The organism is Sphingopyxis sp. (genome assembly GCF_040216815.1).
Lineage (GTDB): Bacteria > Pseudomonadota > Alphaproteobacteria > Sphingomonadales > Sphingomonadaceae > Sphingopyxis.
Window position 1 is genome coordinate 111769 of the sequence record NZ_JAVJOJ010000001.1, and the last position, 55065, is coordinate 166833.

Below are 55065 nucleotides of genomic sequence, written 5' to 3' on the forward strand. Positions count from 1 at the left end.
TCACCCCGTCGATCACGAATTGCGCGGCGAGCGCGGCGAGCAGCACGCCGAGCAAGCGCGTGATCACGGCCTCGCCCTTGTGGCCGATGAGCCGCATCAGCGGCCCCGCCGCAAGCAGGGCGGCGAGCGTCAGCAGAAGGACGAGCAGCAGCGCGCCAAAGATGACAAAGGCCCGGTCGAGCCCGTTGTTCTGCGACACGAGCAGCATGACCGAGGCGATCGACCCCGGCCCGGCCAGCATCGGCATCGCCATCGGGAACACCGACACATCCTCGACTTCCGGGGTTGCCTTGATCTTCTCGGCCCGCTGTTCGCGCCGCTCGGTGCGTTTCTCAAACACCATGTCGATGGCGATGATGAACAGCATGATGCCGCCCGCGATGCGAAAACTGTCGAGGTCGATGTGCAGGAAACCCAGCAGCGCCTCGCCGAACATCGCGAAAAAGACCAGGATCGCCCCGGCGATGACGATCGCGCGGATCGCCATCGACCGGCGTTGCTGCGCGCTCGCGCCGCTCGTCAGGCTGGCATAGATCGGCGCGCAGCCCGGCGGGTCGATCACGACGAAAAGCGTGACGAAGGCCGAGATGAAGAGGTCGATCATGGCCGTTTGGGCGCGGCGACCCGGTCGTCGATGACGGTCGCCATTTCCTTGCCATCCCACAAGCGGACGGCGATGCGGCGCGACCCGTCGGTGCGCACGATCGAAGTCCAACTGAGCGTCTGGTCGGGCGCGAGGCTGACCGCCATATCTTCGTCCTCGCCCTCGGCATCGATCGATACGGCGGGCCGCGATCCACATACGGCCAGTTTCGATGCGATGAAATCGGGCGCGGGGCGCGGATCGACCAGCGTATCGCCATGGTCGAGCACCCAGCTGATCCGGCCCTTGTCATCGCGCAGCCAGACCGTCGTGAAATAGCCGTTCGCCGGTCCCTTCTGCCACGCGCCGGTCGTCGCGCCGGCATTGCCGTCGCAACTGACATAAACGGCGTGCGGCTGCCACTTGACCGCTTCGGCGGGATCGGCCCGCGTCTTCAGCCAATCGCGCGCCTTCACCCGTCCGGGCACAAACATCACGGCATCGGGATGCGCCGTTTCGCGAAACGCGGTCCATTGCCCCTTTTCCTGCGCAAGCCGGGCAAAGGCGATTTCGGCGGCGATGAAGGCGCTGGGGTTGACGGCGAGCGGACGGTTGCGAAGCTCGCCGGGCGGCCCCGCACAACCGGCGAGCGCCAGACCGAGCGTCGCGGCAAGCAACCGGCGCATCAAAATCCCTCCGGATCGGCCAACCCCGCGCGGCGATGCGCGGCGACCAGCGTATTGCGCAGCAGGCAGGCGATCGTCATCGGTCCGACCCCGCCCGGAACCGGGGTGATCGCATCGGCCACGTCCGCCACCCCGGCATAGTCGACGTCGCCGACCAACCGCCCCTTCGCCGCACCTTCAGCAGGCGGCAGGCGGTTGATCCCGACGTCGATCACGATCGCGCCGGGCTTGATCCAGTCGGCCTTCACCATCTCGGCGCGGCCGACTGCCGCCACCACGATGTCGGCGCGGCGTACAAGCGCGGGCAGATCCCTTGTCCGGCTGTGCGCCATCGTCACGGTGCAGTTCGCGCCGAGCAGCAACTGCCCCATCGGCTTGCCCACCAGGATCGAACGCCCGACGACGATTGCATCCTTGCCCGACAGATCGCCGAGCCGGTCCTGGAGCAACAGCAGGCAGCCATAGGGGGTGCAAGGGACCATGCCGGCAATGCCCAGCGCAAGGCGCCCTGCGCTCACTGGGGTCAGCCCGTCGACATCCTTTTCGGGGTCGATCGTCGCCACGGCCGCCTGCTCGTCGAGATGGCCGGGGAGCGGCAGTTGGAGCAGGATGCCGTCGACCGCCGCGTCGGCATTGAGCCGGCGCAGCAGCGCCTCGACCTCATCCTGCGTCGCACTGGCGGGCAAGCGGTGCTCGAAGCTCGCCATGCCCGCCGCGACCGTCGCCTTGCCCTTCGACCCCACATAGACCGCGCTCGCCGGATCGTCGCCGACAAGCACGACCGCAAGTCCCGGCACGCGGCCCGTCGCCGCCTTGAACGCCGGAACCGCATCGGCAATCCGATCGCGCAGCCCCGCGGCAAAGGCCTTGCCGTCGATCACTTTGGCGTCGGGGACGGAACCGGTCATGGGTCAGGCCATCCCCGTCTGCATACCGAGCCGGTAAAGATAGGCCATTACCGGGCCCTGCAGGATGATGAGCAGGATCAGCACCACCATCGGCGTCAGGTCGATACCGCCGAAGTCAGGCATGATGCGGCGAAAGGGCCGATAGAGCGGCTCGGTGATCCGGTCGAGCACATGCCAAAGCTGGCCCACGAAATCATTGTGCGTGTTGATGACGTTGAAGGCGATCAGCCACGACATCACCGCCTGGACGATGATGAGCCACCACAGGATGTTGAGCAGGATCGACAGAATATCGAGAAACATGAAATACAAGGATGGTCTCCGGCCGAATGGTCGATAGCCCGCTTCTTAGCGGTGAATGAGCGTCCCCGCACCCCTCGCGGTGAAAATTTCGAGCAGCATCGCGTGCGGAATGCGCCCGTCGAGGATAACCGCGGCCTCGACCCCCGCCTCGACCGCCGCGACGCAGGTTTCGACCTTGGGGATCATGCCGCCGGTGATCGTGCCGTCCTGCTTCAGCGCGTCGATCGCTGCTCGGTCGAGGTCGGTGAGCAGCGCGCCCGCCTTGTCGAGCACCCCGGCAACGTCGGTGAGCAGGAAAAAACGCTTGGCATCAAGCGCCCCGGCGATCGCACCCGCCATCGTGTCGGCGTTGATATTATAGGTCGCGCCATCGGCACCGAGCGCCACCGGCGCCACCACCGGGATGAAATTATCCTTGGTCAGATTGGCGAGGATCGTCGGATCGACCGCAACGGGTTCGCCGACGAAGCCCAGATCGACGTGGCGTTCGATCCCCGAATTGGGATCGGCTTGGGTGCGCTTCACCTTTTCGGCGAGGACCAGATTGGCGTCCTTGCCCGAAATGCCGACCGCACGCCCGCCGAGCCCGGCGATCCAGCCGACGATTTCCTTGTTGATCCTGCCCGCCAGCACCATTTCGGCGACCTCGGCGGTGGGGGCATCGGTGACGCGCAGTCCGCCGACGAAGGTTGATTCGATCCCCAGTTGCTTCAGCATCGCGCCGATCTGCGGCCCGCCGCCATGGACGACGACGGGGTTTATGCCGACGGCTTTCAAGAGCACGACATCCTCGGCAAAGTCGCGCTGCGCCTCCGGGTCGCCCATCGCGTGACCGCCATATTTGATCACGAAGGTTTCGCCGGCATAGCGTTGCAGATAGGGCAGCGCCTCGACAAGCGTTTCCGCCTTGGCGAGCAGATCGGGCATTTTTGAAGGGTCGGTCATCGATATCATCCGGCGTTTTTCGCATCGAGGCTGCGGCCGAGGGCGACCAGGCCGGTGATGACGAAAGGAATGACGAGCACCGACAGCGCGACCTTGGCGAGCATCTGCCCGCCCATCAGGTTGGCGATCGGGAACACGCCGTAAAAGGCGATCGTCACGAACAGCAGCGTGTCGACGATCTGACTGAGGGCGCTGGCGATCGCGCCGCGGATCGCGAGCCAGGTCGTCCCGGTCCCCGCGCCCTCGCGCCCGCGCAGCTTGGAAAAGATGGTGACGTTCAGGAATTGCGATGTTCCATAGGCGACGATTCCGGCTGCCATCAGGCGCGGGCTCTGTCCCAGGATCATGTCGAACGCCGCCAGCCGTTCGGGCTGCATTTCGCCCGATGCGGGAAGCGCAAGAACAAGCGCGGTGAGCATGATCGACAGGACCAGCGGCACGAAACCCCAGAGCACGATGCGATTGGCGACCGACTGGCCGTGGAGTTCGGACACCGCGCTCGACAGCGCAACGAGCATCAGGAACGCAAAGATCCCGGCCTCGACCGCCAGCCAGCTCCCCAGCGCGACCTGCTTGTTCCCGAGCACGCCCGCGAGCACGACCATGCCGCCGTAAAGGATCGCAAAAAGAAACAGCGAGGGCGAAAGCGTGCGCGGCAAGGCCGCCGAGGTCGGTTCGGTCATGCCGCCCGATAGTCGCTTTTGCACAGCGTGGAAAGACCGCGAAGCACCGCATGGCTCCTGCCCCTTGCCCTGCCGCCAGAGCCCGCTAGACAGGCCTATTCACTTGCGGGGGACGCACACATCATATGGAACGCCTGATCGGTCTTGCCGGCATCGTCGCCTTGCTGGCGATTGCCGTCCTTTTTTCATCGAACCGCCGCTGGATTCGCCTGCGCGTCGTGATCCCCGCTTTCCTGCTGCAAGCGGGCTTTGCCGTGCTGGTGATCGGAACGCCGTGGGGCCGCGCGGTGATCCAGGCGATGTCGAACGGCGTCTCGAACCTGCTCGGCTATGCCAAGGCCGGGACCGATTTCATCTTCGGCCCGCTCGCCTCGCCCGAAATGGGCGCGAACAGCTTTGCGATCGCGGCGCTGCCGGTGATCATCTTTTTCGCTTCGCTCATCTCGATCCTCTATTATCTCGGCATCATGCAGCTGGTGATCAAGTGGGTCGGCGGCGCGATCCAGAAAATCACGGGCATCACCAAGGTCGAAAGCCTGGGCGCGGCGGCGAATATCTTTGTCGGCCAATCCGAATCACCGCTCGTCATCCGTCCTTATCTGGCGGGGCTCACGCCCTCGCAGCTTTTCACCGTGATGACGGTCGGCATGGCGGGGGTCGCGGGAACCATCCTCGGCGCCTATGCCAGCATGATCGGCGAGCAGTTGCTGCCCTATCTGCTCGCTGCCAGCTTCATGTCGGCGCCGGGCGGCATCCTGATGGCAAAGATCATGATGCCCGACGATCCCAAGGATCTTGGCGTCGAGCCTGTGATCATGCCCGAGGCGAGCCACGACGAGGAAAAGCCCGCGAACATCATCATGGCGGCGGCGCAGGGCGCGCAAACGGGCGTCAAGCTGGCGGTTGCGGTCGGCGCGATGGTGCTCGCCTTCGTCGCGCTGGTCGCGCTTGCCAACGGGCTCCTCGCCGGAATCGGCGGCTGGTTCGGCTATGACGGCCTGTCCTTCCAGGCCGTGATCGGCACCATTTTCCGTCCCGTGATGTGGCTGATGGGCGTGCCGTGGGACGAAAGCGCCATCGTCGGCGGCCTGTTCGGCAGCAAGGTCGTGCTCAACGAGTTCGTCGCCTTCATCGATCTGGGCAAGGTCCAGGGCGATCTGTCGATGACCGGGGTGGCGATCGCGACCTTTGCGCTTTGCGGCTTTGCCAATTTCAGCTCGATCGCGATCCAGATGGCCGTGACGGGCGGGCTGGCGCCCAACCAGCGCCCGATGATCGCCCGGCTGGGGCTGAAAGCGCTCCTCGCGGGAAGCCTGTCGAACCTGATGTCGGCGGCGCTTGCGGGGTTGATGATCGGGTTGGTTCCAGCCGTCGGTTGACCGGACGGCACAACCGTGAAGATTTGCAAGTCCCTGTAAAATGACGTACAGCGTGGACACAAATAAGTGTCCCGGATCGTATCGTTCAAACGGGGAGGCTGCCATGAAATCTGCCTGTCGCTTATCGATCCTTGTCGCTGTTGCTGCGACAACCGCGGCGGGTTTCCTCGCCACCTCGAACGCCCAGCCCCCCGACGACAAGATGAATCGCCCGCCCGAGGCGACCATCTATCGCGACGCCGGCTTTCGCGGTCCCGCGGTTTTCATCGGCGAGGCGAAACCGAACCTCGGCCTGGCGTGGCCCGTCAACTCGATCCGGGTGGCGAGCGGCCGGTGGGAATTGTGCGAGCGTACGCGCTATCGGGGCAACTGCCGGACGGTCGACCGCGATACGCCGATGCTGAACAACATCCTGCGCGGACTGACCATCCAGTCGATCCGCCCGGCCGGTGGCGGCGGCTGGACCCCGCATCCGCCCGCCAATGGCCAGAGCGCGCGCGGCAGTTTTGCCGAGTTCCATACGCAGCCGGGCACGAATGGCCAGCGCGTGCTTGCCTGCAGCAGCGGATCGTCGACCGCCAATTGCGCGGCACGCACCGCCGACAGCTGGTGCCGCTCGATCGGCTGGAACGGGTCGGCGCGCGAACATATGGAAACGGTTAGCGGCCGTGTCTATCTCGCCGACGTCTTGTGCGTGCGTTCGGGTTATTAAGGGGGGAGCTCCATGAAAATCACAACCGCGCTTGCGGCCGGTGCCGCGATCCTTTTGACGGCGGGCTGTTCGTCGATGCCGCGCAATACGGGCACCAGCTATGAATGCGACCGCGGTACACGGCTGAAGGTCGATTATGTCACCGATGGCGCCATTGTCCGCGTCAACGGCGGCCGGACATTGGTGCTCAAGTCGACCCCGTCCAACAGCGGGCAGATATATGAGAACCGGACCGGCGCGCGGCTGCACCGACAGGGCAATGAGGTGACATGGAACACCGCCCTGCGCACGGCGCCCGAAAGCTGCCGCGTCGTCTATACGCCGCTCTGACCAACGCGATCAGGGCCGGGCGGGCGCTTTGCAGCCGCGTTCGAGCCCGACGCCCTTCAGGAAACCGCGGCGTACCGTCCCGGCATAGACGGCGAGCGCATAGCGGCGCCGTTCGGCGTTCGCACCCGTCACCTCGCCGATCAGGCCGCGGAACGGAATGATCGACCCGGCGATCGTGCCCGCCACGCGGCCGGCGGTTTCCTCGCGCTTTTTGGCGCGGCTCTTGTCGACCTGTTCGTTGACATCGGGCCCCAGCACGGCGTCGAGCTCGCCGATTTCGCGGATGATCGCCGCGCACCGGCCGAGGCCGACGAGCGAATAGGGCGCGTCCTGAATTTCGAGCAGCTTCGGCGGTACCTCTTTGCCGTCGAACGGCTCGGTCACCTGATTGGCCGTGCCCTCGACCGTCGATTCCTCCGGCGCCCCCTGCTGGAACGCTTGGGCGGGCACCGCGGCAGCGAAGCCGATCGCCGCGACGGCAAGGGCGATGATGTGGCGCTTGGTCATGGTCATGCTGCTTCCCTCTTGTCTCCAGAGTCCAACGCACCGGGCGACAATCGGCTGCCTCCGGTCAAGAATCAACCGGACGGCGCAAGGTGATCTGAACCCACGGTCCTTGCCCGCAGTCATAACCACCGCCCATATTTTCGGTGCTTTGGATCAAATCCCAGCTCCCAGCGCTTCAATAAGCGGATACCACTTCAGCAAGCGCGAGATAATTGAAATAGCGACCAGCCTGGTCGCGACCTTCCCGCCCGCCACCCTTGTAGCTCGCAAAATGCAGCCCCCCGGGTCGTAGCGCCCTGTAAATGCGTCAAATCACCTCGATCAGATCGCCGCGCGGCACATGGAGCAAGCTGCCGGCGGCCCAAACCGCATCATAACACCCGACCCCATCAAGTTCGTCGAAACGCATTACCCGAACCGGCACGCCGATGCGCGCCTGCGCCTTCGCCGCCACAGCAGCCACTCCATCGGTCGGGTCCACGGCGAAACCGCGGGCAATCATGTGCGCGGCGTCGGTGCCTCCGCCACAGCCTAGCTCGAGAATATCGGCCCCCGGCGGAAGACGATCGAGGAACGCATCGAGATGGCGCGACACGCCGGACGGCCCCGACGCCGCATAAACCGGCGCCTCCGCCGAATAAAATGCGAGCGTCCGGGAATCGTAACCGCTCACCGCGTCGGCACGGGCTCGGCGCCGGTCCAGTCGTAGAAGCCGCGTCCGGCCTTTTTGCCGACCCACCCCGCCTCGACATATTGGACCAGCAGCGGCGCGGGGCGGAATTTGGGATCGCCGGTGCCCGATTGCAGCACGCGGATGATTTCGAGGCAGGTGTCGAGGCCGATGAAGTCGGCGAGCGTGATCGGCCCCATAGGATGATTGAGACCCAGGCGGCACCCGGCGTCGATGTCCTGCATTGTTGCGACGCCTTCTCCCAAAGCGAAGATCGCTTCGTTGATGAGCGGCATCAGCACGCGGTTGACGATGAAGCCCGGCGCGTCGTTCGCGTGGACGATTTCCTTGCCGAGCCCGCGGCCATAGGCCTCGACCGCCGCCAGCGTCGCGTCGCTGGTCGCAAGCCCGCGGATCAGCTCGATGAGCCCCATCACGGGCACCGGGTTGAAGAAATGGACGCCGATGAAACGCGCCGGATCGGGCGCCGCCTGCGCGAGACGGGTGATCGGGATCGAGCTGGTGTTCGACGCAAGGATCGCGGTCGCCGACAGATGCTGGCCGACGCTGGCGAAGATGGCGCGCTTGATCTCCTCGCGCTCGGTCGCCGCCTCGATCACCAGATCGGCGGGCGCAAAGGCGGCATGATCGGCGACCGGGGTGATCCGCGCGAGCAACGCGTCGGCGTCGCCTTGCGCGATCTTCTCCTTGGCGACGAGGCGGCCCAGGGTTTTGGCGATACCCGCCTTCCCCGCCTCGGCACGCGCGAGGTCGATGTCGGCGAGCAGTACGTCGTGGCCCGCGCCTGCCGATACCTGCGCGATCCCCGCGCCCATCTGCCCTGCACCGATAACACCGACGATCATATGCTGCTCCTTCGCTTCATACAGTGCCCGTGGCCCTACGGCCTCGGCCCCGCGCGTCAAGAGCAGCCATCAGGGGGCGGAACGAAACTCGGTCGCTTCGGCAAGGATCAGCGCAAAGGCAGGGTCGGTATCGTCCCACGTCGCGATCGGCGTCCAGCCGCCCGCCCGCAGCAGTAGATTGGCGTCGCGCGGGCCATATTTATGGCTGTTCTCGCTGTGGATCGTCTCGCCCTTTGCCATATGATAGCTTTGGCCATCGACGGTGAAATCCATGGCGCACGTCGCGACAAGGTGCATTTCGATGCGCGCATGGGTGTCGTTCCAAACCGCGCGGTGGGTGAAATTATCGGCCGCCATATCGCCGTCGAGTTCGCGGTTGATGCGCTCGATAAGGTTGAGGTTGAACGCCGCGGTCACGCCCGCCGGATCGTCATAGGCGCGTTCGAGCACGGCGATGTCCTTGATCCTGTCGACACCGACGAGCATCAGCGATCCGTCGCCGAGCGTTTCGCGCCAGCCGCGCAAAAGGTCGATCGCGGTGCGCGCGACCATGTTCCCGATCGTCGAGCCGGGGAAAAAGCCGAGTTTGGGCAGCGCACAAATTTCGCGCGGAAGCGCCACCTTCTGTGTAAAATCGGCTTCGACCGGATAGACGGGAAGGCGCGGAAAGCGCGCCGCGAGCGCTTCGGCGCTGTCGCGCAGGAAGTCGCCCGAAATGTCGACGGGCACATAGGCCGCAGGATCGATCGCGGCGAGAAGCAACGGGGTCTTGGTCGAGCTTCCCGATCCGAGTTCGACCACCGCACGGCCGGGGCCGATCGCGCCGGCAATGTCGGCCGCGTGCCGCGTCAGAAGGTCGGTTTCGCTGCGCGTCGGATAATATTCGGGAAGCGCGGTAATATCCTCGAACAGCGCGGAACCGGTGGCGTCGTAGAACCAGCGCGCCGGAATCGCCTTTTGCCGCTGCGACAGGCCGGCGTGGACGTCGGCGCGAAAGGCCATGTCGACCCCCGCGTCATCCGCCGAAATCTGCCGAAGTTGACGCACGACGCCCATGGTCAAAGATCCTTGGCTAACCGGACGCCGGTGAACTGCCAGCGCTGGTGGGGATAGAAGAAATTGCGATAGGAGGCTCGGCAGTGGCCGCGCGGCGTCGCGCAGCTGCCGCCGCGCAGCACGAACTGGCCGCTCATGAACTTGCCATTATATTCGCCGACCGCGCCGGGCGCGGCGCGGAAACCGGGATAGGGGCGATAGGCGCTGCCCGTCCATTCCCACACGCCGCCGAACATCTGCACGAGATCGGTGTCGTCGCCGACCGCGGGCGCGGGTTGAACGGGCCCGGCCGCGTCCAGTTGCTGTCCGCCGTCGGGGTCGAGCGCCGCGGCGGCGGCCTCCCATTCAAATTCGGTCGGCAGCCGCGCCCCCGCCCAGCTGGCGAAGGCGTCGGCCTCGAAAAAACTGATATGCGTCACCGGCGCTGCGGGATCGATGTCCTGCCACCCGGCGAGGGTGAAATTTTGCCCGTCCCGCCAATAGCCGGGCGCATCGACGCCCTCTGCCTGCACCCACGCCCAGCCATCGCTGAGCCAGAGCGACGGCGTATCATAACCGCCGTCGGCGATAAATTCGCGCCACTCGCCGTTCGTCACCGGGCGGCTGGCGAGGGCGTGGCGGGCCAGCAGAACATCGTGGCGCGGGCCTTCGCAATCGAAAGCGAAGCCGTCGCCACCGTGGCCGACGGAAACGATTCCCGCCTCGCCCTCAATCCATTTCATGGCGGAAAACTGCGCAACTTTACGCGCGATTGCATGGCCGTGCGACCACAGTGCTGGGCCCAGGGGGTTTTGCGCGAAGAGATGCTTGATGTCGGTGAGCAGCAATTCCTGATGCTGTTGCTCGTGGTGGATGCCGAGCTCGACGAGGCCCACCCCTGCGGCCGAAAGGCCGGGCAGCGCCTTTTGCACCGCGGCATCGACGTGCGCGCGCCACTCGCGGATTTCATCCCGCGACGGGCGCGTCAACAGGCCGCGCTGCGGGCGCGCGTGGCGCGGCCCCTCCGCCTCATAATAGCTGTTGAAGAGATAGGGAAAGCGGTCGTCGAACAGTGCATAGCCCGGCACATGGTCGCGCAGGACGAAGGTTTCGAAAAACCATGTCGTATGCGCAAGATGCCATTTGGCGGGCGAGGCATCGGGCATCGACTGCGCGCTGGCGTCGGCGTCGGACAGCCTATCCGCCAGATCGAGCGACAGACGCCGCGTCGCCGCGAAGCGCCGGGTCAACGCGGCGACCGGGTCGCAGCGGGTCGAAGCATCGGTGCGGCTGGTCATAGGAAGACAATCCCCCGAGGAGCGATTCGGTTTCGCAGTTCAGCCGATTATGGTTACGCCGCGGCGGATTGTCTAGAACATTTAGGGAACAAGGTTGCCCCTTCGTCATGCCGGACCTGCTCCGGCGACCATGGTTCGCAGAGGTCGCGATGGACCCCGGGTCAAGTCGGGGGTGACGATGTTTGCGATTACCGCGTCGCGCCGGGTTTCCAGAGTATGTCCCCGGCCGCGCCCGCGTTGACGTACCGCGCAGCCACGAAAAGATGGTCCGAGAGCCGGTTCAGATAGGCGAGCGCGAGCGGGTTGAGGTCGCGTTCCGCCGCGGCGGCGACCGCCGATCGTTCGGCGCGGCGCGCCACCGCGCGCGCGAGGTGAAGCCGCGCCGCGGCCTCGCTCCCGCCCGGCAGGATAAAGCTTTTGAGCGCGGCGAGCGCGGCGTTCATCGCGTCGATTTCCTGTTCGAGCCGCGCGATCTGGCCGGGCACGATGCGCAGCGCCATCTCGTGCGGACCGAAACCCAGCGCGGCGTCGGGCGGGGTCGCGAGGTCGGCGCCGAGGTCGAAGAGTTCGTTCTGGATGCGCGCGAGCATCGCGGCTTCGTCGCTTGCCGTATCGAGCGTGACCGCGGCCATGCCGACCCAGCTGTTCGCTTCGTCGACGTCGCCGATCGCCGTCATCAGCGGTGCCGATTTGGCGATACGCGATCCGTCGACGAGCCCGGTCGTGCCCTGGTCGCCCGTGCGCGTGTAGATTTTATTGAGCTTGACCATGCGATCCGCGAGGATGGACCCGGTTCAGGAACCGCCCGCGGCGAACACGCCGATCAGTATGAGCAGGATGATCGTGATCGCCTGCCATTTGACGCGCGCCATCATCATCCGGTTCTGCATCAGCTGGTTTTCCTGCACCGTGCCGTCGATCTGCGCGCGGTGCCCCTGCGAGAAATGGAAAAGCCCGCGCGCGAGCGCGAACAGGACGAGAGCGGCGGCGACAACGACACCCAGGACAAGCAGAATGTTCATGCCCCCTATTTAGGGCATTTGCAGCGAATAGCCAGCCGGAAGGCGGGCCGCGGCGAGATCGGCGGCGAGCGCGGCGCCATTGACACCGGCAGCCCGCAGCGCCGCGAGCGACGCCGCGGCGTCGCGCTTCGCCAGCCTTTTACCATCGGCGCCGCAGACGAGCGCATGATGGTGATAGATCGGCGTCGCGAGACCCAACAGCGCCTGAAGCAGCCGATGCACATCGGTCGAGGCGACAAGGTCGGCGCCGCGGATCACCTGGCTGACCCCCATCGCGGCATCGTCGAGCGTGCTGGCGAGATGATAGCTGGCGGGCGCATCCTTGCGCGCGAGCACAATGTCACCATGCGCTTGCGGATCGGCGGTGCATATCCCCTGCCCCGCCTCCTCCCAGACAAGCTTGCCCGCCTCGGCCGCCGCGCGCGCCATGTCGAGCCGCCAGCAATGCGGCTCCGCCACCAGACGCTTTTCGCGCGTCGCGGGGGGCAGGGTGCGGCAGGTGCCGGGATAGATCGCACCCGAAGGTCCGTGGGGCGCCGACAAACTCGCGGCGATGTCGGCGCGGGTGCAGAAGCACGGATAGACCAGCCCGCGCGCCCGCAAATTTTCAAGTGCAGCGCCATAATCGCCAAGCCGGTCCGACTGGCGCACTGGGTCGCCGTCCCAGTCGATGCCGAGCCATGCAAGGTCGGCAAGCGACGCATCGACATAGGTTTCGCGCGAACGGCTGCCGTCGATGTCGTCGATACGGATGCGGAACGTGCCGCCCGCGGCGCGCGCCGCGGCGTGCGCGAGCACCGCGCTGTAAGCGTGGCCGAGATGGAGTTCGCCGGTGGGGCTGGGGGCAAAGCGGGTGAGCATCGTTCGGCGCATGAATCTATATGCTGTGCCGAGTCAAAGCGAATCATTCCATATGTTGCGGACACATGCCCCCTTGACGGCAGAATCTGATAGGGCATGTAATGATGGTGTCACGCAGGGAAGGCAGTGGCGCGCCATCCCGTGAAGCAATGGGGGCAGCGTTATTTAGCCATGTTCCATCCCGATCTTGCCCGGCATCCCGATAGCTGTCCGGCGCTCGTTCTCAACGCCGACTATACGCCGCTGAGCTATTATCCCTTGAGCCTCTGGCCCTGGCAGACCGCGGTGAAGGCGGTGTTCCTCGACCGCGTCACCATCGTCGAAAATTACGAACGCGAAATTCATTCGCCGACGCGGACGATGCCGATCCCCAGCGTCATTGCGCTGCGCCAATATGTGAAACCGTCGGAACATCCGGCGTTCACGCGCTTCAACCTGTTTCTGCGCGACCGTTTCGCGTGCCAATATTGCGGGTCGGGCAAGGATCTGACTTTCGATCATGTCGTGCCGCGGCGTCTCGGCGGACGCACGACGTGGGAAAATGTCGCGACCGCCTGCGCGCCGTGCAACCTCAAGAAGGGCGGCCGCACGCCGCAACAGGCGCATATGCCGCTCTATCGCCAGCCGTGGCGCCCGACGAGCTGGCAATTGCAGGACAATGGCCGCGCTTTTCCGCCCAACTATCTGCACACGAGCTGGATCGACTGGCTCTATTGGGATGTCGAGCTCGAAGGCTGAACGGCGCGTGGGCAGGCGCGACAGCATGGGTTCACCTTGATGGGACTACGCGGCCGCCAACCACCAAAAAAGGAGACTTGTCCATGGTTCGCATCGCCCGCATCCTCGCCGTCAGCGCAGTTGCCGCGCCGCTGCTCGCCGCCTGCGCCACCACCCCCGCCGAACAGCCAGTAACCGTCACCGGCAGCATCAGCTATCGCGAACGCATCGCATTGCCGCCGACCGCGCAGGTCGAAGTCACGCTCGCCGACGTCAGCCTGATGGACGCGCCGTCGAAAACGATCGCGCGGCAGGCGTTCACCGCCGACGGGCGGCAGGTACCCTTCGCCTTTTCGATGACCGTCGACCAGCGCCAGCTCGACCCGCGGCACAGCTATGCCGTGTCGGCGCGCATCACCGACGCGTCGGGCAGGTTGATGTTCATCACCGACACGCGCAACACTATTGCGTTCGATGGCCGCCGCATGATCGATATGGGCATGTTGATGCTGGTCAAAACGCATTGATCTAACCCAAGCATAGCTATGCGCCGCTTGACCCTGCGCCTTCGCAGGTGCAGCAAGCGGCGCATGGGCCCACCTATCCAGATTTCGCAGAATCCCGACATCCGCTATCTCGGGCGGATTCTCGGCGACGTCATCCGCGCCTATGGCGGCGACAAACTCTTTCGCCAGACCGAATATATCCGCTCGTCGAGCGTCGACCGGCACCGCGGCATCGCGGGGGCGGAGGCGATCGATCCGGGGCTCGACGCGCTCAGCCTCGACGACACGATCGCCTTCGTGCGCGGCTTCATGCTGTTTTCGATGCTCGCCAATCTGGCGGAGGACCGGCAGGGAGTCGCCGCCGAGCCCGAAGCGACCGTCGCCGCGGCGCTTCAGAAGCTGAAGGCCGACGGGATCGACGGCGACGCGGTCGCCGCGCTGCTGAACGCCTCGCTCGTCGCGCCGGTGCTCACCGCGCATCCGACCGAGGTGCGGCGCAAATCGGTGCTCGACCACAAGAACCGCGTCGCCGAGCTGATGCGGATGCGCGATGCCGGACTCGACGAAACGCCCGAGGGCGACGTGATCGAGGACGCGATCCGGCGGCAGGTCGTTCTCCTGTGGCAGACGCGCCCGCTGCGCACGCAAAAATTGTTCGTCGCCGACGAGATCGACAATGCGCTCACCTATTTGCGCGACGTCTTCCTGCCCGTGGTGCCCAAGCTTTATGCGCGCTGGGAAAAGGAGCTCGGAACGCGCCCCGCGTCCTTCCTGCGCGTCGGCAGCTGGATCGGCGGCGACCGCGACGGCAACCCCTTTGTCACCGCCGAGACGCTGCGCATGGCAACGAGCCGCAACGCCGCCGCGGTGATCGGCCATTATATCGACCAGGTTCACGCGCTCGGCGCCGAACTGTCGGTGTCGTCAGCGCTCGCGCCGGTGACCGAGGCCGTCGCAGAGCTGGCCGAAGCGAGCGGCGACACGGCGCCGAGCCGCAGCGACGAACCCTATCGCCGCGCGCTGTCGGGCATTTATGCGCGGCTGTCGGCCACCTATCTGGCGATCACCGGCAAGGCGCCGCCGCGCCCCGGCGCGCTGAAGGGCGATCCCTATGCCACCCCCGCCGATTTTCGCCGCGACCTTGTCACCATCGCCAGCGGCCTGTCGGCGAGCGGCAAGGGCCAGCTTGCGGGCATCGGCGCGCTCGGACGGCTGATCCGCGCGGTCGAGGTGTTCGGTTTCCATTTGGCGACGCTCGACATGCGGCAGAACAGCGCGGTGCACGAACGCGTGCTCGCCGAGCTGCTGAAGGTTGCGGGCGTGTGCGACGATTATCTGGCGCTCGACGAAGCAGCGCGCGTCGCGCTGCTGACGGCCGAGCTCCAGAGCGACCGGCCGCTCGCCGCGCCGTGGCACGAATGGAGCGAGGAAACCGCGGGCGAACTCGCGATCGTTCACGCCGCCGCCGATGTGCGCGCGCGGCTGGGCCAGGATGCGATCTGCCAGTGGATCATTTCGATGGCGCAGGACCTGTCCGACCTGCTCGAAGTCCATGTGCTTGCGCGCGAGGGCGGGCTGTGGCGCAGCGGCAGCGACGCGGGCGCCAGCAATCTGATGGTCGTGCCCTTGTTCGAGACGATCGACGATTTGAGCCGCGCGCCCGACATCATGCGTCGCTATTTCGCGATGCCCGAAATCGGCCCGCAGGTCGGGGTGCGCGGGCATCAGGAAGTGATGATCGGCTATTCCGATTCGAACAAGGACGGCGGCTATTTCACCTCGACCTGGGGATTGCATCAGGCGTCGCAGGCGCTGACCCCGGTGTTCGACGAAGCCGACACCGCGATGCAATTGTTCCACGGCCGCGGCGGCGCGGTCGGGCGCGGCGGCGGCAGCGCCTTTGCCGCGATCCGCGCGCAGCCTGCGGGGACGGTGCAGGGACGCATCCGCATTACCGAACAGGGCGAGGTCATCGCCGCCAAATATGGCACGATCGACAGCGCGGCGACGAACCTCGAAGCGATGGTTTCGGCGAGCCTGCTAGCGAGCCTCGAGCCCGAGAGCGTGGGCGGCGATGCGAGCGAGCGCTTCACCACCGCGATGGACGCGCTGTCGGATACCGCCTTCGCCGCCTATCGCGACCTTGTCTATGGCACGGCGGCGTTCAAGGATTTCTTCCGCGCGATGACGCCGATCGCCGAGATCGCGACGCTGAAGATCGGGTCGCGCCCGTCGAGCCGCAAGAAGAGCACGGCGATCGAGGATCTGCGTGCGATTCCCTGGGTGTTCAGCTGGGCGCAGGCGCGCACGATGCTCCCCGGCTGGTACGGCACGGGCGAAGCCTTTGCGGCGTTCGACGATCAGGCGCTGCTCGCCGACATGGCGCAAAGCTCGCCCTTCTTTGCCGCTCTGCTCGGCAATATGGAAATGGTGCTCGCCAAGTCCGACATGGGCATCGCGGCGCGCTATGCCGAGCTGGCGCGCGAGGTCGACGGGCACGACGCGATCTTCGCACGCATCCGCGACGGCTGGCACCGCGCGCACGACGGGCTTCTCAAGATCACCGGCCAGTCACGGCTGCTGGAGAAGAATCCGGCGCTCGAGGCGTCGATCCGGCTGCGGCTTCCCTATATCGAACCGCTAAACCTTTTGCAGATCGAGCTGATGAAGCGCCACCGCGCGGGCGAAACCGATCCGCGCATCGCCGAGGGCATCCAGCTGACGATCAACGCGATCGCGACGGCGCTGAGGAATAGCGGGTAGGGCTCTTCAGTTCGGTCATCCCGGCGACAGCCGGGATCTCGCCGTAGCGTTGTTACGAGAGGTCGAGACCCCGGCCTTCGCCGGGGTGACGCGTAAATATTGCGGTCCCGCTATTTCGAGACGATCAGCACCTTACCCTTGGTGTTCGCGCCATCGGGGGCGAAGCTGATCGTGAAGTCGCCGCCGTCCTTGTCGGTGCCGCGCAGCGTGGTGCCGGAACGGTCCACCGGCATGTTGCGCTTCGCAAACTCGCCCGCCATCCAGTCGGCCGCGACCTTTGGCGCCGCGGGCGAGGTGAAGCCGACTTCAACCGTCGCCTTGTCGGCGCCATTCCTGTCGGTCGCATCGACATTGACCGTCGTGACCTTGCTGTCCGGATAGAGCTTGACCCCGTCGATATCGAAATCGCCCTCGACATCGAGGTCGACGAAGTCGGGAATCTTGAGGTCGATGCCGACGCCGTCGCCGCCGATCTTGATCCGGCTGCCGTCCTTGTCGGCCCGGATCTGCACGCCGCCCTTTTCGTCGCCGGCGTTGATTGACACTTCGGTCCGTTCCTTTTCCTCGCCGGGCCCGCACGCGGCGAGGAGGAGGATCGGGGGAAGCAGATATGCGAAGCGCATGGGCTTTCTCCTTGGTGCATTAGTTGAATAATACACCAAGGAGATTGAGAGTCAATTTCTCTATATCGTCATGCTGAGCTTGATTCAGCATCCACTCTTCCCGGCCCGCAAGGCGAGCACCGAATGGATCCCGGATCAAGTCCGGGATGACGATGAAAAAGGATCGGCTCAGGCGTCGATGCTGGTCTTCAAATCGCCGTGCACCAGCCCGCCGTCGACGGTGATCGTGTCGCCGACGACATAGTCACCCGCCTTCGACGCGAGAAAGATCGCGGCGCCCGCCATATCTTCGGGCACGCCGATACGCTTCACCGGGATGCTCTGTGCCACCGCATCGCCATGATCGCGCGCGGCCTTGTTCATGTCCGACTGGAAGGCACCCGGCGCGATCGCGGTGACGAGTATATGGTCGGTGACAAGGCGCGCAGCCATGCGCTTGGTCAGATAGAGGATCGCCGCCTTGGACGCATGATAGCTGTAGGTTTCCCAGGGATTGAGGCGCATCCCGTCGATCGAGCCGATGTTGATCACCTTGGCGGGGCGCTCGGCGGTGCCACCGGCCTTGAGCAGCCCGTGCAGCGCCTGCGTCAGGAAGAAGGGCGATTTGACGTTGATGTCCATCACCTTGTCCCAGCCCGCTTCGGGAAAGCCCTCGAACGGTTCGCCCCAGGCGGCACCCGCATTGTTGACGAGGATGTCGAGCCGCTCTTCACGCGCTTCGAGTTCCTTCGCAAGCGCACGGCACCCCTCGACGGTCGAGAGGTCGACGGGAAGGCCGACGACCTTGCCGGGGTAGCGCGTGTCGAAATCGGCGACGGCATCCTCGATCTGCGCCGTCTTGCGCGCCGAGATATAGACGCGCGCGCAGCCCGCGGCGAGATAGCCCTCGACGATCATCTTGCCGATCCCGCGCGAGCCGCCGGTGACGAGCGCGATGCGGCCGTCGAGGCCGAACATGGTGTTGAGATTCATTGGTTGGGCTCCTTAAAGCCCCTCCCCTGAAGGGGAGGGGTTGGGGTGGGGTCTCGCGAGGTAGCGCAAGGCCGATAGACCCCACCCCGCTGCGACTAGAGAACAAGTTCCCAAGTCTCACTACCCCTCCCCTGAAGGGGAGGGGTTTTAGGTCGTTTAGTATCCGTTCATCCGGGCGACCTGGTCGATGTGATAATGGACATCGCCCATAAATTCGGCGAGCGCGCGGTCGCGCTTCATATAGAGGCCGATATCATATTCGTCGGTCATGCCGATGCCGCCGTGCATCTGGACGCCTTCGCGCACCGCGAGATTGGCGGCGCGGCCGGCCTTCGCCTTGGCGACCGAGACCATCAGCTTGGCGCCCTCGCTGCCCTCGTCGAGCAATTGCTGCGCCTTCATCACGGTGGCACGCGCGACTTCCATTTCGCCATAGAGATGCGCGGCGCGGTGCTGGAGGCCCTGGAACTCGCCGATCAGTTTCCCGAACTGCTTGCGTTCCTTGAGATAATTGACGGTCATGTCCATCGCACCCTGCCCGACCCCGACCATTTCGGCGGCAGCGCCGGTGCGCGTCGCAGCGAGCAGCGCGTCGAGGATCTCGCCGCCGGCATCGACCTCGCCGATCACGGCGTCGGCATCGACCTCGACCCCGTCCAGCGTGACATGGCTGGCAAGCGAGGAGTCGACGAGACGGCGCGGATCGGCGGTCATGCCCTTCGCATCCTTCGGCACCGCGAACAGCGTGATGCCGCCGTCCGTTTTCGCCGCGACGATGCTCATGTCGGCGACATGGCCGTGGAGGACGAAGCTCTTTTTGCCGTCGAGGCGAAAGCCGTTGCCGGCGCGCGTCGCAGTCGTCGCGATACGGTCGGGGCGGTGCTTCGCGCCCTCGTCGATCGCGAGCGCGACGATCGCCTCGCCGCCCGCGATTGCGGGAAGCCAGCGGCCCGCCTGCGTACCCCCCGCCTTTGCGAGCGCGGCAACCGCGCCGACGCTGGTAGCGAGGAAGGGCGACGGGGTCAGGTTGCGGCCGATTTCCTCGAGCACGATGCCCGCTTCCATATGCCCCATGCCGAGCCCGCCATGCGCCTCGGGAACGAGCATGCCGGGGAGGCCCATTTCGGTGAACTGCGCCCAAAGCTCGCGCGAAAAGCCGGTGGCGTCGGCGCTGTCGCGAAGGCTGCGCAGGTGCGACACCGGCGCCTGTTCGGCCATGAAGGGCGCGACGCTGTCCTTGAGCATCGCCTGGTCGTCATTGTGATACAAGGGCATGGGTCAGGCTCCGGGCAGGTCGAGGATACGCTTGGCGATGACGTTGAGCATCACCTCGCTCGTCCCGCCTTCGATCGAATTGGCCTTGGTGCGCAGCCAGCTGCGCGCGCGCGCGCCGCCCTTGCTTTCTTTGCTGTCCCATTCGAGCGCGTCGCTGCCGCCCCCCGCCATGACGAGTTCGTGACGGCGCTTGTTGAGTTCGGTGCCAACATATTTCATCATGTTCGAGCTGGCGGGGTGCGCGCGGCCGGTCTTCCACATGTCCATGAAGCGTTCGCCCATCGCGCGATAGGCAAAGACATCGACGTCGAACGCCGCCATTTCAGCGCGCAGGATGGGATCGTCGAGCTCGCCAGCGGCATTTTTGCCAAAGGATTTGGCGAAGGCGCCGCCGATGCTGACCATGTCGCCGCCCGCACCGCCGCCCGAAATCATCTCGCGTTCGTGGCCGAGCAGATATTTGGCGACGTCCCAGCCGCGATTGACCTCGCCGACGAACTGGTCCTTCGGCACCTTCACATCGTCGAAGAAGGTTTCGCAGAAGGGCGAATTTCCCGAAATCAGCAGGATCGGCTTGGTCGAGACACCGGGGCTATCCATGTCGAAAAGCATGAAGGTGATGCCCTGATATTTGTTCGCCTTGTCGGTGCGGACGAGGCAGAAGATCCAGTCGGCCTTGTCGGCATAGCTGGTCCAGATCTTGCTGCCGTTGACGACCCAGTGATCGCCCTGGTCCTCGCCGAACGTCTGCAAGGACACGAGGTCGCTGCCCGATCCGGGTTCCGAATAGCCCTGGCACCAGCGGATTTCGCCGCGCGCAATCTGGTTCAGATAATGGACCTTCTGCTCTTCGGTGCCGAATTTGAGCAATGCAGGGCCGAGCATCCAGATACCGAAGCTGTCGAGCGGCGAACGCGCGCCGATGCGCTTCATTTCCTGTTTGAGGATCTTGGTCTGTTCGGGCGTAAGACCGGCGCCGCCATAGGGCTTGGGCCAGTCGGGCACCGTATAGCCCTTGGCCACGCACGCATCGAGCCACGCCTTCTGGGCGTCATTCTTGAACACCCATTTGCGGCCGCCCCAGCAGACATCGTCCTCGTCGCGCACGGGCTCGCGCATTTCGGGCGGACAATTCGCCTCCAGCCATTCGCGCACCTCGGTGCGGAACGCGTCCAGTTCGCTCATCCTTTTGGCTCCTCTTCTGCCCGCAAATCTAAGTCCGCTTCGCTACTTTACGCAAGCGTCAACTTGGAGCGCCGTACCTGCCGTTACGGCGCCGTAGCGTCGGATCGACCGCCGTTGACGCGGCTCATCGCACGCCTAAGCTGAGTAGCAAAAGAAAACGGGAGAATGGGTCTATGCGATTCGCGGGCAAGGTAGCCGTCGTCACCGGCGCGGCGTCGGGCATCGGCAAGGCAGCGGTGTTGAAGCTGGCGAGCGAAGGCGCACATGTCTTCGCCGCCGACATCGACGAAGCGGGCGGACGCGCGCTCGCCGAGCAATCGAACGGCAGGATCGACTTCGTCCGCTGCGACGTCACCGTGGCGAGCGACATCGAGGTGCTGATGAACACCGCCGCCGAACGCGCGGGCGGGATCGACATCGTCTTCAACAATGCCGCCGCGGGCGGCGACCGCGCCCCGATCGACGAGATCACGCCCGAAGGCTGGGACCGCACGATGGACCTGGTGCTGAAATCGGTCGCGATGGGCATCCGTTATGCGAGCCCGCACATGAAGCATCGCAAGGGCGCGAGCATCGTCAACACCGCGAGCGTCGCCGCACTCGGCGCGGGCTATTCGCCGATCGCCTATGCCGTCGCAAAAGCCGGGGTGCTGCACCTGTCGAAAGTCGCAGCGACCGATCTCGCGCAATATGGCATTCGCGTGAACGCGATCTGCCCCGGCTTCATCAACACCAATATCTTCACCGCATCGCTCGAGGTGCCGGGCGAGCTCAAGACACAGGCCAATGCGGTGATCGCCGAGATGAGCGCGAAGGCGCAGCCGGTGGCGCGCGGCGGCCAGCCCGATGACATCGCCAACGCCGTCGCCTATCTCGCGAGCGAGGAAAGCTCGTTCATGACGGGGACGCATCTGCTCGTCGACGGGGGGCTGACCATCGGCCAGCGCCATGCGTGGGATCCCGAAACGCCGGGGATGTTCGACGCGCTGATCGCCATGGAGGAGGCCGCGAAGGCCGAGACCGCAGCGTGAGCGCCCCGTCTGTGCACGCCCCTGCGCACGCCCCGGTCGCCGAGCGCCTGCCGGTGCGGCTGAAGGTGATGCACGGCCTCGGCAGCCTCGCCTATGGCGTCAAGGAGAATGGCTTTTCGACCTTTCTCCTGCTCTTCTACAATCAGGTGGTGGGGCTCGACGCGAGCCTTGTCGGCGGGGCGATCATGGCCGCGCTGATCTTCGACGCCTTTGTCGATCCGGTCATCGGCGAGCTCACCGACCGCACGCGCAGCCGCTGGGGACGGCGCCTGCCCTGGCTTTATGCCGCGCCATTGCCGCTGGCGATCGCGTGGATGCTGCTGTGGAGCCCGCCCGCAATGAGCGACGCGGCGACGGTTGCATGGCTGATTGCACTGGCGATCGTCGTCCGCACGCTCGTTTCGATGTGCGAAGTGCCGTCGGTCGCGATCGTCCCCGAACTCACCGCCGATTATGACGAACGCACGGTGGTGATGCGCTATCGCTTTCTGTTCGGCTGGGGCGGCGGGCTGGTCATCCTGTTCCTCGCCTATGGCGTGTTTTTCGGCGGCGAAAAGGGGCTGGTCGATCCGGCGGGCTATTTCCCCTATGCGCTCACCGGCGCGCTGATCATGCTCGGCGCCGTGCTGCTGTCCGCGCTTGGCCAGCATAAGCGCATTGCCGTGTCGAACCGCGATCAGGTCGTGCCGAGGGCCAGCCTGTCGCACATCGCCCGCGAGATGCGCGCAACGCTGTCGAACCGCGCTTTCCTGTGGCTGGTGTTCGCCGCGCTGTTCGGATTCGTCAACCAGGGCATCACCTTTTCGCTTACCAATTATCTGCTCGGCTTTTTCTGGCAGCTCGATCAGGGCGAGTTCGTCGCCTATCCGCTGATGCTTTTCGGGACGATGATCGCCGCCTTCCTGCTTGTCGCGCCGATCGCCGCGCGGCTGGGCAAGCGCGACGCGGCGATCCTTGCCGGCGCGATCGCGCTGGCGGTGAACAGCGGCCTCTATCTTTCCTATATCCAGGGCATCTTCCCCGGCCTGCCCGGCAAGCCGAGCATTGCCGCGATGTTCGCCTTTGTCTTTGTCGGAAACACATTTTCGATCATCCTGATGATCCTGTCATCGTCGATGATGGCCGATGTCGTCGAAGCGTCGCAGAGCGAAACGGGGCGGCGATCCGAAGGGCTGTTCTTCGCGGGATATTTCTTCATGCAGAAATGCGCGACGGGGATCGGCATCGGCGTCGCCGGGCTGATCCTGTCGCTGGCGGACTTTCCGCCGGCGGCGCGCCCCGGCGAGGTCGGCGATTCGGTGCTGAACAATCTCGCGCTCGGCTATATGCTCGCGATCCTTGTCATCGGAAGTCTGGGACTCGTTGTGATGCGGCGCTTTCCGATCTCGCGCGCTGACCATGAAGCGCGGCTGGCCTTGCTCGATGACGCCGCGCGCGCCGAACCCGACGCGACCGCGGCGCATCCGTAGCGGAAAATGTCCGTGGTCAGTCGCTTTGGCGCAATTTTCGGGCGGCAGGGGTTGGCAAAGGGGGCCGAATCGGTCCAAAGGCTTACGTGAACGTAAAGGGAAAGGAAGCACGCGATGGATTTCGACCTCACCGAACGGCAGAAGCATTGGCAGGGCCGTGTGCGCGAATTCATCGAGCGCAAGGTTCGCCCGGCGGTGCCGACCTATTATGAACAGGATGCCCAGGGCGACCGCTGGAAGGTCATCCAGGTCGTCGAGGATCTGAAGGCCGAGGCGAAAGCAGCGGGCATCTGGAACCTGTTCATGCCGCCGCGCAGCGCGGCGCACCACCATGTCGACGAGACGTTCGAGTTCGAGGGGCCCGGCCTCACCAACCTCGAATATGCGCTCTGCGCCGAAGAAATGGGCCGCATCGGCTTTGCGAGCGAGGTGTTCAACTGCTCGGCGCCCGACACGGGCAATATGGAGGTGTTCCATCGTTACGGCACCCGCGCGCAGAAGGACAAATATCTAAGGCCGCTGATGGAAGGCGAGATCCGCTCGGCCTTTCTGATGACCGAGCCGCAGGTTGCCTCGTCCGACGCGACCAATATCGAAACGCGGATCGAGCGCGATGGCGACGATTATGTGATCAACGGCACCAAATGGTGGTCGTCGGGCGCGGGCGATCCGCGCTGCAAGGTCGCGATCGTGATGGGCAAGACCGATTTCGGCGCGAAGCGCCACCAGCAGCAGTCGATGCTCGTCGTCCCGCTCGACGCGCCGGGGATCACCATCAAGCGGCATCTGCCCGTCTTCGGCTATGACGACGCGCCGCACGGCCATATGGAAATCGAGTTGAAGGACGTGCGCGTCAATGCCGAGGAAGCGATGCTGCTCGGCGAAGGCCGCGGGTTCGAGATCGCGCAGGGCCGCCTGGGGCCGGGGCGTATCCACCATTGTATGCGCACGATCGGCGTCGCCGAGGAAGCGCTTTCCAAAATGTGCAAGCGGCTGCAATCGCGCGTCGCGTTCGGCAAGACGATCGCCGAGCACAGCATCTGGGAACAGCGCATCGCGCGCGCGCGCATCGACATCGAAATGACGCGCCTGCTCTGCCTCAAGGCCGCCGACATGATGGACAAGGTCGGCAACAAGTCCGCCGCGGCCGAGATCGCGATGATCAAGGTGCAGGCGCCGAATATGGCGCTTTCGATCATCGACGACGCCATCCAGGCGCATGGCGCGGCGGGCGTGTCGAATGATTTCGGGCTCGCCAACGCCTATGCCCATCAGCGTACGCTGCGCCTCGCCGACGGTCCCGACGAGGTCCACGCGCGCGCGATCGCGCGGATCGAGTTCGCAAAGCATTCGGCGGCAGCCGATCCCGGTTTTTCGTCGGGCGACATCGGCGTTTCGCGATAAACTTTCTTCCCTCCCGCTTGCGGGAGGGCCGGGGGAGGGCGTGTTGCTCTCCCGTCCGGAACCGACATGCCCTCCCCTAGCCCCTGCCGCACGCGGGAGGGGGACTGAACGGAGATTTGAATGACCAGAGCCGCAATCCTGATCGAACCCGGCAAACCCTTGTCGGTCGAGGATGTCGTCGTCGACAAACCCGGCCCGCACGAGGTCCGCATCCGTACCGCCGCGTGCGGGCTTTGCCATTCGGACCTGCATTTCATCGACGGCGCTTATCCGCACCCCCTTCCTGCAATCCCTGGCCATGAAGCGGCGGGGATCGTCGAGGCGGTCGGCAGCGAGGTTCGCACGGTGAAGGTCGGCGATGCGGTCGTCACCTGTCTGTCGGCCTTTTGCGGCCACTGCGAATTTTGCGTCACCGGGCGCATGTCGCTGTGCATGGGGGGCGACACGCGGCGCCCCGCCGGATCGGCGCCGCGCATCACGCGCCCCGACGGGTCGCCGGTCAATCAGATGCTCAACCTCAGCGCCTTTTCGGAGGTGATGCTGGTCCACGAACATGCGTGCGTCGCGATCGACCCCGACATGCCGCTCGACCGCGCCGCGGTAATCGGCTGCGCGGTGACGACGGGCGCCGGAACAATCTTCAACGCGTGCAAGGTGACGCCGGGTGAGACCGTTGCGGTGGTCGGGTGCGGCGGCGTCGGGCTGGCCACCATCAACGCAGCGAAAATCGCGGGTGCGGGGCGCATCATCGCCGCCGACCCGGTTCCCGAAAAGCGCGAGCTGGCGATGAAGCTGGGCGCGACCGATGTGGTCGATGCGCTGTCGGACGATGCCGCCAAGCAGATCGTCGAAATCAGCAAGGGCGGGGTCGACCATGCGATCGAGGCGGTCGGACGCCCTGCGTCGGCGAACCTCGCGGTGGCCTCGCTCCGCCGCGGCGGCACCGCGACGATCCTGGGAATGATGCCACTCAGCGAAAAGGTCGGGCTTGGCGCGATGGACCTTCTGTCGGGCAAGAAACTGCAGGGCGCGATCATGGGCGGCAACCGCTTCCCCGTCGACATCCCGCGGCTGGTCGATTTTTACCTGCGCGGACTGCTCGATCTCGACTCGATCGTCGCCGAGACGATCCCGCTCGATCGGATCAACGAAGGGTTCGACAAAATGAAGAAGGGCGACGCCGCACGGTCGGTGATCGTGTTCGACCAATGAGGGCGCACGTCCCCCAATCCTCCCCATCTTCGACGGGGAGGAACATATGACCCTCGACGCGCAAAAAGCCTTCAGCGGCACCGTCGCGCCCGAGGGCGCCGATGTGCTCGACGAGGCGAAGCTGACCGCTTGGATGGAAGCGAATGTCGAAGGCTTTGAAGGCCCGCTGACGCAGAGCAAGTTCGCCGGCGGCCAGTCGAACCCGACGTACAAGATTGCGGCGCCGTCGGGCAATTATGTCCTGCGGCGCAAGCCCTTCGGCCCGCTGCTCCCGTCCGCCCATGCGGTCGACCGCGAATATAGGGTGCAGGCGGGCCTCTATAAGATGGGCTTTCCGGTCGCGCGCCAATATGGCCTCTGCACCGATGACAGCGTGGTCGGCAGCTGGTTCTATGTGATGGGCATGGTCGATGGCCAGACGATCTGGGACGGATCGATGCCGGGATCGACCCCCGAAAATCGCCGCGCCACCTATGACGCGATGATCGATACGCTCGCGGCGCTGCACAATGTCGATGTCGAAGCCGCGGGACTGTCGGATTATGGCAAGCCGGGCAATTATTTCGGGCGCCAGGTCGATCGCTGGACGAAGCAGTATAAGCTGTCCGAGACCGAGACGATGGACGAAATGGAGCAGCTGATCGCTTGGCTGCCGGCGACTTTGCCCGAGCAGACGCGCACCAGCGTCGTCCATGGCGATTATCGCATCGACAATATGATCTTTGCGAAAGACCGGCCGGAGGTGCTCGCGGTGCTCGACTGGGAGCTGTCGACGCTCGGCGATCCGCTCGCCGATTTCACCTATGTCGCGATGGCGTGGGTCACGGAGAATGGCGGGCGTTCGGGGGTGATGGACGTCGACCGCGCGGACCTCGGCATTCCCGAACTCGACGAGGTGGTCGAACGCTATTGCGCCGCCACCGGCCGCGACGGCGTACCCGACATGAACTGGTATTTCGCGTATAATTTCTTCCGCCTCGCGGGGATCATGCAGGGGATCAAGAAACGCGTCATCGACGGCACCGCCTCCTCCGCCCATGCCAAGGCGATGTCCGAACGCGTCCTACCGCTCGCCGAAAAGGCATGGGACTTTGCCCGAAAGGCCGGCGCATGAGCCTGTTCGACATGACGGGACAGGTCGCGCTGATCACCGGATCGTCGCGCGGTATCGGCAAAGCCACGGCAGAAGCAATGGCCGAACAGGGCGCCAAGGTCGTGATTTCGAGCCGCAAACAGGATGCGTGCGACGCCACCGCGGCAGAGATTAATGCGCGCTTCGGCGACGGCACCGCGATTGCGGTTGCCGCCAATATCTCGTCGAAGGACGACCTTCAGAATCTCGTGGGCGCGACGCGCGCGGCGTTCGGCAAGATCACCGCGCTCGTCTGCAACGCCGCGTCGAACCCCTATTATGGCCCCGGCCTCGGCATCAGCGACGAACAGTTCCGCAAGATCATGGACAATAATATCCTGTCCAACCACTGGCTGATTTCGATGGTCGCGCCCGAAATGCTCGAGCGCGGCGAAGGGTCGATCACGATCATCAGCTCGATCGGCGGGCTCAAGGGATCGCCGATCATCGGCGCCTATGGCATCTCGAAGGCCGCGGACATGCAGGTTGCGCGCAATTTCTCGGTCGAGTTCGGCCCGAAGGGCGTCCGCGTCAACTGCATCGCGCCAGGGCTCATTCGCACCGACATGGCGCGCGCGCTATGGGAAAATGAAGAGAATTTGCGCCGTTCGACGGCGGCCTCGACGCTGAAGCGGATCGGCGAGCCGCACGAGATTGCGGGCGCAGCGGTTTTTCTGGCGTCGAAAGCAGGCGCCTTCACCACCGGCCAGACCATCGTATGCGATGGCGGGGCGACAATTTCGGGAGGCGCATGATGGGCGCGTTGGACGGCAAGGTTGCGATCATCACCGGCGCAGGATCGGGAATCGGCCGCGCGAGCGCGCTCCGCTTCGCCGCCGAAGGCGCGAAGCTGGTCATCGGCGACAAGACCGCGGCGGTGCATGAAACGGCGCAACTGGTGAAGGATGCGGGCGGCGAGGCGGTCGCGCTGGAGATCGACGCTGGCGTCGAAGATGATGTCGCGAAAATGGTCGCGACCGCGAAAGACACCTATGGCGCGCTCGACATCGCCTTTGCTAACGCCGGGATCATCGGCGACATGGGCGGTATTTTCGATTTCGACCCCGCCGCCTGGGCCGAAACGCTGCGCGTCAATCTGATCGGCCCCGCGCTGATGGTGAAGCACGCCGGAAAGGCGATGGTCGACCAGGGCCGCGGCGGCGCGATCGTGCTGACCGCGAGCGTCGCGGGGATCAATTCGGGCGCGGGTCCGGGGGCATATTCCGCGTCGAAGGCGGGCGTCATCAATCTCGCCAAGGTCGCGGCGCAGCAATTGTCGACGAGCGGCGTGCGTGTGAACGCCGTCTGCCCCGGCCTCACCGAAACGGGGATGACCAAGCCGACCTTCGACTATGCCAAGGCCAAGGAAGTGACGCACAAGCTCGGCCAATTGAACCCGCTGCGCCGCGCGGCGCAGCCCGAGGAGCTTGCCAATGTCGCGCTGTTCCTCGCCAGCGATCAGGCAAGCTATGTCAACGGACAGGCGATCGCGGTCGACGGCGGGCTGACCAGCTCGCATCCCGTCACGCGCCAGTTGCTCGGCCAGACCTCGCACTGATAGGTCTTCGTCCATGAACCACGGATTCGACCTCGCGCGACTGGAGCGCCTTCCCGCTTTCCTCAAGGCGAAATATGTCGATAGCGGCCGCCTGCCGCACGCGGCGACTCTGGTGTCGCGCGGCGGCGAGATTGCGCACCTGTCGTGCATCGGCGACGCCCGGCCGGGCGAGGCGTTGAAGGAGGATGCGATCTTTCGCATCGCGAGCATGACCAAGCCGATCACCAGCATCGCCTTCATGATGCTGGTCGAAGAGGGCAAGGTCGCGCTGTCCGATCCGCTGGTCAAATATTGCCCCGAGTTCAGGGAAACCGGCGTGTTCGTCGCGGGCGGCGGCAACGTCCCCTTTCTGACCCGCCCGCCGGCGCAGCCGATCCGCATGGTCGATTTGCTGCGCCATACCGCCGGTCTGACCTACAGCTTTCAGGAACGCACCCCGGTCGACGCGGCGTATCGCAAGACCAGGATCGACGATTTCGACGCCGATTATACGATGGACAGCTTTATCGCGGCGCTGGCCAGGATACCGTTGCAATTCGACCCCGGGGCGCACTGGAATTATTCGATGGCGACCGACGTGCTGGGCGCGGTCGTCGAACGGATCGAGGGCAAGCCGTTCGAGCAGGTGTTGCAGGAGCGCATCTTCGGCCCGCTCGGCATGGCCGACACCGGATTCAAGGTGCCTGCCGATCAGCAGCACCGGCTGACCGATTGCCATGTCTTTGACCCCAAAGAGAAGATGAAGCTTTTCGACAGCGGCGAACGCAGCCGCTGGGCGAAGGACAGAAGCTTTCATTCGGGCGGCGGCGGGCTGGTTTCCACCCTGTCCGACTATCATCGTTTCTGCCTGATGCTGCTGGGCGGCGGCCAGCTGGACGGCACGCGGATCATCAGCCGCAAGACATTGGCGCTGATGACGTCGAACCATTTGATCGGCGGCGGCGATCTGACGCAGCATAGCGTCGGCGTGTTCAGCGAGGATGAAAATGCCGGGATCGGCTTCGGCCTCGGCTTTGCGGTGACGCTCGACCCGGCGCGCGCAGGCATTCCCGGCTCCGCGGGCGATTTTTACTGGGGCGGCATGTTCTCGACCGGCTTCTTCGTCGATCCGGTCGAACAGATTTGCATGGTTTTCATGACCCAGCTCATGCCCTCCTCCACCTATCCCGTGCGGCGCGAGGTCAAGACCCTCGTTCATGCCGCGCTCGATGACTGAAATGCAACGCCCACACTCCGTTCGTGTCGAGCGAAGTCGAGACATCCATCGATCCGGCGCCTAGCCCGAGGTGCATCTCGACTTCGCTCGATGCGAGCGGGTCCATTTTGAAGGAGTTCTCCCATGTCCGAAGACACCCCCGTTAGCGTGCGCGTAGAAAAGGACGGCGACGTCGCCGTCATTATCGTGAGCAACCCGCCGGTCAACGCGCTGTCCTGGCACGTCCGGCAGGGGCTGGAGGATCATTTCACCGCCGCGCTCGCCGACGACAGCGTCAAGGCGATTGTCCTGCGCTGCGACGGCGCGACCTTCATCGCGGGCGCCGACATCAGCGAGTTCGGCAAGCCGCCGCGCGGTCCCGACTTCAACGCGGTGCTGAACATGATCGAAGCCGCGCCCAAGCCGGTGATCGCCGCGATCCACGGGACAGCCCTTGGGGGAGGTCTCGAAACTGCGCTCGTCTGCCATTATCGCGTCGCGGTGCCTTCGGCGAAGCTCGGCGTGCCCGAAGTGAAGCTGGGCCTGCTGCCGGGTGCGGGCGGCACCCAGCGGCTGCCGCGCATCGTCGGCGTCGAAGCGGCGGCATCGATGACCTCGCTCGGCGATCCCGTTCCGGCGCCCAAGGCCAAGGAGATGGGCCTTGTCGACGAGCTCGCGGGCGAAGACAGCCTGGCCGCCGATGCAATCGCCTTTGCCCGCGCCAAGATCGCCAATGGCCCGCGCCCGACGCGCGACCGCGACGTGTTCGGTGACGTTGCGGTGATCGAACAGCTCAAGGCCAAAAACGCCAAGCGCTGGCGCGGCTTCGAGGCGCCTTACGCCAACCTCGCCTGCGTCGAAGCCGCAACGCGTCTGCCTTTCGACGAAGGCCTCGCGTTCGAGCGCGAGCAGTTTATGAAGCTGATGTTCGGCAGCCAGTCGGCGGCGCAGCGCCACATCTTCTTCGCCGAGCGCCAGGCCGCGAAGATCGACGGGCTGCCCAAGGACACACAGCTGCGTGACGTCAAAAAGGTCGGCATCATCGGCGCCGGCACGATGGGCGGCGGCATCATGATGAACTTCCTTCAGAAGGGCATCCCCTGCACCATCGTCGAGATGCAGCAGGAAGCGCTCGACCGGGGGCTGGGCGTGGTGCGCAAGAATTACGACGCCAGCGCCGCCAAGGGGCGTTTCAAGCCCGAACAGGTCGATCAGATGATGGGCCTTATCACGCCGACGCTGAACCTCGACGATCTCGCCGACTGCGACCTCATCATCGAGGCGGTCTATGAGAATATGGACGTCAAGAAAGAGATTTTCGCCAAGCTCGACAAGATTGCCAAGCCCGGCGCGATCCTCGCGTCGAACACCTCCTATCTCGACATCGACGAGATCGCGACCGCGACGAGCCGTCCCGGCGACGTGCTGGGCATGCACTTCTTCTCGCCCGCCAATGTGATGAAGCTTTTGGAAGTGGTGCGCGGTGACAAGACCGCGCCCGATGCGCTCGCGACCGCGATGGCGATCGGCAAAAAGATCGGGAAGGTCGCGGTGGTCGCGGGCGTGTGCGACGGCTTTATCGGCAACCGGATGCTGAAGCCCCGCCAGACGGAGGCGATGAAGCTGCTGCTCGAAGGCGCGACCCCGGCGCAGGTCGACAAGGTGCATGTCGAATTCGGCATGCCGATGGGTCCCTTCCAGATGAGCGACCTCGCCGGTGTCGACATCGGCTGGCACCGCGACCCCAATCGCATCGAAAGCATCCGCGATGCGCTCGCCGCCGAGGGCCGCTGGGGCCAGAAGAAGCAGGCGGGCTTTTACGACTATGACGACAAGCGCAACCCGTCGGAAAGCCCGCGCGTTGCCGAGATCATCGAAGAGTTCCGCAAGAAGGCGGGCGTCGAAAAGCGCGAGATCACCGATCAGGAAATCATCGAGCGCACGCTCTATCCGATGGTCAACGAAGGCGCGCTGATCCTGGCGGAAGGCAAGGCGCAGCGCGCGTCCGACATCGATGTCGTCTGGATCTATGGCTATGGCTGGCCCGTCTATCGCGGCGGCCCGATGTTCTGGGCCGGGCTCGAAGGCACCGACAAGATCGTCGCGGCGCTGGAAAGCCATGGGTTCGAGATCGCGCCTTTGCTCAAGGAAAAGGCGGAGGCGAAATCGGGCTTCTAATCCCGCCACCGCTTACCAAAACAGGGCCGCCTGTCCCAACGCGGGGCAGGCGGCCTTTTTCTTGCCCCGAACGCGCGGCCGCCATGACCGAAAAGCTGCGATTCAGGGTTAAAGCGCTGGCAAGACCTGCCGTTAGGGCAGAGCATGAACGCGATGTTCCTTGCCGCCGCCCTGTTCCTTGCCGCAAGCGCCCCGGCCGCGGCACCGGTGCCCGACCGGCCGCACGCCAGTGCCGTGGGCATCGCGCGCGCGCGCATTCTGGCGCCCGCCGAGGTGCGGCGCATAAATGGACGGCTGGAGGTGCGCAGCGGCAGCCGCGATGCGCCGACGCAGCTTCACCGCACCGAACGGCGCGACGGGGGTGAAACCGCCGATTTTTACTGAAAAAGCGGGCTCAGCCCTTTTCGCCGGGAAAGAAGCGCGCGATCACGTCGCTCGCGAGGCGCGCGGGGCGCAATGTTTCGGCGTCGATGCAGCACCAGCTCGACTTGACCTCCGCCAGCACCTCTTCGCCGCGGCGGATGACCGTTTCGTAAAAGGCGCGCGCGCCCTGCACTTTTTCGAGGATGACGGTCGCGATGACCCGATCGTCGAGAAACGCAGGACGGCGGTAGGTGATTTCATGCTTGAGCGCGACCCACAGATGCGCCGCGACGGCTTCGGGCGGCGCGATCTGGCGCCAGTGCGACAGCACCGCTTCCTGCACCCAGCTTAAATAATGGGCGTTGTTGACGTGCCCCATGAAGTCGATGACCTCGGGCCCGACGGTGATGTCGTGATCGTGCGGACGTGCGGCGGCGTTCATATCGTTGACATTAGTGTCAATATATCGTGACGGAAAGATGAATCTTCATCCCCGCCCGCGATAGGGCGCCACCCCCTGATCGGGAAGCCAGAGCCCGGCGGGCGGCGGCCCCGACTGCCAGAACACGTCGATCGGGATACCGCCGCGCGGATACCAATACCCCCCGATGCGCAGCCATTGCGGCTGCATCTCGTCGAACAGGCGGCGGCCGATACCGACGGTGCAATCCTCGTGAAAACCCGCATGGTTGCGAAAGCTGCCGAGAAAAAGCTTCAGGCTTTTCGATTCGACGATCGTGTTGCCCGGCGCATAGTCGATCACCAGATGCGCAAAATCGGGCTGGCCGGTGACGGGGCAGAGCGAGGTAAATTCAGGCGCGGCGAACCGGACGAGATAAAGCTCGCCCGCGCGCGGATTGGGGACATAATCGAGCACCGCCGCCTCGGGCGAGGCAGGCAGTTCGCTCGATTGGCCGAGATGTTTCGGCGCCAGCGGCGCAGGGGTGGAATCGGTCATGGAAACCCTCTAGTGCGCAGCGCGGCGGATGTCATCCGGGGCCATGGGCGCCAGGTGACGGCCGCAAGGTTCAGCGTCAATTCAGCGGCGCGGCCGAGATATGGGCAGTTTGGGATCGCAGACAAGATGAGCGCGCGGAACTTCGGGCAGGATCGGGTGGCAGGATGGGCGCTGGCGGCAACACTGCTCGCCGCGGGCCTGCCCGCCGACGCGCAAGACAGCACCGCCGGCGCGCCGCCGCCGCGGCAGATTGATTTCCGCCTCCAGCCGGAGGATGACGACCGCGCTCCGGGGGTACAGGGCCCCGCCGACAACGGCCTGCCCCCCGTCGCGCCGGGCGAGCGCCGCGGCCAGCCCGCACCGCCCCCCACACCGGCGCCAACCCCCGCGCCGACGTCGCCCGCCGTGCCGCCGCGCGTGGTCCCGACGCAACCCGATACGGCAAACGCACCTGCGCCCACGTCGGAGCGCCGAACCACCCCGGCCGAAACGCCGCGCCCCGGCGTCGTCCCGGCGCCGGTCGATCCGGCACCCGCGCCCGATACGACCGTCCCATCCGCGTCGCCGATGGACGAATCGGCGGCAACCAGCACTGTGACGACGGCAGAGGCGGCCGACGACGCACCCGCGGCGGGTTCGCCCGCTGCGCCTCCGGCGCCATCCGGTACGCCGCTCTGGGCGTGGGCGCTGGCCGTGCTCGCCGCCGCAGCTGCGGGGCTTTGGTACTGGCGCCGCCGCGCGGCGCCCGCCGGGCCCGATCTCGACGATGCGCCCGCTACGCCGCCCGCGGCGCCGGTACCGCCCCCGGCATCGCCGCTCCCCGAAGCCGCAACGCCCCGCGCCCCCGCCGCAGCGCCCACCCCGGCGCAGCAACCCGCGGCGCGGTCCGCCACCCCGCTCGTCACCCGCCCCGCGGCCGAACGCCGTGCGGTCGTCGGCATGGCGCTGGAGATACGATCGATCCGGTTCGCGGCGGATCATGTCGCGGTCGGTTTTACGCTCAACCTGCTCAACGAAGGCAGCGCAGCGGCCACGGGCCTGATGGTGCGGATTGCCGTGGGCCAGGGATCGGCGATGACCGAGCCCGTGCTCGGCCGCTTTTTCGACGGCGCGGGCGGCAGCGTGCTGCGCGACGATATGGCGCTGGCGCCCGGCGCGGGCGAGCAATTGTCCACCGAGGTGATGTTGCCGCGCGCCGCGATCGAACCGCTGATGATCGGCGGCAAACCCATGCTGGTGCCGGTGATGGCGATCGACGTCACCTATCATTGGGATGGCGAAGGCGACGCCTTCGGGCAAAATGCCGGCAGTTTCGTGCTGGGCCGCGACCAAATGCCCGGCGGCAACGAAAAACTGGCGCCGCTGGCGCTCGACCGCGCGGCCTATAGCGTCGATCGCCCCGCCGCCCGGCCCACCGCGATTCGCCGCGTGCAATAGCTGTTTGCAGCCGCGAGGGCCGCTTTTCTGTTGCGGTGCAGCAAGGGCTGGGGCAGAGCGGACCCGCTTGAAAAAGCACAGGGGCAGGCATAGGCTGACGATCCCCGGAAAGAAGCCGCAGCAGGATGGCCGGGCGAGGGAGAGACAGACGCTTCCCGACCGGCCGTAACAGGAGCATGACATGGACGCCTTGGTCTCAACCGACTGGCTGGAACGCGAACTGGGGGCATCGGACCTGCGGGTCGTCGATGCGACGAAATTTCTGGAACCCGATCGCGACGCACGCGCCGAATATGAGGCAGGGCACATTCCCGGCGCCGTGTTCATGGACCTGGCCGAGCTGACCGATACATCGAACGCGGTCGAGAATATGGCCCCGCCCGCCGAAAAATTCGCGAGCCGGATGCAGTCGCTCGGCCTCGGCGACGGCAGCCGCATCGTGCTTTATGACGACAGCCCGCTCAAGAGCGCGGCGCGCGCGTGGTGGCTGCTCAAATTGTTCGGCGCGCACGATGTCGCGCTGCTCGACGGCGGGCTCGCCAAATGGAAGGCCGAAGGGCGCGCGCTCGAAATGGGCAAGCAGACGCTTCGCCACCGCCATTTCACCGTGTGGCGCGACGCCAAGGCGGTGCGGACCAAGGATCAGATGCTCGCCAATGTCGACAGCGGCGCCGAACAGGTCGTCGATGCCCGCCCCGCGGCGCGCTTTACCGGCGAGGAACGCGACCCGCGCCCCGGCCTGGCGCCGGGCCATATCCCGAACTCGCGCAGCCTGCCGCACAGCCAGCTCTTCAACGAAGACGGCACCTGGAAGCGCGGCGACGCGCTCAAGGCCGCGTTCGACGCCGCCGGAATCGACCTCGACAAACCGCTGGTCGCGACGTGCGGCAGCGGTATGACCGCCACCGTCGTCGCTTTTGGCGCGCATCTGCTCGGCAAGGACGATGTCGCGGTCTATGACGGCAGCTGGCTCGAATGGGGCGCCGACGCCGCGACGCCGAAAGCGACCGGCGCAGCCTGATCGGGCACGGCGGTCGCCTTGCCGCCTTCCCTCACCCCCCGTATCGACCCAAGCGTCGGCCCCGGTTTCGGAGAGGCGGTGCGCGCCTATGCCCGCGTCGGCCTGCTAAGCTTTGGCGGGCCCGCGGGCCAGATCGCGCTGATGCACCGCGAGTTCGTCGACGAGCGGCGCTGGGTCGACGAGGCGGCATTCCTGCACGCGCTCAATTTCTGTCATCTGCTGCCCGGCCCCGAAGCGCAGCAGCTCGCGACCTGGATCGGCTGGCGGCTGCACGGGCTGCGCGGCGGCCTTGCGGCGGGATTGCTCTTCGTGCTGCCGGGCGCCGCGGTCATGTTGGGCCTGTCGATCCTCTATGTCCTGGCGGCGGATCTCGACTGGTTCGCGGCGCTGTTCCTCGGCATCAAGGCCGCAGTGCTCGCGATCGTCGTGCAGGCATTGCTGCGCATCGCGGCACGCGCGCTGAAGACGCCCTTGCAGCGCGGCATCGCCCTCGCCTCCTTCGTCGCCATCGCGCTGTTCGCGCTGCCCTTTCCGCTCGTCATACTCGCCGCGCTGGCGATGGGCTGGGCGGCCGGGCGGTGGCGCCCGCACTGGCTGAAACTGGCATCGACGGCACCGGAACCGCCCCCGCCGCCGCGCATGTCGGCAGCGCGACAGAGCCTGCACGCCATCCTGCTCTGGGGCATGATCTGGGCAGCGCCGATGCTGCTGATCCTGCTCACGCTGGGGCGCGGCCATGTGCTCTGGGACATCGGCGCCTTTTTCTCGCAGCTGGCGGTCGTCACCTTCGGCGGGGCCTATGCCGTGCTCGCCTATATGGCGCAGGAGGCGGTGAGCGGCTTCGGCTGGCTGCAACCGGGAGAGATGGCCGACGGGCTGGGGCTCGCCGAAACGACGCCGGGCCCGCTGATCCTGGTTACGCAGTTCGTCGGCTTCCTCGCCGCCTATCGCGACGCCGCGCCCTTCACCCCCTTCGTCGCGGCGCTGCTCGGCGCAGGGCTGACGCTGTGGGTTACTTTTGCGCCCTGTTTCCTCTGGATTTTCACATTCGCGCCGTGGATCGACCGGCTCGATCGCGCGGCGGGGCTGAAGGGCGCGCTTGCGGCCGTCACCGCCGCGGTCGTCGGCGTGATCGCGAACCTGTCGCTGTGGTTTGCGCTGCATGTGCTGTTTAGCCAACTGATCCGCAGCGAATGGGGCATGGAACTGCCCGTGCTCGCGAGCCTCGACCTTCGCGCACTGGTGCTGGCGCTGCTCGCCGCAATGCTGCTGTTTCGCCTCAAGCTGGGGATCATCGCGGTGCTGGCGATCTGTTCGGCGGCGGGGCTGCTGCTCGGCCTTGCCAGTCCGCCACTGGATTTTGCCTAGCGCTTCGCTACGATTGACCGATGACGAACGACGACGACAGCCTCCGCCCCGCCACACGGCTCGTGCAAGGCGGGCGGCGGCCCGAATGGACCGGCGATCCGCGACTGGGCGGCGGCGTCGTCAACCCGCCTGTCTGGCGCGCCTCGACCATCCTTTACGACAATATCGCCGACCTGAAGGCGCGCGGCCATGCGACGCACGACAAGCTTTATTACGGCCGCCGCGGAACCCCGACGGTGTGGGCGCTCGCCGATGCCCTCACGGCGATGGAGCCGGGTGCTGAGGGCACATTGCTCTATCCCTCCGGCGTCGCGGCCAATTCGGCAGGCCTGCTCGCGCTGTTGTCGCCGGGCGATCATCTGTTGATGGTCGACAGCGCCTATGAACCCACGCGCGCTTTTTGCGACGGGATGCTGCGGCGGCTGGGCATCGAAACCACCTATTATGATCCGCTCGTCGGCGCCGGAATCGCCGAGCTGATCCGCCCGGAAACGAAGCTGATCTTTCTCGAATCGCCCGGCAGCCTGACGTTCGAGGTGCAGGACGTTCCCGCGATCACGCGGATCGCGCGGGCACGCGGCGTGCTGACGATGATCGACAACACCTGGGCGACGCCCTTGCTGTTCCCCGCGCTGAACCACGGCGTCGATGTCGCGATGATGAGCCTTACCAAATATGTCGGCGGTCACAGCGACGCGATGATGGGATCGCTCACCGCGACGCGCGCCGTGTGGCCAAAGCTGCGCAGCGCCGCCTACCAGCTCGGCCAGTCGGTATCGCCCGACGATTGCGCGGCTGTCCTGCGCGGGCTGCGAACGCTCGACGTGCGGCTCGAACGGCACGCGGCCAACGGGCTGACGGTGGCGAACTGGCTCGCCGCGCGCGCCGAGGTCGGCCGCGTGCTCCACCCCGCGTTGGCCGGCGACCCCGGCCATGCGATCTGGTCGCGCGATTTTGCCGGAAGCAGCGGGCTGTTCGGCTTTACGCTGAAGGGCGCCGACGAAACGGCGCGCACGCGCTTCATCGACGCACTCGCCCATTTCGGTATCGGTTTCAGCTGGGGGGGCTACGAAAGCCTCGTCGTGCCGGCCGATCCCGCGGGCATCCGCAGCGCGACGCACTGGAACGATCCCGACCCGCTCGTCCGCCTGTCGATCGGGCTCGAAGACCCCGCCGACCTGATCGCCGACCTTGAGCGCAGTTTTGCCGCGATGACGACATGAGCGGGATCGACGGCCTGCTCGCCCGCATGGGCTTTCCCGCGATCGCCGAGGCGCACATGGTCGAACTGGGCATCGCCGCCGCGCTGGGCGTGCTCGCCCTTGCCGCAAGCTGGGTGGTCCGGCGACGGCTGGGCCCCCGCCTTTCCGACTGGCTGCACGGCCAGGATTTCGAAGCACGCGGACCGTTGACCGAACGGGCCGGGGCGATCCTCGGCTGGACAGCTGCGCTGCTCGTCACGGGAATTTCGGCCGCGGCCTGGCCGTGGCATCCCTATGCGCTGCTGCTGCTCAACATCCTGTTCGCGTTCGGTGCCGCGGCGCTGGTGCGTCACCTGCTGATCGGCGTGGGGCTGGGCGACGGCGCCGCGCTTGCCGCGGCGTTCGTCGCGCTCGTCATCCTGTTGTCGCGCGCGGTCGGCGGGCTCGAACTGTTGCAGGAGCGACTCGCGGGGTTCGGTTTTTCGATCGGCGACCGCAATTTCTCGTTGCTGACGGTGATCAACCTGTTGGTCACGGTCGTCGTCTTGTTCACCCTGGTCCGCCTCGCGACGCGCCTGCTGCGGCGCGTGATCAAGCGCAACGACCGCTTCGACCCGACGCAGCGGCTGCTGATCGAAAAGATTTCGGCGGTGGTGATCGTCGTCGCCGCCTTTTTCGTCGGCATCGACATATTGGGCATCGACCTCACCGCCTTTGCCGTGTTTTCGGGCGCGCTCGGCCTCGCGATCGGTTTCGGGCTGCAAAAGACGGTCGGCAATCTGATCGCGGGCATCATCCTGCTGATGGACCGGTCGATCAAGCCCGGCGACGTCATCGCGGTCGGCAACAGTTTCGGTTGGGTCAACAAGATCGGGGTGCGCGCGGTGTCGGTGATCACGCGCGAGGGCAAGGAACATCTTATCCCCAACGAAATCCTGATGACGCAGGAGGTCGAGAATTGGAGCTATTCGAGCCGGTCGGTGCGCGTCAAAATCGCCGTCGGCGTCGCGTATGACACCGACCTGCGGCTGGCGCAGCAGTTGATGATCGAAGCCGCGAAGGAAGCGAAGCGCGTGCTCGATGAGCCCGAGCCGGTGTGCTGGATCACCGGCTTCGGCGACAGCAGCGTCGACCATGAACTGCGTTTCTGGATCACCGACCCCGAAGCTGGGATCGGCAATATCAAGGGCGCCGTTTTCCTGAGCGTCTGGGACAAGTTCCAGGCGGCGGGGATCGAAATCCCCTTCCCGCAGCGCGACCTGCACCTGCGTTCGGTGCCCCCCGCGAAGGAGTAAGCGGCCGGGGCACGAACGCCCCAGCCCGCGTCAGAAGCCGCTTTTCGTCGCGCGCTCGACCGCTTCGACGATGATGCGCTTGGCTTCGTCGACATCGCCCCAGCCGTTGAGCTTCGCCCATTTGCCGGGTTCGAGATCCTTATAGTGGGTGAAGAAATGCTCGATCTGTTGCAGCACGATCGGCGGCATGTCGGTGTAGCTCGCCACGTCCTTGTAATAGGGAAAGGTCTTGTTCACCGGTACGCACAGCAGTTTCTCGTCGCCGCCCGCGTCATCCTCCATCATCAGCACGCCGATCGGGCGGCACTTCACCACCGCGCCCGCGACGATCGGCGAGCGCGCGACGACGAGGGCGTCCAATGGATCGCCGTCGTCGCCCAGCGTGTGCGGGATGAAGCCGTAATTGGCGGGATAGCGCATCGGCGTGTGCAGGAAGCGGTCGACGAACAGCGCGCCCGATGCCTTGTCGAACTCATATTTCACCGGCTCGCCGCCGATCGGCACTTCGATCAGGACGTTGAGGCTGTCGGGCGGGCTGTCGCCCGCCGGGATGAGGTCGATACGCATGGGAGAAGTCCTGTCTTTTCTTGATTCGCGCGCGGCCTTAGCCCCGGAAGGCGCGATAAGTCGAGACCCATCAGCCCTGCAATGTCGTGATGATCGCCGAAAAGTCGCGGCCATCCTTGTCGGCGCCCACAAAGCTTTCGTAAAGTTCGCGCGCCCTGGTGCCCATCGGAACGTCGGCGCCGACGCTCGCCGCCGCCTCCATCGCAAGGCGCAAATCCTTGAGCATCAGCGCCGCCGCAAAGCCGCCCTTGTAATCATTGTCGGCGGGCGTCGTCGGCCCGACGCCGGGAAGCGGCGCATAGCTGGTGAGCGACCAGCATTGCCCCGACGAAACGCTGGCGATGTCGAAGAATTTCTGCGGATCGAGCCCCAGCTTCTGCGCGAGCGCGAGCGTCTCGCACGTCGCGACCATCGACGCGCCGAGCAGCATGTTGTTGCAGATTTTCGCCGCCTGCCCCGCCCCCGCGTCGCCCGCATGGATCACCGCCTTGCCCATTTTCGCAAGGATCGGTTCGGCGCGCGCGAAACCCTCGCCCGTGCCGCCGACCATGAAGGTGAGCGTTCCGGCATTGGCGGCGGCGATGCCGCCCGATACGGGCGCATCGACCGCGACAAGGCCCCTGGCGCTCGCCGCTTCGATATTGGTACGCGCGGTTGCGACGTCGATCGTCGAGCAATCGAGCAGCAGTGTGCCCGGCGCGGCGTTGGGAAAGACGTCGCTTTCATAAACTCCGGCGACATGCTTGCCCGCGGGGAGCATCGTCACGACGGCTTCGGCACCGGTCACGGCCTCGGCGGCCGATGTGGCGCGTGTGCAGCCCGATTCGACGGCACGCGCAAGCGCCTCTTCGCTGAGGTCGAAGGCGCGGACGTCATGCCCCGCCTTCGCGAGATTCGCGGCCATGCCGCCGCCCATATTGCCGAGTCCGATGAATGCGATTTTCATGTCATCTCCCCTCCCGCTTGCGGGAGGGGCCGGGGGAGGGCCTGTCCCGAATATTGCACTGATGGCGAGGGACCAGCCCCTCCCCTAACCCCTCCCGCAGGCGGGAGGGGAACCGGGCTCACCGCCCCTTCCACACGCCTTCGCGCTTTTCGATGAAAGCGGCCATGCCTTCGGCCTTGTCCTCGGTCGCGGCGAGGATCTGGAACAGGCGGCGTTCGTAGATCAGCCCCTGGTCGAGCGTGGTCTCGAACGCGGCATTGACCATGTCCTTGTTCACCATCGCGGCCATCGGCGGCATCGACGCGATGAGCGTCGCGGTCTTGACCGCTTCGTCGACAAGGCTCTCGTGCTGAACAACGCGCGCGACGAGGCCCGACCGCTCGGCTTCCTCGGCGTCCATCATCCGGCCGGTGAGGCACATTTCCATCGCCTTTGCCTTGCCGATCGCGCGCGTCAGCCGCTGCGACCCGCCCATGCCCGGCGCGACGCCGAGCTTGATTTCGGGCTGGCCGAATTTCGCCTTGTCCGATGCGATGATGAAATCGGCCATCATCGCAAGCTCGCAGCCGCCACCGAGCGCGAAGCCGTTCACCGCGGCGATCCACGGCTTGCGCACCTTCTTCACGAAATCGCTCGTCCATTTCGAGAAGAAATCCTCAAGGTAGAAATCGGCGGCGGGCTTGTCAGCCATTTCCTTGATGTCGGCGCCCGCGGCAAAGGCCTTGTCGCCCGATCCGGTAAGCACAGCGCAGCGCTGGCTGTCGTCGGCCTCGAAGGCGGCAAAAGCGGCGATCAGATCGTCGAGGACGCCCGAATTGAGCGCATTGAGCGCCTGCGGGCGGTTCAATGTCACCAACGTGACGGCGCCGCGCTGTTCGATAAGGAGGGTTTCATAGGTCATTCGGCAATCTCCTTCGTCATTCCGGCGAAGCCCGGAATCTCGACGGTGAGACCCCGGCCTTCGCCGGGGTGACTGTTCAGGTTAACGGGGTCCATTTCTCATTCTCGGGCAGCGGCGCAAAGATGGCGTCGATCCATTCGTCCGTGACCGCCTCTGGCGTCGGGGGGTCCCATTTGGGGCTGTTGTCCTTGTCGACGATCAGCGCGCGCACGCCTTCGATAAAGTCGTGCATCTGAACGACGCGGCTGCCGATCGCATATTCCTGGGCCATCTCGGCAGCGAAGTCGTGCATCGCGGCCCCTTCCTTGAGCTGGCGAAGCGCGACCTTGCACGTCTGCGGCGATTTTGTCCCGAGCGTATCGCGTTCCTTCTGCGCCCATTCGCCGCCATCGGCCTCGATCGCGGCGAGGATTTCTTCATAGCTGTCGCTCGCGAACAGGCGGCCGATCTTGTCGATGTGCTGCAGGATCGCGGCGGGCGGCGCGGTGATCGACAATTCACCCAGGATACCGCCGATGCGATCGGGGTGCTGTGCGATACGCTCCTTCGCCTCCGCGAGTTTTTCGGGCGGCAGATAATGCGTCGCAAGGCCCAGCGCGAGGCACTCCGCGCCATCGAGCCGCGCGCCGGTGAGCGCGAGATATTGCCCCACGCGCCCTTCGAGCCGCGGCAGATACCAGCCGCCGCCGACGTCGGGGAACAGGCCGATCCCCGTTTCGGGCATGGCAAAGCGCGTATGTTCGGTCGCGACGCGATATTTGGCGGGCTGCGAAATGCCCACACCGCCGCCCATGGTGATGCCGTCCATGACGGCGACCACGGGCTTGGGATAGGTAAAGAGCAGGTGGTTGAGCCGATATTCGGTGTGGAAGAATTGACGCCCTTCTTTGCCGTCCTTCGCGCCGCTTTCCGCGAGCATCCGGATGTCGCCGCCCGCGCAAAAGCCACGGCCTTCACTATGGTCGATGATGACAGCTTCGATCGCATCGTCGCCGCGCCATTTGACCAGCGCATCGATCATAGCCTGGCACATCGGCAGATTGAGCGCGTGGATCGCCTTCGGTCGGTTGAGCGACAGGCGGCCGACGCGGTGGTCGACCCAAATCAAAACATCATCGGTCATTGGCGCAACAAATCCCTTCCCACGATCATCCGCATCACCTGGTTGGTGCCTTCGAGGATCGAATGGACGCGCAGGTCGCGCCAGAAACGCTCGATCGGATAATCCTTCAAATAGCCGTAGCCGCCGAACAATTGCAGCGCGTCGTTGACGATCTTGCTGCCGCTGTCGGTCGCGAGCCGCTTCGCCATCGCCGAAAAGCGCGACTTGTCGGGGGCGTTCGCAGTGACTTTGGCCGCCGCCATATAGAGGAGCGCGCGCGCGGCTTCGAGGTCGGTCGCCATGTCGGCGAGCATGAACTGAGTGTTCTGGAAATCGGCGATCGGCTGCCCGAACTGCTGGCGGTCCTTGGTATAGGCGATCGCTTCGTCGAGACAGCGTTGCGCCCCGCCCAGGGAACAGGCCCCGATGTTGAGCCGTCCGCCGTCGAGCCCCGCCATCGCGAAGCGGAACCCATCGCCCTCGGCGCCGACGAGATTTTCGGCGGGAACGCGGCAATCCTCGAAAATCACCTGCGCGGTGGGCGAGGCATTCCAGCCGAGCTTCTTCTCCGGCGCGCCAAAGCTGAGGCCCGGCGTATCCTTTTCGACGACAAGGCAGCTGATGCCTTTGGACTTTTCCTCGCCGGTGCGCACCATGCAGACATAAATATCGTTGACCCCGGCGCCCGAGATGAACTGCTTGGTGCCATTGAGCACATAATGGTCGCCGTCCTTCCGCGCGGTCGTCTTGAGCGCCGCGGCGTCGGACCCCGATCCGGGTTCGGTGAGGCAATAGCTTGCGATTTTTTCCATGCTCACAAGCTGGGGCAGGAAACGCTCCTTGATCGCGGCGGCGCCAAAGCGGTCGATCATCCAGGTCGCCATATTGTGAATCGACACATAGGCGGATGTGGCGGGGCAGCCATAGGCCATCGCCTCCATGATCAGCGCCGCTTCCAATCGGCCAAGCCCGATACCGCCCGATTCCTCGGCCACGTAAATGGCGCCGAAGCCAAGCTCGCCCGCGGCCTTCCATACATCGACGGGATAATGGTGCGTCTCGTCCCATTCGGCTGCAAAGGGCGTGATGCGATCGGCGGTGAATTTACGCGCCATATCCTGAATGGCGAGCTGGTCGTCGGTAAGCTGGAACTGGTCGGTCATGGTCATTTCTCTAGAATCGCCTCGGCTTCGATTTCGACTTTCCATTCGGGGCGGATCAGCGCCGGAATGACGAGCATCGTCGCGGCCGGGCGGATGTCGCCGAACACGGCGCCGTGTGCGCACCCCACCAGGTCGGCGTCGGCGGGGTCGGTGATATACATGCGGGTGCGCACGACGTCGGCGAAGCTGCCGCCCAAGGCTTCGAGCGCTTCGCCGATGATCGTCAGGCAGCGTGCCGCCTGCACCCCCGCGTCGCCGACGGTCGAACTGCCATCGGGCTCGATCGGTGCGCAGCCCGCAACGTCGATGCGGCTCCCCACCCGAACCGCGCGGCTATAGCCGTAAACGGGTTCGAACGGGGAGGCCGAGCTATGCTTGCGTCTGGTGGCGTCAGCCACAAGTGACCTGCGTGATCTTGTAGGCGTCGTCGTACATGACGTTCACGCGGTCCTGCCGATAGTCCATCGTCATCGCGCTGCGCGGCGGGCCCCAGCGCAGCGTGCGCGCGCCCGATTCCTTGAGGATCGCCGCGCCCATTTCCGGGCTCGCGCGATGACCGACATGGCTCTGCACCGCATCGGCGTTGCACGTCATTTCGGCGGGCGGCGGCGGGGTCGATTCGGCGGGAGCCTCGCTACTCATACAGGCGGCAAGCGGCAGGGCTGCGGCGGCGATAGCTAGCAGGCGAACATCCATCGTGAATCTCCCTTTCAAAACGCCGTCATCCGGCACAGCGCGTATAGCGCATCGTGTCCGGTGCGGCACCCTCGCCCATGTCGCGGCGGACCAGCGCCTTGCCGCCATCGGCAAGATCGAGCTGCATCCGGCGGTCCCATTCCTCGCCCTCGCCGCTGAACCGGTAATCGGCGACGATATGATGCGCATCGCTTTCGCGCACACGCTTCAGCTCGCCATGCGATTCATGGAACCGCAGGTTGGCGGCGTCGATCGTCAGCACGGTGAGATCGGTGCCCGGACGCTTCGCGCAATCGGCCGCGTCGAGTGCCCAGCGACCGCGAATCGCCCGCGGGATCGCCTGGTCGTCCCCATCGGCACCCGTCCCGGCCGGCGCCGGTGGTTCGTCGGCCTTGGGCGTTTCGGCGGCCGCCGGACGGTCGGCCCTTTGCAGCGGGCCGATGTTCGAGCGGGCTTCGGGACCCGATTCCTCGTCCGGCCCCCCGCTGCACGCGGCGAGCATCAACAGGGCGGCCGGCATCGTCCATCGCATCATCGTACTTCTCCTTCGCGGGGAGAAATGTTCGACGCCGCACACAGGTTTCATCGGCCGCCTGTCCGTCAGCCCATTGTCGGAATGACAAAGGCGTTACCGCCATCCGGCGACCCGTCGGGCCAGCGCGCGGTGACGGTTTTCACCTTGGTCCAGAATTTGACGCCCTCCATGCCGTGCTGGTTGGTGTCGCCGAACGCCGAGCGCTTCCAGCCGCCGAAGCTGTGATAGGCGACGGGCACCGGGATCGGCACGTTGATGCCGACCATGCCGACATTGACGCGCGCGGCAAATTCACGCGCGGCGTGGCCGTTGCGCGTAAAGATCGCGACGCCATTGCCATACTGATGCTTCGACGGCAGTTCGAGCGCGGTTTCGAAATCGGGCGCGCGGACGATCTGGAGCACCGGGCCGAAGATCTCTTCCTTGTAGCTTTCCATATCGGGGGTGACATGGTCGAACAGTGTGGGGCCGACAAAAAAGCCCTTTTCGTGCCCTTGCAGCGTGAATCCGCGCCCGTCGACGACCAGTTCGGCGCCCTCATCGGCGCATTTCGCGATCCAGCCTTCGACCTTTTCCTTGTGCGCCGCAGTCACCACGGGGCCATAATGCGCCTCGGCATCGGTCGACACGCCGACGCGCAGCGCCTCGATCGCGGGGACCAGCTTTTCGCGCAGGCGGGTCGCCGTATCCTCGCCGACCGGAACGACGACGGGAAGCGCCATGCAGCGTTCGCCCGCCGACCCGAAGGCCGCGCCGGTAAGGTCGTTCACCACCTGGTCGAGGTCGGCGTCGGGCATGACGATGCCGTGATTCTTCGCGCCGCCCATCGCCTGCACGCGCTTTCCGTTCGAAACGCCGCGGTTATAGACATAATGGGCGATGTCCGACGATCCGACGAAGCTGACCGCGCCGATATCGGGGTGGTCCAAAATCGCGTCGACCATTTCCTTGTCGCCGTGGACGGTCTGGAAAATCCCCTCGGGCATCCCGGCCTCAAGGAAGAGTTCGGACAGGCGCACGGGGACCGACGGATCGCGCTCGCTGGGTTTCAGGATGAAGGCGTTGCCGACCGCGGTGGCGACGCCGCCCATCCACAGCGGGATCATCGCGGGGAAGTTGAACGGCGTGATCCCCGCCCCGATGCCGATCGGCTGACGCATCGAATAAACGTCGATGCCGGGGCCCGCGCCTTGCGTATATTCGCCCTTCAGCACATGCGGAATGCCGCAGCAAAATTCGATGACTTCCAGGCCGCGCTGGATGTCACCTTTCGCGTCGGCGATCACCTTGCCATGTTCGCTCGACAGCATCTCGGCGAGCTGGTTCATATTGGCTTCGACGAGCCGCTTGAACTCGAACATCACGCGCGCGCGGCGCTGCGGATTGGTCGCCGCCCAGGCGGGCTGCGCGGCCTTTGCGGCGGCCACGGCGCGATCGAGGACGGCGCGGTCGCCGAGCGCGACCCGCGCCTGCACGCCGCCGTTGTTGGGATCGAGGACGTCGCCGAAGCGCGCGTCGCCGCCGGCGCCGCCGACGATGTGATGGTCGATCTGTCGCATGATCCGAGTCTCCCGTAAAATCTTGCCCTTGCCACAGACCAGTTGCGCTCCGATTGCAAGGCATAGACTTGCAGGACGATACTGCATATTTGCAGGATATGGACTGGGACAAGCTGCAATATTTCCTGTTCGTCGCGCGTCACGGCACGCTCGCGCGCGCCGCGGCGGCGTTGCACGTCGATGCAACAACGGTGAGCCGCCGGGTCAGCGCGCTCGAGGCGGCGCTCCAGCAGACCTTGTTCGAACGCACGCCGACGGGTTTCGTCCTGACCGCCGCGGGCCGCGCGCTCGTTCCGCACGCCGAAGCGATGGCGGCGGCGGCGGCGCGCATTCACATGGCGCCCGACGGTGGATCGGCGCTGTCGGGGCAATTGCGCGTCAGCGTATCCGAAGGTTTCGGCAACAGTTTCATCGCGCCGCGGCTGGGCGGGTTCGTCGCGGCGCACCCCGAACTCGAAATCGATCTCGTCGCCTCGTCGGGCTTCCTCAACCCCTCGCGGCGCGAGGCCGATATGGCGATTTTGCTCGCCCGGCCGCGCAAAGGCCCGCTGATCACGCGCAAGCTGTCGGACTACAGCCTCGGTCTCTACGCCCCCGCCGCCCGCCCCGACTGGCATGACGCGGTCGAGGCCGCGCCGCTTTCGCGCGCGGCCATTCCCGTGATCGGTTACATTCCCGACATCCTTTACGCGCCCGAACTCGACTATCTCGGCGAAATCGAGCCGGGACTGCGCGCCAACATCCGGTCGTCGTCGATCCTGGCGCAGCGGCGAATGATCGCGGGGGGCGCGGGCATCGGCGTGCTCCCCTGTTTCCTCGCGGCAGGCGACCCGGCGCTGGTGCGCGTCCGGCCCGCACAGACGATCGCGCGCGCCTTCTGGCTCGCGCTCCACCGCGACGTCGCGCCGCAGCCGCGCATCCGCGCTTTTATCGACTGGCTCGATGCCGAGGTGCGCGAAAGCCGGGGCCTGCTGGTTCCGGTTTAGGCGGCGGGGGTTCAGCGTCAGGAAAAAAGAAGCCCGGCGAATTGCTCCGCCGGGCTCCGTTCTGTCCTTATGTCCGTTCCGCTTATTCGCGGCTTCCCAGAAGGTTGAGCAGGAAGGTGAACATGTTGACGAAGTCGAGATAGAGCGACAGCGCGCCCATCACCACCGATTTGCCAACAAAGTCGGTCCCGCGAACATAGAAATACATGCTCTTGATCTTCTGCGTGTCATAGGCGGTGAGGCCCGCGAAGAGCAGCACGCCGATCACGCTGATCGCCAGGCTGAGCGCGCTCGACTGCACGAAGAAGTTGATCAGCATCGCGACAAGAATGCCGACGACGCCCATGATCAGGAACGTGCCGAAACCCGACAGATCCTTCTTGGTCGTGTAGCCATAGAGGCTGAGCCCCAGGAAGGCCGCCGCCGTCGCGAAAAAGGTCGTTGCGATCGACGTTGCGGTAAAGGCCAGGAAAATCGTCGACATCGACAGGCCCATCACCGCGGCATAGACCCAGAAGATCGCCTGTGCGGCCGGGGTCGACAGCTTGTTGATGCCGAAGCTCAGCACCAGCACGAACGCCAGCGGCGCGAGCATCACCACCCACATCAGCGGGGAGCCGATCATCGATGCGGTGAAGCCCGACTGAAAGGCCAGCAATGCGACGATGCCGGTCAGCAGCACGCCCGACGCCATATAGTTGTAAACCGACAGCATGTACGACCGCAGGCCGGCGTCGACGGCCTGGTCCATTGCGTTCGCGCCGGCGCCAAAACCGGAAGCCGCCATATTGGGGTCGTTCCAATTCGCCATTTTTCATCTCCATAACCGGCCAGCCCATACCGGCCGTGCCCCCAATATCGGGGCTTTCCTTCTCCGATTCAAGCGAAACCGGACGGGGGGGACGGCTGTGATAATCGCCGGCGCAGCAGCAGGGTCGCCGCCCGCCACCGAAACCCCTATGCTCGCCGACATGTCGACCCACCGCCTGTTCGTTGCATTGCGCCCGCCGAAGCCCATTCGCGCGCTTTTGCTGCGCGCGATGCACGGAATTGCGGGCGCGCGCTGGCAGGACGACGATCAGCTGCACCTGACGCTGCGCTTCATCGGCGAAGTCGACCATCACCGCGCCGAGGACATAGCGGCGGCGCTCGGTGCGCTCCACGCCCCCGCGGCGGCGGCGCGAATCGCGGGAGTGAGCCTGTTCGAACGGCACGGGCGGCCGCACATGATATGGGCCCGCGTGACGCCCGAAGACGCGCTTGCCGCGCTGCATCGCAGGGTCGAACAATGCCTGGCACGCGTCGGGATTGCGCCGGAAACGCGCACGTTTCTGCCGCATATCACGCTCGCACGCCTCAACCGGGCGTCGGGGCCGGTGGCACCCTTTCTCGCGCTGAATGGCGACCTCGCGAGCGGTCCCTTCTCGTTCGACCATGTCATCCTCTACGAAAGCGAGCTGGGGCATGGCGGCTCGCGCTACCATCCGGTCGCGCGCTATCCGCTCGTCGAGCAGCGCGCGACGAGCGCCGACGCGACCGCGGCGACATCCTCCCACGTCGCTGCAAAGCCTTCGTCGCCGCCATAATAGGGATCGCGCACCCCCTCGCCCGCGCGGCCGGGCAACAGGTCGAGCATCAGCATCAATTCGGCGGTCGCGTCGGCGGGCCGGATCGCCCGCGCATCGCGCAGATTCGTTTCGTCGGCGGCGAGGATCAGGTCGAAATCGTAGAAATCGTTGCGGGTCAGCTGGCGCGCGCGCAACGCCGATATGTCGATACCGCGGCGCCGCGCCTCCGCCTGGGCGCGGCGGTCGGGCGGGTGGCCGACGTGCCAGTCGCCGGTGCCCGCCGAATCGAGAGTGACGTCGATCCCCGCTGCCGCGAAAGCCGCGCGCGCCGCCCCCTCGGCCAGCGGCGAGCGGCAGATGTTGCCGAGGCAGAGGAAAAGAATCGACAGCGGTGCCGTAACGTCCTTGTTCATGTCACTCCCATCACACCAAAGTTGAACCGACTTTCAACTTGCGCGATCGCGCGGCTCTGCTAGCGATGGCGCAACAGATAGAGGGTCAGGGAGAGAGTTGCCATATGGCCGATGCCGCGAGCGAGAACAGCATGGCGGGGGCGCCTGCACCCGCCGAACCCAAAGCCACCGGATATAGCTGGTATGTGCTGTCGGTCCTCGTCGTCGTCTATATCCTCAATTTCATCGACCGGCAGATCATCAGCATCCTGGCGGTCGACATCAAGGCCGACCTGGGGCTCAGCGATTCGGACATGGGTTTCCTTGGCGGCGCGGCCTTTGCGGTCTTTTATGCGCTGTTCGGCATTCCGCTCGGCCGCCTCGCCGACAATTGGAACCGCGTAAAGCTGCTGTCGATCGGGCTGACCTTGTGGTCGGCGATGACCGCGGCGTCGGGTTTCGCCTATGACCGGCTGACGCTGACGCTCGCGCGCATGGGCGTCGGCGTCGGCGAGGCGACCGCCAGCCCGACCGCTTACTCGCTGATTTCCGACTATTTCCCCAAAAGGCAGAAAGCGACCGCGCTCGCCATCTATTCCTCCGGGCTCTACCTCGGCGGCGGCGTGTCGTTGTTCATCGGCGCGGTGATCGTCGAAAGCTGGAACCGCGCCTATCCCGCCGGCGGACCGCTGGGGCTCGTCGGGTGGCAGGCGGCGTTTCTGGCGGTCGGCATTCCGGGGCTTATGCTCGCGCTGTGGGTCGCGAGCCTTCGCGAACCGATCCGCGGCGCGATGGACGGCTCACCCGCCGCCAGTTCGCCGACCCCTTTCCGCGAGTTCGGCAAGGATCTGTCGATGATCGTCCCGCCGCTGACGCTGTGGGGCGCGTGGAAGCGCGGCCCGGCAGCGCTTGCGATCAATGTCGGGACCGCCGCCGCGCTCGCCGCCTTTGCCTGGTGGATGATCGAGCTGACGGGAAATTTGCCGCAATGGTCGGCGGTCGCGCTCGGCTATTATGCCGTTTTTTCGTGGGCGAGCGCGCTGCGCGCCAACGACCCCGCGACCTTTCGCCTGATCTGGGGCACACCCGCCTTCATCTGCACGACGCTCGGCTATGGCCTCGTCGCGCTCGCCGCCTATGCGCTCGCCTTCTGGTCGGCGCCCTATGCCGAGGTCGTGCTTGGCCTGCCCAAGCAGGAACTCGCGTCGATCCTCGGCGCCAATGGCGCGCTCAGCGGTTTCATCGGCGTCATCCTCGGCGGCCGCGCCGCCGATGCGCTGCGCGCCCGAAACCCGTCGGGACGCATTTTGATGATCCTGTTCGGCGTGATCGCGCCGATCATCCCGATCTGGATCGGCTACACCACCGAAAGCGCGGTGCTTTTCTATACGATGAACTTCCTCGCCGGGCTGTTCGGCGCCGCCGCGCTTGGCGCGGCTGCGGCGACGACGCAGGATCTGGTGATGCCGCAGATGCGCGGCACCGCGACCGCCGCCTTCTTCCTGGGCACGACGCTGATCGGCCTGTCGTTCGGCCCCTATATGGTGGGGCAGATTTCGGACCTGACGGGGACGGTGGTGAACGGCCAGCCGGTCGGCAATCTGCGCACGGGCATATTGTCGCTGATCGGGGTGGCGCCGGTCGCGGTCGCGTTACTGCTCTATGCCTATCGCGCGCTGCCCGAGGCCGAGGCGACGATCGCCGAGCGCGCGCGCGCGGCGACCGCCCCGGCCTGATCGGCCCTGGCCTGATCGGGACGCGGCGGCGTCAGTCGCCGCCGCCGCGCACGATCACCCCGCACGCTACGCGGCCGCCGCTGTTGCCGCTGGGGTCGGTCTTCATATCGTCGGGCCCGGCGTGGATCACGAAAGCGGCGCCATCGGCATCGAGCAGCCCGCCGTCGCCCTCGAAACGCGATCCCACGAGGCGCAGCGTCGCGCGGCCGATCTGTTCGGGTTCGACGACCAGATTGGGCAGGTCGCCATGATGCGCACCCATCGGATTGTCGCGGCCGTGCTGCGCGCCCGTGGGGTTCCAGTGGCCGCCCGCGCTCGCGAAATCGGGCGGCGTGCAGGTGCCGGTGGTATGGACGTGCATGCCATAGGTGCCGGGTCCGAAACCGCGCGCGACCAACTCGATGCGAAGCCCGCTGGCATCGCGATAAATGTCGGCGCGGCCGCGATCGGCCCCGCTGGCATCGTAAAGCTGGGCGTGGGCATCGGGCGGCGGCAGCGTGTTGGCCGGCGCCTTGGCGGTTCCGGCGCACCCCGAAAGCAGCAGCGCCCCTGCGATGGCGCCGCCCAGCGCGGCAAATTGTTTGTGCTGCGAACCGATCGTCATTGGCTGCTCCCTATTGTCTGTCGGGATCAGAACGCCGCGACGGCGCGCTTCGATCCCCGCGCGGAAACGATGCCGGTTTTTGGCTCCGGTTCCAAGGCTATAGTGCCGGGCGAAACGCGGCGCCGCGCGTTGCGGTGCAAAAGGGACGGCCCCGGACAAACAAAGGGGGCCGAACGACCCCCTTTGCCTCCCCGGTCTGATTGACCTTATTCGGTCGGGAAACCGCGCTTTTTTAGCAGCGCCTTCACATCGGGATCGCGGCCGCGAAAGGCGCGATAGGCCTCGGCACGGTCGGTCTCATTGCCGGTCATCAACAGGATGGTGCGGAACCTGTCGGCGACGCTGCGGTCCCACGGCCCGCCCGCTTCGGTGAACGCCGCCCAGGTGTCGGCGTCCATCGTTTCGGACCAGAGGTAGGAATAATAACCCGCCGAATAGCTGTCCGAGCTGAACAAATGGCCGAACTGCGGCAGGCGGTGCCGCATCACGATTTCCTTCGGCATCCCGATTTCGGCCAGCGTCTCGCGCTCGAACTTGTCGACGTCGGCGGGCGGCACCTTGCGGTTATGCAGCTTCATGTCGACGATCGCGCTCGCCAGATATTCGACCGTCGAAAATCCCTGGTTGAACGTGTCCGACGCCAATATCTTGTCGACCAGCGCCTGCGGGATCGGCTCGCCCGTCTTGTAATGCGTCGCATATTTCGACAGCACTTCGGGGGTCATCAGCCAGTTTTCGTTCACCTGGCTCGGATATTCGACGAAGTCGCGCGGCACCCCGGCGAGCGCCGGATATTTGACCTGCTGGAGCAGGTAATGGATGCCGTGACCGAATTCGTGGAACAAGGTCTGCGCGTCGTCGAGGCTGATCAGCGTCGGTTCGCCCTTCGCCGCCTCGGTGAAATTATTGTTGTTCGACGCGAGCACATTGCGTTCGCCGCCGAGTGACTGCTGGCTGCGATAGGTCGTCATCCACGCGCCCGACCGCTTGCCGTCGCGCGCGAAATTGTCGAGGTAAAAGACGCCGACATTCTCGTTTGTCTTGAGGTTATAAACCTCGAACGTCCGGACCTTGGGATCGAACACCGGGATCGTTCCGGTATTTTCCCTGAACCCCAGATCGTAAAGCCGGCCCGCCGACCAGAACATGCCGTCGACGAGCTTGTCGAGCTGGAGATAGGGTTTCACCTCGCTTTCATCGAGATCGTATTTCGCCTTGCGCACCTTTTCGGCGTAATAGCGGTAATCCCACGGCTCGATGGTGATCTTGGGGCCCTTGCCCGCCTTGGCCTCGGCGTCGGCGATCGCCTGCATATCGGCGACCTCTTCCTTCACGCGCGCGACGGCCGCGGGCCAGACCTTCATCATCAGGCCCATCGCATTTTCAGGCGTCTTCGCCATCGTGTCGGCCATGCGATAATGCGCGTGCGTCGGGAAACCGAGCAGTTCGGCGCGCTGCTGGCGCAGCTTCAGGATTTCGGCGATCGTTGCGTTCGTATCATTGGCGTCGCCATTATCGCCGCGATTCACGAACGCGCGCCACACTTTTTCGCGCAATTTGCGGTTGGTCGCATTCTGGAGCACCGGCTGCGCCGACGAGCGCGTGTTTTTGATCGCCCAGTGGCCGGCGTGTCCATTGGCCTCTGCCGCCGCGGCAAGCGAAGCGATGAACGCCGGGTCGAGCCCGTCGAGTTCGGCCTTGTCGGTGACGAAGGTGTAGAGTTTTTCGTCACCGAGCAGCTTCGACGAAAAGGCCGAAAAGAGCCCCTCCAGCTTCGCGTTCATCGCGACCAGCTTTTCCTTGTCGGCGGCCGACAGATTGGCGCCGTCGCGCACCATTTCGTCATAGCTGCGCTCGACGATGCGGATCTGCTGTGCGTCGAGTCCGCTCGTGTGGCGCTTGTCGTACACCGCCTTGTAGCGCGCGAAAAGCTTGGGCTCCAGGAACAGCTCGGTGAAAAAGGTGGTGAGCTTGGGGCTCCATTCGGCGTCGATCTCTTCGACCCGGTCGCTCGACTTGTTCGACGTCTGCACGCCCCACAGCGCATAGACGCGCTCCATCGTGTCGCCCGCAAGCATCATCGGCACATGCGTATTTTCGAACGTCGGTTCGGCGGGATTGTCGATCACCGCCTGCACCTCGGCCTTCACTTCGGCCATCGCCTTCTGGAAGGCGTCGGGGAAAAGCTCGGGGTCGAGCTTGTCCCACGGCGGCACCCCTTCAAAGGGACCGGTCCAGGATGCAAGCAGCGGGTTCTGGCCCGCGGGGGTCGCAGCGGCGACAGGTTCGGCGGCGATGGCAATGCTCATCTGGCTATAACCCATGATCATCGCGGTGGATGCAAGCCAGATCGGCAGCTTGCGGACAAGGCGGGGCGCATTGCGCAGCATATTCGGAGTCTCCCGGTGGATAAGGTTTCGGATGAAACCATGTCGGGAGGTGGATTAACCAGATATGACAGGGGTGTGCAAGAGCGAGACCGGCTACGCAGATCCTTCCCATCGCTACGCGACAGGGAGGGGGTTCAGCCGCCGAACATTTCCTGCGGTAGCCCCGGCACCTCTACCCCGAAGGTGAAGATGCCCCCCGCATGCGGCTGGGCCTTGCGCTCTTCGTCGCTCAGATTCTTGCCCGCACTGGTGACGAAAGCGGTTTTGA

58 protein-coding genes (2 of these 58 cut by a window edge) are annotated in these 55065 nt (G+C 65.4%); 24 read left to right on the top strand and 34 right to left on the bottom strand.

The window, feature by feature from the left end; genetic code table 11:
* The 6 genes in view from RIA72_RS00575 to RIA72_RS00600 are tightly spaced (at most 45 nt apart) and all read right to left on the bottom strand, a layout consistent with a single transcriptional unit that may run on beyond the window.
* Positions 1-604: the 5' portion of a MarC family protein gene (locus tag RIA72_RS00575; protein ID WP_350030412.1), read on the bottom strand. Its footprint begins 23 nt before the window's first position; 604 of the gene's 627 nt are visible here — the first part of the coding sequence; its start codon is at positions 602-604; its stop codon lies off the left edge, out of view.
* A complete protein-coding gene (locus RIA72_RS00580) occupies positions 601-1269 on the bottom strand; it encodes a hypothetical protein (protein ID WP_350030413.1) in 669 nt (222 codons plus the stop codon). Before RIA72_RS00580 ends, RIA72_RS00575 begins: the two co-directional genes overlap by 4 nt.
* The gene (gene folD / locus RIA72_RS00585; protein ID WP_350030414.1) at positions 1269-2177 is read right to left on the bottom strand and encodes a bifunctional methylenetetrahydrofolate dehydrogenase/methenyltetrahydrofolate cyclohydrolase FolD; all 909 of its coding nucleotides are present in this window, start codon (positions 2175-2177) and stop codon (positions 1269-1271) included. The genes RIA72_RS00580 and folD overlap by 1 nt, the downstream gene beginning before the upstream one ends.
* Before the next feature lie 3 nt (positions 2178-2180).
* A complete protein-coding gene (locus RIA72_RS00590; protein ID WP_350030800.1) occupies positions 2181-2480 on the bottom strand; it encodes a YggT family protein in 300 nt (99 codons plus the stop codon).
* 45 nt (positions 2481-2525) lie between these two features.
* Positions 2526-3434 (bottom strand): acetylglutamate kinase, encoded by a 909-nt coding sequence (argB, locus tag RIA72_RS00595; RefSeq protein ID WP_502957920.1) that lies wholly within the window; start codon positions 3432-3434, stop codon positions 2526-2528.
* Positions 3431-4108 carry a queuosine precursor transporter gene (locus RIA72_RS00600; RefSeq protein WP_350030416.1) on the bottom strand — a complete coding sequence of 226 codons (678 nt, stop codon included), beginning with the start codon at positions 4106-4108 and terminating at the stop codon, positions 3431-3433. Before RIA72_RS00600 ends, argB begins: the two co-directional genes overlap by 4 nt.
* A 125-nt stretch (positions 4109-4233) precedes the next feature.
* On the opposite strand from RIA72_RS00600, the gene RIA72_RS00605 reads away from it, so the two are divergent.
* The 3 genes from RIA72_RS00605 to RIA72_RS00615 all read left to right on the top strand — a co-directional run bounded on the left by RIA72_RS00605 (position 4234) and on the right by RIA72_RS00615 (position 6529).
* Positions 4234-5487 (top strand): NupC/NupG family nucleoside CNT transporter, encoded by a 1254-nt coding sequence (locus tag RIA72_RS00605; RefSeq protein WP_350030417.1) that lies wholly within the window; start codon positions 4234-4236, stop codon positions 5485-5487.
* Between the two features lie 103 nt (positions 5488-5590).
* Entirely contained in the window at positions 5591-6199 is a 609-nt protein-coding gene (locus RIA72_RS00610) for a beta/gamma crystallin-related protein (RefSeq protein ID WP_350030418.1), read from the top strand.
* 12 nt (positions 6200-6211) lie between these two features.
* Positions 6212-6529, top strand: a complete 318-nt coding sequence (locus tag RIA72_RS00615; protein ID WP_350030419.1) for an MliC family protein — start codon at positions 6212-6214, stop codon at positions 6527-6529.
* Between the two features lie 9 nt (positions 6530-6538).
* Here the strand turns inward: RIA72_RS00615 and RIA72_RS00620 are convergent, their stop codons facing one another.
* The 8 genes from RIA72_RS00620 to gluQRS all read right to left on the bottom strand — a co-directional run bounded on the left by RIA72_RS00620 (position 6539) and on the right by gluQRS (position 12800).
* Positions 6539-7042 carry a hypothetical protein gene (locus tag RIA72_RS00620; protein WP_350030420.1) on the bottom strand — a complete coding sequence of 168 codons (504 nt, stop codon included), beginning with the start codon at positions 7040-7042 and terminating at the stop codon, positions 6539-6541.
* A gap of 301 nt (positions 7043-7343) precedes the next feature.
* Positions 7344-7631, bottom strand: a complete 288-nt coding sequence (locus tag RIA72_RS00625; RefSeq protein ID WP_350030421.1) for a class I SAM-dependent methyltransferase — start codon at positions 7629-7631, stop codon at positions 7344-7346.
* A 74-nt stretch (positions 7632-7705) separates the two neighbouring features.
* Positions 7706-8572 carry a 3-hydroxyacyl-CoA dehydrogenase NAD-binding domain-containing protein gene (locus tag RIA72_RS00630; RefSeq protein ID WP_350030422.1) on the bottom strand — a complete coding sequence of 289 codons (867 nt, stop codon included), beginning with the start codon at positions 8570-8572 and terminating at the stop codon, positions 7706-7708.
* Between the two features lie 69 nt (positions 8573-8641).
* Positions 8642-9628 (bottom strand): L-histidine N(alpha)-methyltransferase, encoded by a 987-nt coding sequence (gene egtD / locus RIA72_RS00635; RefSeq protein ID WP_350030423.1) that lies wholly within the window; start codon positions 9626-9628, stop codon positions 8642-8644.
* A 2-nt stretch (positions 9629-9630) separates the two neighbouring features.
* The gene (gene egtB, locus RIA72_RS00640; protein ID WP_350030424.1) at positions 9631-10905 is read right to left on the bottom strand and encodes an ergothioneine biosynthesis protein EgtB; all 1275 of its coding nucleotides are present in this window, start codon (positions 10903-10905) and stop codon (positions 9631-9633) included.
* A 188-nt stretch (positions 10906-11093) separates the two neighbouring features.
* Positions 11094-11675 (bottom strand): cob(I)yrinic acid a,c-diamide adenosyltransferase, encoded by a 582-nt coding sequence (locus tag RIA72_RS00645; RefSeq protein WP_350030425.1) that lies wholly within the window; start codon positions 11673-11675, stop codon positions 11094-11096.
* 24 nt (positions 11676-11699) lie between these two features.
* Positions 11700-11927 carry an HIG1 domain-containing protein gene (locus tag RIA72_RS00650; protein WP_350030426.1) on the bottom strand — a complete coding sequence of 76 codons (228 nt, stop codon included), beginning with the start codon at positions 11925-11927 and terminating at the stop codon, positions 11700-11702.
* Between the two features lie 9 nt (positions 11928-11936).
* Positions 11937-12800 carry a tRNA glutamyl-Q(34) synthetase GluQRS gene (gluQRS, locus tag RIA72_RS00655; RefSeq protein ID WP_350030427.1) on the bottom strand — a complete coding sequence of 288 codons (864 nt, stop codon included), beginning with the start codon at positions 12798-12800 and terminating at the stop codon, positions 11937-11939.
* A 159-nt stretch (positions 12801-12959) separates the two neighbouring features.
* On the opposite strand from gluQRS, the gene RIA72_RS00660 reads away from it, so the two are divergent.
* From RIA72_RS00660 to ppc, 3 genes are all read left to right on the top strand, one after another.
* The gene (locus RIA72_RS00660; protein ID WP_037553138.1) at positions 12960-13526 is read left to right on the top strand and encodes an HNH endonuclease; all 567 of its coding nucleotides are present in this window, start codon (positions 12960-12962) and stop codon (positions 13524-13526) included.
* An 83-nt stretch (positions 13527-13609) separates the two neighbouring features.
* Complete coding sequence (locus RIA72_RS00665; protein WP_350030428.1) at positions 13610-14032, top strand: YbaY family lipoprotein; 423 nt, start codon at positions 13610-13612, stop codon at positions 14030-14032.
* Positions 14033-14095: 63 nt separating this feature from the next.
* Positions 14096-16774: a phosphoenolpyruvate carboxylase gene (gene ppc / locus RIA72_RS00670; protein ID WP_350030429.1), complete on the top strand. Its 2679-nt coding sequence runs from the start codon at positions 14096-14098 to the stop codon at positions 16772-16774.
* Positions 16775-16884: 110 nt separating this feature from the next.
* On the opposite strand, the gene RIA72_RS00675 is transcribed toward ppc, so the two are convergent.
* The 4 genes from RIA72_RS00675 to RIA72_RS00690 form a co-directional block, all read right to left on the bottom strand.
* Positions 16885-17397, bottom strand: a complete 513-nt coding sequence (locus RIA72_RS00675) for a hypothetical protein (RefSeq protein WP_350030430.1) — start codon at positions 17395-17397, stop codon at positions 16885-16887.
* A gap of 168 nt (positions 17398-17565) precedes the next feature.
* Positions 17566-18369: an SDR family oxidoreductase gene (locus tag RIA72_RS00680; protein WP_350030431.1), complete on the bottom strand. Its 804-nt coding sequence runs from the start codon at positions 18367-18369 to the stop codon at positions 17566-17568.
* A 156-nt stretch (positions 18370-18525) separates the two neighbouring features.
* On the bottom strand, positions 18526-19644 hold the full coding sequence (locus tag RIA72_RS00685; RefSeq protein ID WP_350030432.1) for an acyl-CoA dehydrogenase family protein: 1119 nt from the start codon (positions 19642-19644) through the stop codon (positions 18526-18528).
* 3 nt (positions 19645-19647) lie between these two features.
* Positions 19648-20829, bottom strand: coding sequence for an acyl-CoA dehydrogenase family protein (locus RIA72_RS00690; RefSeq protein ID WP_350030433.1), 1182 nt, complete (start codon positions 20827-20829; stop codon positions 19648-19650).
* Positions 20830-21002: 173 nt separating this feature from the next.
* Between RIA72_RS00690 and RIA72_RS00695 the strand changes: the two genes are divergently transcribed.
* From RIA72_RS00695 to RIA72_RS00740, 10 genes are all read left to right on the top strand, one after another.
* Positions 21003-21860, top strand: a complete 858-nt coding sequence (locus tag RIA72_RS00695) for an SDR family NAD(P)-dependent oxidoreductase (protein ID WP_350030434.1) — start codon at positions 21003-21005, stop codon at positions 21858-21860.
* Positions 21857-23329 (top strand): MFS transporter, encoded by a 1473-nt coding sequence (locus RIA72_RS00700; RefSeq protein WP_350030435.1) that lies wholly within the window; start codon positions 21857-21859, stop codon positions 23327-23329. Before RIA72_RS00695 ends, RIA72_RS00700 begins: the two co-directional genes overlap by 4 nt.
* 114 nt (positions 23330-23443) lie before the next feature.
* Positions 23444-24733 (top strand): acyl-CoA dehydrogenase family protein, encoded by a 1290-nt coding sequence (locus RIA72_RS00705; protein ID WP_350030436.1) that lies wholly within the window; start codon positions 23444-23446, stop codon positions 24731-24733.
* 120 nt (positions 24734-24853) lie between these two features.
* Positions 24854-25945, top strand: a complete 1092-nt coding sequence (locus tag RIA72_RS00710) for a Zn-dependent alcohol dehydrogenase (protein WP_350030437.1) — start codon at positions 24854-24856, stop codon at positions 25943-25945.
* 46 nt (positions 25946-25991) lie between these two features.
* A complete protein-coding gene (locus RIA72_RS00715; protein ID WP_350030438.1) occupies positions 25992-27059 on the top strand; it encodes a phosphotransferase family protein in 1068 nt (355 codons plus the stop codon).
* Entirely contained in the window at positions 27056-27832 is a 777-nt protein-coding gene (locus RIA72_RS00720; RefSeq protein WP_350030439.1) for an SDR family NAD(P)-dependent oxidoreductase, read from the top strand. Before RIA72_RS00715 ends, RIA72_RS00720 begins: the two co-directional genes overlap by 4 nt.
* The gene (locus tag RIA72_RS00725; protein WP_350030801.1) at positions 27832-28635 is read left to right on the top strand and encodes an SDR family NAD(P)-dependent oxidoreductase; all 804 of its coding nucleotides are present in this window, start codon (positions 27832-27834) and stop codon (positions 28633-28635) included. The genes RIA72_RS00720 and RIA72_RS00725 overlap by 1 nt, the downstream gene beginning before the upstream one ends.
* A 13-nt stretch (positions 28636-28648) precedes the next feature.
* Complete coding sequence (locus RIA72_RS00730) at positions 28649-29851, top strand: serine hydrolase domain-containing protein (RefSeq protein ID WP_350030440.1); 1203 nt, start codon at positions 28649-28651, stop codon at positions 29849-29851.
* A 123-nt stretch (positions 29852-29974) separates the two neighbouring features.
* The gene (locus RIA72_RS00735) at positions 29975-32008 is read left to right on the top strand and encodes a 3-hydroxyacyl-CoA dehydrogenase NAD-binding domain-containing protein (protein WP_350030441.1); all 2034 of its coding nucleotides are present in this window, start codon (positions 29975-29977) and stop codon (positions 32006-32008) included.
* Positions 32009-32152: 144 nt separating this feature from the next.
* On the top strand, positions 32153-32392 hold the full coding sequence (locus tag RIA72_RS00740; protein WP_350030442.1) for a hypothetical protein: 240 nt from the start codon (positions 32153-32155) through the stop codon (positions 32390-32392).
* A 10-nt stretch (positions 32393-32402) separates the two neighbouring features.
* On the opposite strand, the gene RIA72_RS00745 is transcribed toward RIA72_RS00740, so the two are convergent.
* Complete coding sequence (locus RIA72_RS00745) at positions 32403-32813, bottom strand: acyl-CoA thioesterase (protein WP_350030443.1); 411 nt, start codon at positions 32811-32813, stop codon at positions 32403-32405.
* A gap of 45 nt (positions 32814-32858) precedes the next feature.
* Entirely contained in the window at positions 32859-33329 is a 471-nt protein-coding gene (gene queF / locus RIA72_RS00750) for a preQ(1) synthase (RefSeq protein ID WP_350030444.1), read from the bottom strand.
* 126 nt (positions 33330-33455) lie between these two features.
* Here queF and RIA72_RS00755 point away from each other — a divergent pair, with 126 nt between their 5' ends.
* From RIA72_RS00755 to RIA72_RS00775, 5 genes are all read left to right on the top strand, one after another.
* On the top strand, positions 33456-34766 hold the full coding sequence (locus tag RIA72_RS00755) for a hypothetical protein (protein ID WP_350030445.1): 1311 nt from the start codon (positions 33456-33458) through the stop codon (positions 34764-34766).
* Between the two features lie 181 nt (positions 34767-34947).
* Positions 34948-35787, top strand: coding sequence for a 3-mercaptopyruvate sulfurtransferase (sseA, locus tag RIA72_RS00760; RefSeq protein ID WP_350030446.1), 840 nt, complete (start codon positions 34948-34950; stop codon positions 35785-35787).
* Positions 35788-35805: 18 nt separating this feature from the next.
* Positions 35806-37155 carry a chromate efflux transporter gene (chrA, locus tag RIA72_RS00765; protein ID WP_350030447.1) on the top strand — a complete coding sequence of 450 codons (1350 nt, stop codon included), beginning with the start codon at positions 35806-35808 and terminating at the stop codon, positions 37153-37155.
* A 20-nt stretch (positions 37156-37175) separates the two neighbouring features.
* Positions 37176-38378, top strand: a complete 1203-nt coding sequence (gene metC, locus RIA72_RS00770; RefSeq protein ID WP_350030448.1) for a cystathionine beta-lyase — start codon at positions 37176-37178, stop codon at positions 38376-38378.
* Positions 38375-39652: a mechanosensitive ion channel family protein gene (locus RIA72_RS00775; RefSeq protein WP_350030449.1), complete on the top strand. Its 1278-nt coding sequence runs from the start codon at positions 38375-38377 to the stop codon at positions 39650-39652. The genes metC and RIA72_RS00775 overlap by 4 nt, the downstream gene beginning before the upstream one ends.
* A 30-nt stretch (positions 39653-39682) precedes the next feature.
* On the opposite strand, the gene ppa is transcribed toward RIA72_RS00775, so the two are convergent.
* The 9 genes from ppa to RIA72_RS00820 form a co-directional block, all read right to left on the bottom strand.
* Entirely contained in the window at positions 39683-40219 is a 537-nt protein-coding gene (gene ppa, locus RIA72_RS00780; protein WP_350030450.1) for an inorganic diphosphatase, read from the bottom strand.
* A 70-nt stretch (positions 40220-40289) separates the two neighbouring features.
* The gene (gene mmsB, locus RIA72_RS00785) at positions 40290-41165 is read right to left on the bottom strand and encodes a 3-hydroxyisobutyrate dehydrogenase (protein WP_350030451.1); all 876 of its coding nucleotides are present in this window, start codon (positions 41163-41165) and stop codon (positions 40290-40292) included.
* 118 nt (positions 41166-41283) lie between these two features.
* Positions 41284-42066: an enoyl-CoA hydratase-related protein gene (locus RIA72_RS00790; RefSeq protein WP_350030452.1), complete on the bottom strand. Its 783-nt coding sequence runs from the start codon at positions 42064-42066 to the stop codon at positions 41284-41286.
* Between the two features lie 76 nt (positions 42067-42142).
* The gene (locus tag RIA72_RS00795; RefSeq protein WP_350030453.1) at positions 42143-43189 is read right to left on the bottom strand and encodes an enoyl-CoA hydratase/isomerase family protein; all 1047 of its coding nucleotides are present in this window, start codon (positions 43187-43189) and stop codon (positions 42143-42145) included.
* Positions 43186-44331, bottom strand: a complete 1146-nt coding sequence (locus tag RIA72_RS00800; RefSeq protein ID WP_350030454.1) for an acyl-CoA dehydrogenase family protein — start codon at positions 44329-44331, stop codon at positions 43186-43188. Before RIA72_RS00800 ends, RIA72_RS00795 begins: the two co-directional genes overlap by 4 nt.
* Before the next feature lie 2 nt (positions 44332-44333).
* Positions 44334-44729, bottom strand: a complete 396-nt coding sequence (locus tag RIA72_RS00805; protein WP_350030455.1) for a RidA family protein — start codon at positions 44727-44729, stop codon at positions 44334-44336.
* Complete coding sequence (locus RIA72_RS00810; protein ID WP_350030456.1) at positions 44722-45027, bottom strand: I78 family peptidase inhibitor; 306 nt, start codon at positions 45025-45027, stop codon at positions 44722-44724. The genes RIA72_RS00805 and RIA72_RS00810 overlap by 8 nt, the downstream gene beginning before the upstream one ends.
* 25 nt (positions 45028-45052) lie before the next feature.
* Positions 45053-45562, bottom strand: a complete 510-nt coding sequence (locus RIA72_RS00815; RefSeq protein ID WP_350030457.1) for a hypothetical protein — start codon at positions 45560-45562, stop codon at positions 45053-45055.
* A 65-nt stretch (positions 45563-45627) separates the two neighbouring features.
* Positions 45628-47121, bottom strand: a complete 1494-nt coding sequence (locus RIA72_RS00820; protein WP_350030458.1) for a CoA-acylating methylmalonate-semialdehyde dehydrogenase — start codon at positions 47119-47121, stop codon at positions 45628-45630.
* Positions 47122-47219: 98 nt separating this feature from the next.
* Between RIA72_RS00820 and RIA72_RS00825 the strand changes: the two genes are divergently transcribed.
* Positions 47220-48107 (top strand): LysR family transcriptional regulator, encoded by an 888-nt coding sequence (locus RIA72_RS00825; protein WP_350030802.1) that lies wholly within the window; start codon positions 47220-47222, stop codon positions 48105-48107.
* A gap of 82 nt (positions 48108-48189) precedes the next feature.
* On the opposite strand, the gene RIA72_RS00830 is transcribed toward RIA72_RS00825, so the two are convergent.
* On the bottom strand, positions 48190-48918 hold the full coding sequence (locus RIA72_RS00830; protein ID WP_350030459.1) for a Bax inhibitor-1/YccA family protein: 729 nt from the start codon (positions 48916-48918) through the stop codon (positions 48190-48192).
* A 148-nt stretch (positions 48919-49066) separates the two neighbouring features.
* Between RIA72_RS00830 and thpR the strand changes: the two genes are divergently transcribed.
* Entirely contained in the window at positions 49067-49693 is a 627-nt protein-coding gene (thpR, locus tag RIA72_RS00835; RefSeq protein ID WP_350030460.1) for an RNA 2',3'-cyclic phosphodiesterase, read from the top strand.
* On the opposite strand, the gene RIA72_RS00840 is transcribed toward thpR, so the two are convergent.
* Positions 49603-50088: a low molecular weight protein-tyrosine-phosphatase gene (locus RIA72_RS00840; RefSeq protein ID WP_350030461.1), complete on the bottom strand. Its 486-nt coding sequence runs from the start codon at positions 50086-50088 to the stop codon at positions 49603-49605. The genes thpR and RIA72_RS00840 overlap by 91 nt on opposite strands.
* A gap of 104 nt (positions 50089-50192) precedes the next feature.
* On the opposite strand from RIA72_RS00840, the gene RIA72_RS00845 reads away from it, so the two are divergent.
* On the top strand, positions 50193-51803 hold the full coding sequence (locus RIA72_RS00845) for an MFS transporter (protein WP_350030462.1): 1611 nt from the start codon (positions 50193-50195) through the stop codon (positions 51801-51803).
* Between the two features lie 31 nt (positions 51804-51834).
* Here RIA72_RS00845 and RIA72_RS00850 read toward each other — a convergent pair whose 3' ends face one another.
* From RIA72_RS00850 to RIA72_RS00860, 3 genes are all read right to left on the bottom strand, one after another.
* The gene (locus RIA72_RS00850; protein WP_350030463.1) at positions 51835-52407 is read right to left on the bottom strand and encodes a superoxide dismutase family protein; all 573 of its coding nucleotides are present in this window, start codon (positions 52405-52407) and stop codon (positions 51835-51837) included.
* Between the two features lie 206 nt (positions 52408-52613).
* The gene (locus RIA72_RS00855; protein ID WP_350030464.1) at positions 52614-54797 is read right to left on the bottom strand and encodes a M3 family metallopeptidase; all 2184 of its coding nucleotides are present in this window, start codon (positions 54795-54797) and stop codon (positions 52614-52616) included.
* A 134-nt stretch (positions 54798-54931) separates the two neighbouring features.
* Positions 54932-55065, bottom strand: the 3' end of a protein-coding gene (locus RIA72_RS00860; protein WP_350030465.1) for an SMP-30/gluconolactonase/LRE family protein. 736 nt of this gene lie beyond the right edge of the window; only the last 134 of its 870 coding nucleotides appear in the window; its start codon lies beyond the right edge, outside the window — the gene reads right to left on this strand; the stop codon is at positions 54932-54934.

What these genes read in the sequence shown, in the direction of transcription:
- RIA72_RS00840 (WP_350030461.1), bottom strand. Translation starts at nt 50,088, where the DNA reads ATGAACAAGGACGTTACGGCACCGCTGTCGATTCTTTTCCTCTGCCTC.
- RIA72_RS00615 (WP_350030419.1), top strand. Translation starts at nt 6,212, where the DNA reads ATGAAAATCACAACCGCGCTTGCGGCCGGTGCCGCGATCCTTTTGACG.
- RIA72_RS00685 (WP_350030432.1), bottom strand. Translation starts at nt 19,644, where the DNA reads ATGCCCTTGTATCACAATGACGACCAGGCGATGCTCAAGGACAGCGTC.
- RIA72_RS00610 (WP_350030418.1), top strand. Translation starts at nt 5,591, where the DNA reads ATGAAATCTGCCTGTCGCTTATCGATCCTTGTCGCTGTTGCTGCGACA.
- RIA72_RS00695 (WP_350030434.1), top strand. Translation starts at nt 21,003, where the DNA reads ATGCGATTCGCGGGCAAGGTAGCCGTCGTCACCGGCGCGGCGTCGGGC.
- RIA72_RS00845 (WP_350030462.1), top strand. Translation starts at nt 50,193, where the DNA reads ATGGCCGATGCCGCGAGCGAGAACAGCATGGCGGGGGCGCCTGCACCC.
- RIA72_RS00800 (WP_350030454.1), bottom strand. Translation starts at nt 44,331, where the DNA reads ATGACCGACCAGTTCCAGCTTACCGACGACCAGCTCGCCATTCAGGAT.
- RIA72_RS00710 (WP_350030437.1), top strand. Translation starts at nt 24,854, where the DNA reads ATGACCAGAGCCGCAATCCTGATCGAACCCGGCAAACCCTTGTCGGTC.
- RIA72_RS00850 (WP_350030463.1), bottom strand. Translation starts at nt 52,407, where the DNA reads ATGACGATCGGTTCGCAGCACAAACAATTTGCCGCGCTGGGCGGCGCC.
- RIA72_RS00830 (WP_350030459.1), bottom strand. Translation starts at nt 48,918, where the DNA reads ATGGCGAATTGGAACGACCCCAATATGGCGGCTTCCGGTTTTGGCGCC.
- RIA72_RS00620 (WP_350030420.1), bottom strand. Translation starts at nt 7,042, where the DNA reads ATGACCATGACCAAGCGCCACATCATCGCCCTTGCCGTCGCGGCGATC.
- RIA72_RS00690 (WP_350030433.1), bottom strand. Translation starts at nt 20,829, where the DNA reads ATGAGCGAACTGGACGCGTTCCGCACCGAGGTGCGCGAATGGCTGGAG.
- RIA72_RS00730 (WP_350030440.1), top strand. Translation starts at nt 28,649, where the DNA reads ATGAACCACGGATTCGACCTCGCGCGACTGGAGCGCCTTCCCGCTTTC.
- ppc (WP_350030429.1), top strand. Translation starts at nt 14,096, where the DNA reads ATGGGCCCACCTATCCAGATTTCGCAGAATCCCGACATCCGCTATCTC.
- RIA72_RS00810 (WP_350030456.1), bottom strand. Translation starts at nt 45,027, where the DNA reads ATGGATGTTCGCCTGCTAGCTATCGCCGCCGCAGCCCTGCCGCTTGCC.
- RIA72_RS00665 (WP_350030428.1), top strand. Translation starts at nt 13,610, where the DNA reads ATGGTTCGCATCGCCCGCATCCTCGCCGTCAGCGCAGTTGCCGCGCCG.
- gluQRS (WP_350030427.1), bottom strand. Translation starts at nt 12,800, where the DNA reads ATGCGCCGAACGATGCTCACCCGCTTTGCCCCCAGCCCCACCGGCGAA.
- RIA72_RS00790 (WP_350030452.1), bottom strand. Translation starts at nt 42,066, where the DNA reads ATGACCTATGAAACCCTCCTTATCGAACAGCGCGGCGCCGTCACGTTG.
- RIA72_RS00645 (WP_350030425.1), bottom strand. Translation starts at nt 11,675, where the DNA reads ATGGTCAAGCTCAATAAAATCTACACGCGCACGGGCGACCAGGGCACG.
- RIA72_RS00755 (WP_350030445.1), top strand. Translation starts at nt 33,456, where the DNA reads ATGAGCGCGCGGAACTTCGGGCAGGATCGGGTGGCAGGATGGGCGCTG.
- RIA72_RS00705 (WP_350030436.1), top strand. Translation starts at nt 23,444, where the DNA reads ATGGATTTCGACCTCACCGAACGGCAGAAGCATTGGCAGGGCCGTGTG.
- RIA72_RS00630 (WP_350030422.1), bottom strand. Translation starts at nt 8,572, where the DNA reads ATGATCGTCGGTGTTATCGGTGCAGGGCAGATGGGCGCGGGGATCGCG.
- RIA72_RS00775 (WP_350030449.1), top strand. Translation starts at nt 38,375, where the DNA reads ATGAGCGGGATCGACGGCCTGCTCGCCCGCATGGGCTTTCCCGCGATC.
- RIA72_RS00680 (WP_350030431.1), bottom strand. Translation starts at nt 18,369, where the DNA reads ATGAATCTCAACACCATGTTCGGCCTCGACGGCCGCATCGCGCTCGTC.
- thpR (WP_350030460.1), top strand. Translation starts at nt 49,067, where the DNA reads ATGCTCGCCGACATGTCGACCCACCGCCTGTTCGTTGCATTGCGCCCG.
- RIA72_RS00600 (WP_350030416.1), bottom strand. Translation starts at nt 4,108, where the DNA reads ATGACCGAACCGACCTCGGCGGCCTTGCCGCGCACGCTTTCGCCCTCG.
- RIA72_RS00855 (WP_350030464.1), bottom strand. Translation starts at nt 54,797, where the DNA reads ATGCTGCGCAATGCGCCCCGCCTTGTCCGCAAGCTGCCGATCTGGCTT.
- RIA72_RS00715 (WP_350030438.1), top strand. Translation starts at nt 25,992, where the DNA reads ATGACCCTCGACGCGCAAAAAGCCTTCAGCGGCACCGTCGCGCCCGAG.
- RIA72_RS00720 (WP_350030439.1), top strand. Translation starts at nt 27,056, where the DNA reads ATGAGCCTGTTCGACATGACGGGACAGGTCGCGCTGATCACCGGATCG.
- RIA72_RS00590 (WP_350030800.1), bottom strand. Translation starts at nt 2,480, where the DNA reads ATGTTTCTCGATATTCTGTCGATCCTGCTCAACATCCTGTGGTGGCTC.
- RIA72_RS00745 (WP_350030443.1), bottom strand. Translation starts at nt 32,813, where the DNA reads ATGAACGCCGCCGCACGTCCGCACGATCACGACATCACCGTCGGGCCC.
- RIA72_RS00725 (WP_350030801.1), top strand. Translation starts at nt 27,832, where the DNA reads ATGGGCGCGTTGGACGGCAAGGTTGCGATCATCACCGGCGCAGGATCG.
- RIA72_RS00825 (WP_350030802.1), top strand. Translation starts at nt 47,220, where the DNA reads ATGGACTGGGACAAGCTGCAATATTTCCTGTTCGTCGCGCGTCACGGC.
- RIA72_RS00580 (WP_350030413.1), bottom strand. Translation starts at nt 1,269, where the DNA reads ATGCGCCGGTTGCTTGCCGCGACGCTCGGTCTGGCGCTCGCCGGTTGT.
- ppa (WP_350030450.1), bottom strand. Translation starts at nt 40,219, where the DNA reads ATGCGTATCGACCTCATCCCGGCGGGCGACAGCCCGCCCGACAGCCTC.
- egtB (WP_350030424.1), bottom strand. Translation starts at nt 10,905, where the DNA reads ATGACCAGCCGCACCGATGCTTCGACCCGCTGCGACCCGGTCGCCGCG.
- RIA72_RS00650 (WP_350030426.1), bottom strand. Translation starts at nt 11,927, where the DNA reads ATGAACATTCTGCTTGTCCTGGGTGTCGTTGTCGCCGCCGCTCTCGTC.
- metC (WP_350030448.1), top strand. Translation starts at nt 37,176, where the DNA reads ATGACGAACGACGACGACAGCCTCCGCCCCGCCACACGGCTCGTGCAA.
- RIA72_RS00675 (WP_350030430.1), bottom strand. Translation starts at nt 17,397, where the DNA reads ATGCGCTTCGCATATCTGCTTCCCCCGATCCTCCTCCTCGCCGCGTGC.
- RIA72_RS00740 (WP_350030442.1), top strand. Translation starts at nt 32,153, where the DNA reads ATGAACGCGATGTTCCTTGCCGCCGCCCTGTTCCTTGCCGCAAGCGCC.
- RIA72_RS00605 (WP_350030417.1), top strand. Translation starts at nt 4,234, where the DNA reads ATGGAACGCCTGATCGGTCTTGCCGGCATCGTCGCCTTGCTGGCGATT.
- egtD (WP_350030423.1), bottom strand. Translation starts at nt 9,628, where the DNA reads ATGGGCGTCGTGCGTCAACTTCGGCAGATTTCGGCGGATGACGCGGGG.
- folD (WP_350030414.1), bottom strand. Translation starts at nt 2,177, where the DNA reads ATGACCGGTTCCGTCCCCGACGCCAAAGTGATCGACGGCAAGGCCTTT.
- queF (WP_350030444.1), bottom strand. Translation starts at nt 33,329, where the DNA reads ATGACCGATTCCACCCCTGCGCCGCTGGCGCCGAAACATCTCGGCCAA.
- RIA72_RS00795 (WP_350030453.1), bottom strand. Translation starts at nt 43,189, where the DNA reads ATGACCGATGATGTTTTGATTTGGGTCGACCACCGCGTCGGCCGCCTG.
- RIA72_RS00660 (WP_037553138.1), top strand. Translation starts at nt 12,960, where the DNA reads ATGTTCCATCCCGATCTTGCCCGGCATCCCGATAGCTGTCCGGCGCTC.
- RIA72_RS00735 (WP_350030441.1), top strand. Translation starts at nt 29,975, where the DNA reads ATGTCCGAAGACACCCCCGTTAGCGTGCGCGTAGAAAAGGACGGCGAC.
- mmsB (WP_350030451.1), bottom strand. Translation starts at nt 41,165, where the DNA reads ATGAAAATCGCATTCATCGGACTCGGCAATATGGGCGGCGGCATGGCC.
- argB (WP_502957920.1), bottom strand. Translation starts at nt 3,434, where the DNA reads ATGATATCGATGACCGACCCTTCAAAAATGCCCGATCTGCTCGCCAAG.
- RIA72_RS00820 (WP_350030458.1), bottom strand. Translation starts at nt 47,121, where the DNA reads ATGCGACAGATCGACCATCACATCGTCGGCGGCGCCGGCGGCGACGCG.
- sseA (WP_350030446.1), top strand. Translation starts at nt 34,948, where the DNA reads ATGGACGCCTTGGTCTCAACCGACTGGCTGGAACGCGAACTGGGGGCA.
- RIA72_RS00815 (WP_350030457.1), bottom strand. Translation starts at nt 45,562, where the DNA reads ATGATGCGATGGACGATGCCGGCCGCCCTGTTGATGCTCGCCGCGTGC.